We start from the raw sequence: 57131 nt of genomic DNA on the forward strand, positions 1-57131 counted from the left end.
CCAGCCCAGCAGCACGGGCAGGATAGACAGGCCAACGATGGGAACATGCACCGCGACGATGAAGACGATGGCCTTGCGCAGATTCGCAAACAGGCGGCGACCATGTTGTACCGCCAGTAGCAGGGAAGAAAAGTCATCCTTGAGCAATACCAACGCTGCCGCTTCGCGCGCGACATCGGTGCCACGGGCGCCCATTGCAACGCCAATGTTGGCCGCCTTCAATGCGGGCGCGTCATTGACGCCGTCGCCGGTCATGGCGACGATATCGCCACGGCGGCGGAAAGCTTGCACCAGACGCAACTTCTGCTCCGGCGCGATGCGGCAAAAGACGTCTGTATCCGTCAAGCGCGCCTGTAGTACCGTGTCGTCCAGCGCGGCCAGCTCCACGCCGGACATCAAACCGCCCGCCATGCCGACAATACCGGCCTGCTGCGCGATCGCCCGTGCCGTGGCGGGATGATCGCCCGTAATCATCACCACGCGTATCCCCGCCGCGTGACATTGCGCCACTGCATCGGGGACCTCTGGCCGCACCGGATCGTGCAAGCCAAGCAGCCCAAGAAATTTAAAATCAAAGACATGCTGGTTGTCAGGCAAGGGTGGCGCGACAAAGGTGGCGCTGGCGACGCCGATCACGCGCAAACCGCCGTTTGCCATGGCCAGCACCTGCGCCGCGATGGCGGCGGCGCGCGCCGGCGCCAAATGGCACAAGTCGATGATGGCCTCGGGCGCGCCCTTCGCCGCCACCAGAAACTCGGATTGTTCCGGCGATTGCCACACCCGCGACATGGCCAGCATTTGCCGCGACAGCGGATAATCGTCGATCAGTTGCCAGTCGGCATGCAGGTGTTCCGTATTTGCCAGCAAGCGGGCGCCGGTCTGGCCGATGGCCGACTCCATCGGGTCAAACGCCCGCCGATGGCTTGCCAGAACGGCATACTCGAGCAATCCATGCAGCTCCTCCTGCAAGGCCCCGGCCTGACTGCTTTGACAATCATAGGCGGAGGCCTCCGACCACAGTTGGGCCACGTCCATGCGGTTGGCCGTCAGCGTACCCGTCTTGTCAACGCACAGTACCGTCGTCGCGCCGAGTAATTCGATTGCGGGTATGCTGCGCGCCAGAATACTTTCCCGCCCCAGGCGCCAGGCACCCAATCCCAGGAAAAGCGTCAATATCACCGGCAATTCTTCGGGCAGGATCGCCATGGCCAGCGTCAGTCCGGCCAGCAGGCCTTGCAGAGCATCGCCGCGCAACCACCAATAGGTGAATGCCAAGCCGGCGGCGAGACACAAACCGCCGATGGCGACATTCCTGACGACGCGGCGCGTTTCCAATTGAATCGGCGTCAGCTCGCTTCCCATGGTGGCAAGCGAAGCACCGATGCGACCGAGCGCGCTGTGAGGGCCGGTGGCGATCACCCGGCCGCTTGCCGTGCCTTGCGTGATCAGGGTGCCTGAATAGACCAGGCTGGCCGGACTGCCGCTTGCTTCAAGGGAACCATGCTTGACCACCGGCACGGACTCGCCCGTGAGCATGGATTCATCGGCCGTCAAATTCGATGTGCTGAGCAGTTCCATATCGGCGGGCACGCGGTCGCCCTCGGCAAGCAGCACCAGGTCTCCGAGCACCAGCTCCCTGCCTGCGATGCGCTCCTGTTTCCCATCGCGTATCACCAGGGCGCGCGGACAGGAGAGGTCGCTTAGCGCATTCAGCGAGCTCTCCGTGCGCCTGCGCTGAAAAAAAGTGATGCCCATGACGATGCAAACAAAGCCCAGCAGCATCAACGCTTCATTGCGATCGCCAAGCAGCAGATAAAGGATGCCGCAGGAGACCAGCAGCAGGAACATCGGTTCGGAAACGACATCGAGCAGCAGGCGTCCTGCACTCAATGGACGCGAGGCGGGCAAGGCATTCGGCCCATTTGTCAGCAACCGCTGCGCGGCCTGCGCGGCTGTCAGGCCTTCACTGCCCTGCGGCTCCGACATGGCATCCATCCTTTCCCTGAGAGGCAAGTTGTAGTGGCTTGTCGTGATCGTGATCCGCTCCTTTCCCTGGATCAATGTACGTCATCCGATTGCCGCAGCAGCTCGTTCGGCTGCGCAATGTTAGGGCGGCATGACGCGGTGACAGCTTTCGAGAGCAAGTCGGGCTTAGCACACCCGCCGGGACAGATTTGCATTTCATGAGACAGCGCATTGATTTTTCGTTTGGCGTGATAAGGGCAAATTTAGCGGCTTTACAGCTTGGGCGCGGGCGACCATACCGGTCGCACTTCAGCCAGCGAATCGACGATTACCATGTACTGCCCCGGCCATTCGATAGTCTGGCGATCCGCTTTGAGCACCCACAAGCTGCGACCGTCCTTCACGGCTTGCTCATACACCGCATCAAGCAAGCCGTGTGCATCCAGAAAAATATTCAATGTAGCTGGGATGCGGATGCAGCCCTCGGATGCGACAGTGCCTAAGCGAGCTTCCAGCACATTCGGATCGGTGGCGTGCATTTGCAAGCGCATCTGACTGATGGCGCCGGTGCCCCAGCCGCGCTGTGCCTGTTGCCAACCGAAGTCGAACACGCGCATGCCACGCCGCCCATATCCACGGATGTGATTCTCGTTGAGTGTGCCTTCGGCGCGAAAGTCGGGATTCTCCAACGTATGCGGAAACACTCCCAGCGGCGTCAAAAAATGATCATAGGTACCCACCTTGCCGGTCGATACTGCCGTGGCACCGATGAACAGCCACGCATCCTCAGCCGTATGCAGCATCAGAAAAGCGGCCTGTACCTGCGCACTGCGATCCACCAGCAACAGGGTCTGTGCAGACGCATCGATGACATTGGCATCGGCCAGCGCCTGCTTCAACAGAACAACATAGCGCGCCTGATCGGCCGTGGGTACCTCCAGCCGATGATCCACTTCGCGCACGAATTTTTCGCGCCACTGGTCGACGTTCAGATCGAACGGCGCCGCGACCGCCACCAGCGGCCAGAGCGGCACGCCCAGGAACAACATCACCGACCACGTGGCCGCAATGCGACCGGCATGTCGTCCCAACATCATATCGCCAGCGTAATATTATCGATCACCGTGCTCACGCCGTGCGTTCCCCATGCCGCGTGCTGGGCCAGTTCCCTCTCGGACCAATTGCGCACCGTACCCGACAGTGTTACGTTATTACCGGATACATCAATGACGATACGCCGCGCATCCGCCAAGGCCCCGCGCTTGAGGGCAGCCTCAATGGCGTCCTGTACGGCGCTGGCCGAGACCTGCTGCACGATGCCGATGGAGTCACTCACCCCGGTCACGCCCATCAAATAACGTACCGCCGCCGTAGCCGCCTTGCGCTGGTAATCCCATTCGACAATACCGCTCAGTGTCACCCAACCGCCCTCCACCATCACTTTGATGCTGCCGTCCGGGACATTGCTCATCCACGCCAGCACGTTCTCGACTGTTCGGGCGATATCGGCGTCACTGCGTATACTGGCGCCAGGCAGACGCACCGACAATTCGACAGCCAGCGCCTTCACGCCGATGACGCGCTGCACGGCCCGTTCTGCTTCCCACTTCTCGGCAAAGCTGCCGACTGTGCCAGCCAGGGTGACTACACCATCGCGTACCTCGACGCCGATTTTCGCCGCATCCAGCGATGGGTCCCAAGTCAGCTCGTCAAGAACATCCAATTGCAGTTGTATATCGGTTTTCATTTTGCTCTTTCACTTAGTTAAAGGAAATACAAGAATGGGCGCGCAGACTCGCCACGTCAGCGCGCTTAGGGTCGCCGGGAAGCATCGGCATCTGCGGGTGGAGGGGCTGCATCCGGGGCCGGCTCGGCGGATGTGTGGACGATGACGGCCTTGATACGGGCAATGGCCTGCCGGACATCCTCCTTGAGAAGCACCCAACGCGCCGCCTCTGCCTTTTTCAAATCGGCCAGCTTGTCCTCGCCCGCCGTGATATCGGCCTGCAGTGCCGCGTTACCTTTCTCTAGTTCCGTCTTGCTGGCACCCGTCGCGGCATCGGCCCTTTTTTTCAACTGCACCAATTGTTCGTTCGCCGTGGCTAATTGCGCCGTCGCGTCGCGAATAAACTGCGAGCGCAGCATCATCATGCTGGAATAAGTAAAAACAGGCAGCGCCTTGAGAGTCGCCTTGCTGGCGCCCGGCAAAACCAAGCGACCGCCCTGCTCCAGCACATCGTCCAAGGGGATTGCCACAACGTGCTTACCCAGGCCGACAAAGCCGCCCACGCTGATTACCAGCACATACGGTGCCGGCGCCGATATCACCACCACATCTTCCACCTTGCCGATTTTCTGCCCTTGTTCACCATACACGATGCGGCCCAGCAAACCACGCTGCACACTCCAGCCCAGCACGGGCTCGGCCGACCGGCTTAGCGTCACGCTGACCACTGCGGTCGTGCCTGCGGCTTGCGCACTCGCATCGCCATGCAGAGCAGCGGTGGCCAGCAGCAATGCCGCCATACGCAATAGCATTCCGGCGGCTCGACTCGGCCGCCGCAAATTATTACCCTGCTCATTTGAAGTGTGCGTCATCATTTTTATTCCCGGTAGTAATTTGCACTGGCACCATCTTGAACGTGTCGGCGGCCGCACTCTGTGTGCTTGGCCGCTTAGGCGTCGCTTCGTATGTGGGTAAGCGCACAGAACGATGAGTGGAAATCGGTTACGGTCGTCTACGTCAGTTCGCCTACCTTGCGACGGCCGATCTCGGCCCCATACGCGCAGCGCCCCTCGGAGAAACATCATGTCACAACGTCCCACCATCCCAGCAATTCCCCCAACTGCTCCCTCTAATTCTGATTCAACTACCGACGCCAAATCTAAGCGCGAGCAAGCCGAGCAAAAAGAGGTCGCCGGGCGCCACAAGAACGACGGCCAAAAACCCCACAAGGGCGCGCGCTGACCTATTTTGCTTCGGTGAAGTCGGCGTCGACGACGTCTTCGCCTTGCTTGGTCGCCGCTGACGCAGGCGCGCCATCGCGCGGCGCCTGATGCTGGGACCGGGCAAGTTCGCCCAGCTTGCTCGCTGCCGTCGACAGCGCCGCAATCTTTGCTTCCAGCTCCGCCTGCGTAGCATGTTGAAGTACGGTATCGAGCGCTGTGGTCGCCGCTTCAACGCTGTCGCGCTCGCCTGCCGACAGCTTGTCGCCATGCGCGAGCAAGGACTTGCGGGTCGTGTGGATCAGCGCATCGGCCGCATTGCGCATCTCGGCAAGTGCCTTGAGCTTCTTGTCATCCTCGGCGTTGATTTCAGCGTCGTTGACCATCTTCTGTATCTCCGCCTCAGTCAGGCCAGAGTTAGCCTTGATCGTGATCTTATTTTCCTTGCCGGATGCCTTGTCCTTGGCCCCCACGTGCAAGATGCCGTTGGCGTCAATGTCGAACGACACATCGATCTGTGGCGTGCCGCGTGCCGCCGGTGGAATGCCTTCCAGATTGAATTCCCCTAGCGCCTTGTTGCCAGCTGCGATCTCGCGTTCGCCCTGGTAGACCTTGATGGTCACTGCGGGCTGGTTATCGTCAGCGGTCGAGAACACCTGGCTGAACTTGGTCGGAATGGTCGTGTTTTTGTGGATCATCTTGGTCATCACGCCACCCATGGTCTCGATGCCCAGCGACAAGGGGGTGACGTCAAGCAGCAGCAAATCCTTGCGCTCGCCCGACAACACCGAGCCTTGCAAGGCCGCGCCGACGGCAACGGCTTCGTCAGGGTTGACGTCCTTGCGCGGCTCCTTGCCGAAGAATTCCTTGACTTTTTCCTGCACCTTGGGCATGCGCGTCATGCCACCGACGAGGATGATGTCGTCGATATCGGTGACATTCACGCCCGCATCCTTGATGGCGACGCGGCACGGTTCGATGGTTGCAGCGATCAATTCCTCGACCAGTGACTCAAGCTTGGCGCGAGTGATCTTCAGGTTCAAGTGCACCGGTGCGCCGTTTGCCATGGCGATGTATGGCTCGTTGATTTCGGTCTGCTGAGCTGAAGACAATTCGATCTTCGCGCGCTCGGCCGATGCCTTGATGCGCTGCAGGGCGATCGGATCCTTCTTCAAGTCCAGGCCGTTAATTTTCTGAAATTCGCCAATGATGTAGTCAATAATGCGCTGGTCAAAATCCTCGCCACCGAGGAAGGTGTCGCCGTTGGTCGACAATACCTCGAATTGCTTTTCCCCTTCGACATTGGCAATTTCGATGATCGACACATCGAAAGTGCCGCCGCCCAGGTCATAGACGGCGATTTTGCGATCGCCCTTGTTGCTCTTGTCCAGACCGAACGCGAGCGCCGCCGCAGTCGGTTCATTGATGATGCGCTTGACATCCAGGCCGGCGATGCGTCCTGCGTCCTTCGTAGCCTGGCGTTGGGCATCATTGAAATAGGCCGGTACGGTAATGACTGCTTCGGTCACGTTCTCGCCCAAGTAGTCTTCCGCTGTCTTCTTCATCTTGCGAAGTACTTCGGACGATATTTGCGGTGGTGCCAGCTTTTTGTCACGAACGCTAATCCAGGCATCACCATTGTCTGCCTTGATAATTTGAAACGGCATGAGCGCAATGTCCTTCTGCACTTCTTTTTCGTCGAATTTTCGGCCAATGAGGCGTTTGACAGCGAATAGCGTATTTTGGGGATTCGTCACGGCCTGGCGCTTGGCCGCCGCACCTACCAGGATTTCTCCATCATCTTGGTACGCAATGATCGATGGCGTAGTGCGGGTGCCTTCTGCATTTTCAATGACCTTCGGCTGACCGTTCTCGATGATGGCCACGCACGAATTCGTTGTACCAAGGTCGATCCCAATAATTCTACCCATGACTCTTCTCCTAGTCGTTGATGCTGATTGACGATACCGGCCGGCACCACTTTCTAGGATTTTCCTAAATAGCTTGTTTGATTTACCGTCGTTTTAGTCTCTCAGGGACCGTGTCTGCCAATCTGTGCGGTAGCACACAGATTGGGCGCCTATATCCAACCAATTTTTGAATTTTTGATCTGGATCGAAAATTTTCACATGAGGGCAAAATTGCTTAAAATTTTGAGTGTCAAGCACGCGTTCTGCTGTGGTCTAATTTGCCCGGACACCTCAATAGGTGGAAAATCCATCTTCTGAGGAGTGAAGCATGACAACAAAAAAACGTAGAACGTTCGATATCAGCCTGAAGCTGGAAGTGATCCGGATGGTCAAGGAACAGGGCCAAAGCGTCCAGAACGTTAGCGAAACCAAGAACATCGGCCAGACTGCGATCCGGCGCTGGCTAACGCAGTACAGTGCTGAGCAGAATGGCCATCCCGGCATGGCTTCGTCTGCAGCATGAGCCGTAAGGGGAATTGTTGGGACAACTCCGTGGCCGAATGCTTCTTCCTGAACTTGAAAATGGAGCGCGTGTGGCAGCGCCAATATGCCAACCATGCCGAAGCCAAGGCCGACATCACCGATTACATCGTCGGCTTCTACAACTGCAAGCGTATCAATTCAGCATTGGGCAATCTGCCCCCCACCGTCTATGAACGGAAAATGGCAGCACACGAACCTATCGTTGTGTCCGGAATTACTTGACCACAGCAATACACACCTTCCCCCATGGAGGCTACCTATGTTCGTTGAACGCCATGACCAGGCTGTGGGGCGCGTCGTCACCGAAGATCAATTGGTGGAGTTGGGCACCTTCGTTGGCGGCCTCGGTGCTACGCGAGAACAAGGCCTGCTCGTATTGAGCGAGAGCAACTTCGATGTCATCAGGATGTGCTGCGATGGCCTTGCCAAGTTCGGCACCGTCGTACATGGCCAAGTTGGCACCTTCTCCGTTTGGGGCCGAGAGATGCGCGGCGTCGCCAAGCAGGGTCACACCCGGCACCCGATTCCAGCGGTGCCCGATAGGCAGCGTGTAGAGCGAGCGCAGCACCGGCACGGTGTCACTATCGGTGATCAGCGCGGTGAGTTCCGGCGCCCAGCCATCGAACTCTTGCGCGATGCGCGCAGTGGCCGCGGAGCCATCGGAGAAGTCGATGGCGGCAAACCAGTCTTGCGGCTGGGAGAGCGCTACGTAGGTGTGCAGGGTGCCGCCGCGTTCACGGTGAGCCTGTATCCCTTTCCCCGGCGCGAGCGCGAACAGCGACCCGCCACCGACGGCGTTCGCGGCGGCCGGATTACGCGTGTCACTGTCAAACAAGTAGGTTTCGATGAACGATCTGCCCATGTACTCGGGCACGGCTTCGGTGAGCAAGGGGCGGACCCGTGACCACGCGCCGTCAGCGCCGACGAGCACACTTGTGACAAGCGTGCTGCCGTCGACGAAAGTGACCTCGTGGCAACCTTCGCTCAGGGTACGTACGTCGCTGACCTTGTGGTCCCAGCGGACGGTGTTCGGTGGGAGCGAGTCGAGCAGCATCTGTCGCAATTCGCCGCGCAGCACCTCGGGCCTTGCACCCTTCCCCTCATCGGCTTGCTCAAACAAAACGCTACCGTCGCGGTCGAGGATCCGTATTGCCTCCCTTCCCTCCAAAATGAGGCTACGAAACGCATGGATCAAACCTGCCGCTTGCAAAGCCAGTTGGCCATTGTAGTCGTGGATGTCGAGCATTCCGCCCTGCGCGCGTGCCGTCGAGGAGGATTCTGCCTCGTAGACTGTGACCGGGATGCCGTGGACATGCAGGACACGGGCCAGTGTGAGGCCGCCCAGCCCTGCCCCGATGATGGTAATTGGAGTATTCATCCTGATTCTTTCGTGGTTTGACGCCGCCGCAGGAACGTCGAGGACATCGATGGAACATTGTTCAATTATTCTGGAACGACATTCCATCAATGTCAAGCGCTGTCAAAGATATGTCATGATGTGGCATGGTCAAAAAAGCACACAACCCTCACCGACGGGAAGAATCACTCTCCCGCGATCGCATCATTGCAGAATCGATAGAGATCTTGGACAGCCGCGGCGAAAGCGGCCTGACATTCCGAGCCCTGTCCGAACGGCTCGCTACCGGGCCTGGCGCCATTTATTGGCACGTCGCCAACAAAAGCGATCTGCTGACCGCCGCATGCGACACTGTTGTCGCTCGCACCATGACGGCGACCATCAATGGCGTGACGCCAAAGGCAACGATTCGCGCTCTGGCGTTAGGCATGTTCAACGTGATCGACGCGCATCCGTGGGTGGGTTCGGCGCTCATACAGGCCCCAGGACAGTTGCCCATGGTGCGCATTCTTGAACGCCTAGGCCAGCAGGTTGGCGCTCTTGGCGTGCCTGGCGAAGCACAATGGGCAGCGGTGTCGACGTTGTTGAACTATATCCTTGGCGTCGCTGGACAGAACGCGGCCAACACACAGTTCGCGCGAACGCTAGGCACCGACAGATACAACTTCTTAGGCGCGGTGGCAACTATGTGGACCCAGCTTGATATTAATCAGTACCCGTTTGCTCGCAGCGTAGCCGAGCAGTTGCCCACTCACGATGACCGGATCGATTTTCTGGCTGGAATCGATCTTATCCTGAGGGGCCTGGAGTCACGCCAGGGTGAATGATCAGGAGTTAGCATAGCCGCTACCAGTAGCCCAGCACTTTCCACCAGGTGGTGCCGATGACGGCAAAGATCAGCAGTTCCACCACGCACATGATGAAGCCGACGCGCCACCAGTTGCCCATGGTCACGAAGCCGCTGCCGAAGATGATGGGCGACGTGCCCGTGGCGTAGTGGGTCAGGGTCATCATGATGGCCGAGCTGGCCGTCATCATCAGCATGAAGGGCACATGGTACTGGGCGGGAATCAGGTGCAGGCCCACTGTCAGGAAGGCCAGCAGCATGGCGCTGATGTGGGCCGTGGTGCTGGCGAAGAAGTAATGCGAAAAGACAAATACCAGCACCAGGACGGCGGCAATCGGCAGCCAGTCCATGCCGCTGGCGACGATGGCAGCTTTCATGCCGGCCGAGAACCAGGCGATGACGCCCGTCTTGTTCAATTGCTCGGCCATCATCACCAGCGCGCCGAACCACACGAGGGTGTCCCAGGCGCTCTTTTCCGACAATACGTCGTCCCAGTCGATGGTGCCCGTGATGATCAGGATAAACAGGCCCACAAAGGCGACCACCGTCGCATCGAGCGAAAACGCGGGGCCGAACAGCATGGCCGGCACATTCGCCCACAGCAGCAGCAACAAGGCAAACGTGCCCAGCATGACTTTTTCCGATGGCGACAACGGACCCATGCCGTGCAGTTCCGCCTTCGCGTAGGTGACGGCGTCGGGCGTGGCTTTCAGCTCGGGCGGCGAGAGCCAGTAGATAATCAAGGGCATCACCAGCAGACACACCAGGCCCGGCAGCAGCATGCACAGGGCCCAGGTGGTCCAGCTCAAATGAAAACTCTGGCCGCTGGCCTTGGCCACGAAATCGACCACCAGGGGATTGGGTGCCGTCGCTGTCAGGAACATGGCCGACGTGATGGGGTTGGCGTGGTAGTTGACCAGGGCCAGATAGGTGCCGACTTTCTTTTCCGTGCCCTTGGCCGGGTCCGAATCGAAGGCATTGGCGATCGATTTCATGATGGGGTGGACGATGCCGCCGCCGCGCGCCGTGTTGCTGGGCGTAAATGGCGCCAGCACCAGTTCGCAAATCGCCAGGCCGTAGCCGATGCCGATGGTGCGCTTGCCCAGCAGGGAGATGAACAGCAGGCCGATGCGGCTGCCCAGGCCGGTCTTTTTCAAGCCGCGCGAAATCAGGATCGCCACGACGATCAGCCAGATCAGGGGATTGGAAAAGCTGCTGAGCGCATCCGTGATGGCGCCCTTGGACGAAGTCGACGTCACTTGCGACAGCGAGACGATGACGATGGCCATCATGGCCATCACGCCAATCGGCATGACTTTTAAAATAATCGCCAGAATCGTCGTGAGGAAGATCGCCACCAGGCCCCAGGCCTTGGGCGTCAAGCCGTCCGGCGCCGGCAAGAGCAGCATGCTCACCAGCAAGGCCGTGCAAATCAGGGCGGGCACCAGCCGGAATGGCACGGCTTCTTTGAAATGCTGGAACATGTCACGCACTGTTTTATACATCATCATTACCTTTCGCTGTGGGCCGGAAGGCGCAAAAAAAACGCAGCCTGACGATGACAGATGCCCGACAATTCTGTTTGGCAATATCATACACGCAAGACTTCGCCTGCCCCGCTCCGTAGCGGCCAACAGTTTCGCACTCCTTGACCTGTGAGGCATAATTGGTCACCGACCACCCGGCGCGGTGCGCTTGCACCCGCCCTTCTCCATTGATGCCCATGCTCCAGAAACGCCCCGCCCCTGAACACCACTGCCCCCTGTGCAGCGGCCCGAATGGCTGCGCGCCGGCGCTATCTGGCAGCTTTGCCACGCCGTGCTGGTGCCAGGCGCAGAAGATCGATGCCGGCGCGCGCGAGCGCGTACCGGCGGCACAACGGGGCCGCGCCTGCATCTGCCAGCGCTGCGGCACGGCGGCGCCGCCTAAAAAGTGAGCCAGGTCAAGTGTCGGCATGCCAGGCGCCCGTTTCGCGGTCAATTCCAGCCCCGCCTTGCCATTCGCACTATAATGTTGGCACCGTGTGCGGCAGCAATGGTGGTGATAGACGGTAACAATTTCGTGTGGAGGCCAGTACAATAGCGTCTGGGCCTACACAGGGTTTCACTTTTGCCAGCAGTTGCCAGCAACTAACCATTTTTTTGACCAGCCAACAAACACTATGAGTTCGATGAATGAAGAGCGCGTATTAAGCGTGCACCACTGGACGGATACCCTGTTCTCCTTTACCACCACGCGCGACCCGTCGCTGCGTTTCTCGAATGGCCATTTCACGATGATCGGCCTGCGCGTCGATGGCAAGCCATTGCTGCGCGCCTACAGTATCGCCAGCGCCAATTACGAAGAACATCTGGAATTTTTCAGCATCAAGGTGCCGGGCGGCCCATTGACGTCGCGCCTGCAGCATTTGCAAGTGGGCGACACCGTCATCGTCGGGCGCAAGCCGACGGGCACCCTGGTGTCCGATTATTTGCTGCCCGGCAAGCGCCTGTACATGCTGTCGACGGGCACCGGCCTCGCGCCTTTCCTCAGCATCGTGCGCGATCCGGACATCTACGAGCGTTTCGACCAGCTGATCCTCGTGCACGGCGTGCGCCAGGTCGATGAGCTGGCCTACCACGACCTGCTGGTCGAGCATCTGCCAAACCACGAGTTCCTGGGCGAAATGGTCAGCGACAAGCTGCGCTATTACCCGACCGTGACGCGTGAAGATTTCCGCAACATGGGCCGCATTACCGAGCTGATCGAAAGCGGCAAGCTGTTCGAAGACCTGGGCGTGCCAGCGCTGAATCCGGCCGAAGACCGCGTGATGATCTGCGGCAGCGCCGACATGCTGCGCGACCTGAAAGTGATGCTCGAAGAGCGCGGTTTCAAGGAAGGCAATACCTCGACGCCAGGCGACTTCGTCGTCGAGCGCGCGTTCGCCGAGAAGTAATCGTTCGTCATGCCAGGGCCCGACCCCGCCGCTCACTGCGGCGGGGCCGGGCCTTTTGCGTTTCAGCGCGTGCTATGTTTCAGCGCGTGCTATATCAGCGGGCAAGAACCGGCGCCCCACGCTGGTACTGCAAGCCATTCATGAAGCGCTGCACGGGCAGGAAGGTGCTGCTGAGGATATCGTCATGCGCCGCGTAATAGCGCGTTTCGATCTTCAGCAAGCCCAGCACGGTCGCATCGAGCTTGTCCGTCTGGTAGGGCCGGCTTTCCAGCGCGGCGCGCGCGGCCGTCGATTGCGGCGCTTGCTGGTTGTTCCAGATCAACATGGGGATTTCATAGCCGCTCTTGTCCGACGCGGAATGGCCGGCGTGATTGCGGCTGTAGCCCACTTCCTGGCCATGGTCGGACACAAACAGCAGCGAAGCGGCGCGGCCGGACTTGGCCTTGTCGGCCATGCCGATCAGGCTGCCCAGCACGTAATCGCCATAGCGGATGGCGTTGTCGTATTCGTCGCGCTGGGTGCGTATCCACGCGGAGCGGCCCTGACTGGCCATCTGCGCGCTGACGGCATCCTGTTTGTTGTCGAAATATGAAAACCGGTGGGGATAGCGCATGTCGTAGCTGGGATGGGCGCCCAGCAGGTGCACCACGATCAGCTTTTTCGGCGCCGCATCGGCCAGCGCGTGGGCAAACGGCTGGAACAGGTTGGCATCAAAATTGTTTTCGCCGCGTCCCGTGCCGTAATTGATGAAGTCGCTTTCATCGGCCTGGCCCGCCAGCAAGCCGATCCAGCCGTCGTTGCGCGCCTGGTTCGAGACCCAGAAAGTCTTGTAGCCGGCTGCCTCGGCCAGCATCAGCAAATTCGGCTTGGCCATCCAGGCATCGGGGTTGCCGATGTCGGCAGGCGTCAGCATCGTCATCATCGATTCCACCGTGCTCGACGCTGGCGAGATCACATCATTAAATACCAGCAACTTCGAGCGCATGGCGTCGAGTTGCGGCGTGGTCGCGCGTGGATAGCCATACAGCGACATCGAGGCGCGGTTGGTACTTTCGCCGATCACCAGGATGACGGTACGGGCATCCTCGCCCGCATAGCGCACGTTCCAGTCGCGCGGCGCGGCCATCGCCGCCGTCAGCGCATGCTGCATGGATTTCATGGCGGCCAGCTGCGCGCTGTATTGCTGGTAGCGTAGCGGCCAGAACAGGGCCGGATTTTCACGCCGCATGGTGGTATTGACGTGCAACAGCACGAGAAACACGGCCAACAAGACGGCAACGCCCTTCTGCACGCGGCCCGGCGCGGCGGTGGCGCGGGCCAGCTGCCAGCGCTGCAACTGGCGGTCGGCCAGCAGCACGGCTGCCGTCAGCAGCACAAACCAGCCCGCCGCCTGCGCCAGGGCGGCGCCGTTGTGCACGAAAAACTCGGCCGTTTCGGCTTGATCTGTCGCAAACATCGCCTGCAAAACCGCATTCGGATTGGGCCGCATGCCAAAATAGCCGCGTAAAAACCCTTTGATGGCGGCATCGAGGTAAAACAGCGGCACCACGATACGCAGCAGCACGGTAATGCTGGCTGCACGGCAACGCCAGGCGTGCAGCACGCCGCCTATGCCCAGCAGCAAGGCCGCCAGCAAGACGCTCAATTTGAGGCATTCGTTCGCGCTTAACTGATCAAAGAGGAAGAAAAGTAGCAGGCCAGCAATGCTTAAGAGGACGCGGCAAAACAGAATCAGCATGGCAGCAATAATTGTGAGCAGTAAGAGTAAGCAATCAGTGGCGATAGTCTGGCGTGGCCCACGCGAACGGGCCAGCGATTGTAGCGCAAACAATTGCAACTTGTATCATCATTTCTTGGCGATACATTGCCCGCGACTATCTGTGCGGCCAACGCCGTGCGGGCCGCGCCGTACGGCCGCGCTGCGCTTGCGCGCTCCTGACAGAAACTGTCAGTGCCTTTTATTATGCTTTCGCCACTTCCGGGCCAGTGGGCCCGGGCCATGCCCCCAAACAACAGGACACTGCCATGACACGCGCCATCACCATCCTTACCGAGAACTTTGCCGACTGGGAAACCGCCCTGCTCAACTCCACCGCGCGCTTGTACTACGGCTTCTACACGCAGTTTGCCACGCCGGGCGGCTTACCCGTGACCTCGTCCGGCGGCATGCTGGTCACGCCACAGCTGGCGCTGGAAACTATTGCGCTCGATGCACTCGACCTGCTGCTGGTCTGCGGCGGCAGCAGCTGGCAAGGCGGCAAGGCGCCCGATCTCGGCCCCCTGCTACGCGCCGCGCGGGACAGGGACATCGTGCTGGCCGGCATTTGCGACGGCACCCGCGTGCTGGCGCAGGCTGGCGTGCTCGACAACGTGCGCCATACCTCGAATTCAGCTGGGAACCTGGCCGACACGGGCTACGCGGGCGCCGCCCTGTACCAGGACGTGCCATGGGCCGTGGCCGACCAGCGCATCATCACGGCACCCGGCACGGCGCCTGTCAGCTTCACGGCCCAGGTCTTGCGCACCCTGGGCATCGCCGACGAGAATCTGGCCAGCTATCTGGCCATGCATGGGGCCGAGCATGGCCAGCAAGGTCGCCCGCACCTTGTCGCCTGATCTTGCTCTCTGGCATGCAAATTCCGCCGCCCGTCGCAGATGGGTGGCGAAATCTGCCCAACTTGATTAAAGTACATCTTTCGCTGAGCCCCCGGAAGGATGCAATGAAACGCCTGAAACGCCTGTTAGCCTGCCTGATCCTGTTGTGCTGCGCGCCCCTGGCGCTGGCCCAGCCCACGCCCCTGCTAACGCCGGAGCAGTTGCGCGCCGACTTGCGCTTCATCCAGGAGTCAATTGCTGCAACGCACCCGGAGCCGGGCTTTTCCGCCGATCCCGCCGCCGTGAGGCAAGCCTACGAGTACATCGCAGAGCAAATGCAGGTGCCGATGTCGCCAGACCAGGCCTGGCGATTGCTGGCCATGCTCAATCCCCTCTACGCCGATGGCCACTTGGCCATCACGCCAGCCGGGCCGCTGGCGCAAAGCCAGGCCTTCCTGGAGGCGGGCGGCCGCTTCTTTCCATATGAAGTAAGCCTGGACGCCGCTGGCGGCCTGCGCATCCGCGCGCAGCTCGGTGGTGCGCCCTCGCCGCTGCAAGGCGCGCGCATCACCAGCATCAACAGCGCGCCGGCCAGCGGTATCGTCGCCGACTTGCTGGCCCGCAGCCACGGCGACACGGCCGCGTTTCGCGCCAGCCTGCTGTCGCTGCGCTGGCCATTCATGTATTGGAAGATGCTGGGGGCTACGCCACAGTATGCCTTGCAGTTCGATGACGGCCAGCGCTTGACGGTCGCAGGCGCTGCCACCCTGCCCGCCTATCTGGCCGGCAACGACAGTTTCGCCCAGCAATTCCGCTTCGAGCTGCTGCCCGGTAAGGCCGCGCTGCTGACCCTCAACACCTTCAGCTGGCGGGACAAGGGGCAATTCACAACGTTTACGGCCGACGCCTTCCGCCAGGTGCGCAAAACAGGCGTGCAAACCCTGCTGATCGATGTGCGCGCGAATGGCGGCGGCAACGATGACATGTGGATCGATGGCGTGCTGCGTTATATCGCCGACAAGCCCTACCGCTGGGCTTCGACCTACCGCAAGAAAGTCATCAAGGGGCGCGACAGCGCACGCGAAAAACTGGGCGACGTCATCGATGGAGAGATCGGCTCCTGGCAGCAGCCGCAACTGGACGACCCACTGCACTTCTCGGGCAACACCTATCTGCTGGTGGGACGCCGCACGTATTCTTCATCCATACTTCTGAGCAATGTCATGCAAGACTTCGGTTTTGGCAAGGTGGTGGGAGCGGCGGGCCAGGCGCGCACGCGCCAAAGCGGCGGCACGCAGAATTTCGTGCTGCCCAACAGCGGCCTGGAGCTGGGCGTGCCGCGCCTGCTGTTCCAGCGCCCGTCCGGCGCGGCCACGCCAGTCCTGCTGCAGCCCGATATCGTGCTGCCGGACAGTCCCTACAATGAACGCGAACTGATCGACGCCGTGCTGAACCTGCAAACTTAACCGTCCGCCAGGCCGCGCAGGCGCTCGCTGGCGTGCGCGTTGCCGGGGTCCAGTTCCAGCGAGCGGCGGTAGTGCGTGATGGCCAGGGCCGTGGCGCCGTCCGCTTCGTACGCTTCGGCCAGGCTATCGTGGCCATTCGCGCTTTGCGGCGTCAGCTGCACGGCAAGCTGCAGCACGGCGATGGCCTGTTTTGGCTGCTGGCGCGCCAGCAGGCGGTAGCCCCAGGCATTCAAATCACCTTCGGATGGGGCTGACAGACCATGCTGGCGCCGGATGGCGGCCAGTTTCTCGGCCAGGCCATCGAAACCGGTGCTGGCCAGGTTCTGGCGCAGCAGGTGTACGGCGTACGCGCCAGCGCGCTGCTGGCGCAGTGCGGGCAGATAAAAGCTGGCCACGCTGTCAATCAGCTGTTCGGGCTGGCCGCCGGCCAGGTTGCTGAGGATAATGATGGCCAGATCGTCGTTCGGATACACATAAAAGGCCGAACGGGCACCGCCGATGCCGGCCACGGCGCGGTGGCCATCGCGGCCGATGGTGGGCCAGCCCAGCGCCCATGGCGCCGGCTTGCCATCGTTCAGGCTGGTCGGCTGCCACAGGCGTTCCACGCTGGTGGGCGCCAGCAAGCGCCCCGTCTGCAGCGCGATGAGCCAGTTGGCAAGTTCGCCCACATTACTGTTGATGCCGGCTCCGGCGCGCATGAAAACGGGGAAATCCTCGATCACGTTGCGGTAGCCCTTGCCGCCGCCCAGCACATACGAGCTGGCCTTGTTGATGACCACGTCCTTCGCATCGCCAAAGCCGCTGTGCGCCATGCCGGCCACGTCGAATTGCCCGTGCTGGATGAAGTCCACGAAGGATTGCCCGCTCTGGCGCTCGATCAATTGCGCCAGCAACACATAATTGGTCTGGTTATAACGGTAGCGCTGGCCCGGCTGGGCCTCCACCGGCAGCGCCTGCACGGCTTGCCACGCCGCATCGGCATCGTCCGGCTTCGGGCCTACCAGCTTGCCGCTGCGCTGGTCCAGCACATCGGGCAGGCCCGAAGTATGGTTGAGCAGCTGCGTCACCGCCACCGCTTGCCAGGCCAGCGGCAGCCCTGCCAGATACTGGCCTATCGGCGCGGCCAGATCCACCTTGTCCTGTTGTACTAGTTGCATCACGGCCACGCCGGTAAACGCCTTGGTGGCCGAATTGATGGAAAACAGGCTGGCGTCCGTCACCGGCAACTGGTACTGCACGCTGGCCAGGCCAAAATTACGCGACAGGACGACCTTGCCATGGTGTATGACGGCCAGTTGCAGGCCGGGAATCTGGCGCTCCTGCATTTCGCTGCGCACGAAGGCGGCAATGTCCTGCTCCGTGCGCGATGCCTGCTGCGCGCTGGTGGGTGCGGCAGTGGCGGCCAAGGCGCCAGGAGACACTGCGGCGGCAAGCGCCATGACGAGCAAGGCAGAGGGGAAGCGTGGGTTCAAGATATGCTTTCGGCTGGATCTGGCGGAGGTGCAGCATCCCATACCTGTTTATCAAGGTCAACATCAACGTCAACGACAGTCTTGCCGGTCGGGAAGTTATTCTTCCAGCCACTCATGCATCCGTATTATGCAAAAGGAAACCAATATTATTTTTGCTGGCAGCCGGCGCGCGGGCTATCGTGGGCTATCAAAAACGTTTTCTGCTTGATATTATCTACTTGATATTAATCAAGGGAAAGCCGTGCCATGCTGAAAACCTATCAGGGCAGTTGCCATTGCGGCGCCGTGCGCTTCGAGGCCGAGCTCGACCTGTCGGCGCCCACGCTGCGCTGCAACTGCTCGTTTTGCCGCAAGCTACGCTGCTGGTCGGCCATGGTGGCGCCAAGCGCGTTTCGTTTGCTGGCGGGCGCGCAGGTGCTGGGCGAATATCAATTCGGCGCACGCCGGGAACACCACTATTTTTGCCAGCGCTGCGGCGTGCGCCCGTTCGGCAAGGGCGTCTCGCCCCGCCGTGGCCCCTTCCATGGCATCAGCGTCAGCTGCCTCGACGGTGTCAGCGACGCCGAACTGGCAGGCGTGCCCGTCACCTTTGTCGATGGGCTGCACGACGAATGGGACTTGCCGCCACAGCAGACGCGGCATTTGTGATGTGAAGAAATAGTACTGGCTAGAAATGGTTGCCTACCATGCGGGAGTTTTCCTACGTGCACACACGCCGTGTCCCGATGGTTAAGCCCGGCACAGGCAGGGACAATGGCCTCAACGGTGCGGCACGCGCAAGCCTGCCCTGCGCCGGATGTTACGCGGATCCATCCGTTCTTGACGCGGATTGTTATCCACACCCTGTCTCAACCATAGAGGAAACGATCATGACTTCGAACAGCAAGGACAAGAACAGCACCCCATCGACCAAGCAGCAACCCGGGAATCAACAATCGGGCAGCAAGCAGTCTGATACGCAGCAAGCGGGCAGCAAGCAATCGGGCTCGGCCAAAGGCGGCAGCGAACAATCTGGAGTGGGCAGCGGCTCGCACGGTGGCGCGCATGAGAAGCACATGGAAACTGGCCGTCAAAGCCACAAAAAGGACGACAAATCCTGACGCGGGTGATGCCGCCATGTAACAGGCGGCTGCCCTGGCTGCAGTCTAGTCGCCGCTGCCAGGGCATGCCGCACAACAAAGCCCGTAACAAACAGCGTTGTCTGGATCGGCATTCTGGGTGATAATTACGCCCATGAACGATACCACCACCTTACCCCCATTGCCCGATCGCCTGTCGATCGACCCTAGCAGCCCTTACCACGTTGCAGCCGTGTTCGAGAACGACGTCGGCATCCGCTTCAACGACAAGGAACGTCTTGACGTGGAAGAATATTGCATCAGCGAACGCTGGATCAAGGTTGCTTCGACCAAGTCCCTCGACCGCCGCGGCCGTCCATTGCAAATCAAATTGAAAGGCAATGTCGAAGCGTTCTACCGCTAAGACTCGCCGCTCCGGCCAGGCGCCATACACCCTGGCCGGCATTTCCCCCGCCCCGCACTAGCAGTTTTCCTTCCTCGTTTTTTCATCTCGCTGCAACTTTTTTGCAACTTTTTTCATTTACCCAAACAAGTTGTTTGACATCTGATATCTTACTCTGCAATACTTGCTTCATCGGTTCAGTCATTCGTAACCGCAACAGCCCAGCCGAGAACATTGACGATGCTTCAGCCAGCCGCTACAACGATCACCGCGCAGTTTGATTTTTCCTGGCCCGCCTTCCCCGTGCCCCTGCGCGAAGCGGCCGGCGCCATGCTCGATACCGTGCTGTACGCCGGCTTGGGCAGCGCTGGTTGCGCCTGGTACCGCCTCGATACGGCGCAGCGCGCAACCGGCTGGCAGCGCCTGGCGGACTTTCCCGGCGCAGCGCCCAGCGGCGGCGCCTGCGCCGCCAGCGGTAATGCTATATTCGTCCTTGGCGGCTGCATCACGCCCGCCGGCCACAGCCCCCGCCAGTCCGATGCCGTCTGGCGCTACGATAGCGTGATTGACACCTGGCAGCAGCTGGACATCAAGCTGCCGCTGGGCTTGCTGGGCGCCTCCGCCCTGGCACAAAAGGACGGCGCCATCCTGCTTTCCGGCGGCTACCACCGCACGCAATTTGACGATTTTTGCCAGGCCCACGCGGCGGCCGGCGACGCCGAGCGGTCCCAGTTGCTGCTTAGCTACATGACGCGCCCGGTCGCCGCCTTCGACTGGAACCGCCGTCTGTGGCGCTTCGATCCGCTCACTGTTACGCTGCAGGACAAGGGCACGCTGCCGTTTCCCGGCACCTGCGGCGCCGTGGCCATCACCGCCGACGCCGCAACCATCATCGCCAGTGGCGAAATCAAGCCTGGCTTGCGCACGCCGCTGGCATGGCATGCACGGCCGGACGGCAGCGGCTGGGATGCGGCCGCCTTGCCCGAGGCACAGGCCGGCGTGCCGCAGGAAGGCGTGGCGGCTGCCTTTGGAGGCCTGTGCGGCCGTATTCCCGTGATCGCCGGCGGCACCAACTTTCCTGGGGCCCAAGCCAACTATGCGCAGCAGCAACTCCATGCCCATGCGGGCCTGGCCAAGACCTGGCGCCGTGAACTGTATTACTTCGACGGCCAGCAATGGCGCAGCCTGGGCATGCTGCCGGCGCCCCGTGCGCACGGCTTGTCCTTCCAGGTGGGAAAAAGCCTGCTGCTCGTGGGCGGCGATACCGATACGGGTAGCGCCACCCTGGAAACCTTGTCAATAACGTTATCAGATGGCTCCTGCCGTGATACCGTGTCGTACCCTGATTAATTAGTGAGAAAACAATGGTCACAAAGATACCGGCTTACCGCCACGCGCAAGTCAAAATCAAGGAATTCATCGAGGAACACAACCTCAAGGCCAACGACGCCCTGCCGCCTGAAGCGCGCATGGCCGAAGAGCTCAACATGAGCAGGCCCAGCCTGCGCGAAGCCGTCAAGGCGCTCGAATCGCTGGGCGTGATCGAGTCGCGCCACGGCGAGGGCATTTTTGTGAAAGCGTTTTCCTTCGATTCCATCCTCGACAACCTGCCGTACTCGATGGTGGCCAATGACGACCAGATCACGGACTTGCTGTACGTGCGTACGTATCTGGAAATCGGCGCGATTCCTTCCGTGGTAAAAAATATCACGCCGAAGAGTATCGCCGTACTGCGCGAACTGGCCGATACCATGCTGGAAAAGGCACTGGCGCAGGAAAGTTTTCCAGCCGAAGACCGTGCCTTCCATGCGGAAATGTATTCCTGCCTGAACAACCGCTTCCTGCTGGCCCTGATCGACCTGTTCTGGAACGTGTTTAACAATATGCACAAGGCCTCCACTGCCGCCAAGCTGGACCCCTGGGCCATGGAAGCGACGGCGCGCGACCATATTGCCATCGTGGAAATGCTGGAAAACAAAGATGCTGCGGGCCTGTTGCAGGCCTACACCCAGCATTTCGATTCCATCTTCAAACGTTATCCGAAAGACACCGCGTAAGGCCGGCAGCATCTGGCCCAACCTTTTCTTGTTTATCATATAGAGGTAAGAAACCCATGTTTGCGTCCCGTATTTCCGTCAAGTATCTGCTTCCTGCGGCATTGGCCGCCTTCACCAGCCTGTCAGGCCTGGCCCAGGCCGCCGACCAGGTATTCGTCGGCGCATTCGATGTGGGTCCATCGGGCAACGCGCAGAAATTCAATCCGCTGACGGCGGCCGCAGGTTTCAGCTTCTATAACAAGTATTTTTCCACCCTGACCTTGTATGACGTCAGCCTGCAAAAGATCTCGGGCGACCTGGCCGACAGCTGGACCTATGCCAAGGACGGCAAGACCCTGACCCTGAAGCTGCGCAAGGATGTCAAGTGGCACGACGGCAAGCCCTTCACGGCGGCCGACGTCAAGTTCACCCTGGACCTGATCCGCAGCCCCGAGCTGGCCAGTGTCTTCGCTCCCCGCCTGGCCGATATCAGCGCCGTCAAGGTGCCCGACGCCAATACCGTCGTCATTGAACTGGCGCGCCCCGACGTGACCTTGCCTGACGCCTTTACCAGCATCATGATGGTGCCGCGGCATTTGCTGATGAGCGTGCCCATCACCGAACTGCGCAACGCCGCCTGGTGGAAAAATCCCGTCGGCACGGGGCCTTTCAAATGGAGCAAATACCTGCCCGACCAGTACGTGGAACTGACCGCCAACGCCGATTACTACCGGGGCAAGCCCAAGCTCGACAAGCTGATCAACCGCTACTTCAAGGATGCCAGCGCGGCCGCCCTGGCGCTGGCCTCGGATGAAATCCAGTTTACCTATCTGACCATGGACCAGGTCAAGGAAAACCAGGCCAGCAAGGCTTTCAATGTAATTTCCGGCCCGTCCCACGTGCTCAATTACCTGGGCGTCAACCACAGCGATCCGCGCTTCCAGGATGTGCGCGTGCGCCAGGCGATTTTATATGCAATCGACCGCCCTGCCATCGTCAAGAGCATCTACAACAACAGCGCCACCATCGCCAATTGCGCGCTGACCCTGCCGAAATTCCAGCCGGCCAAGCTGGACAAGTATGAAACCAACACGGCCAAGGCCAAAGCCCTGCTGGCCGCTGCCAACTGGGAGCAGCTGAGCAAGGGCCAGCCAGTAGAATTGCTGACCTATTACGGCGACCAGGTGTCGAAAGACGTCATCGCCAGCCTGCAATCGATGCTGGCGCAAGTGGGCATCAACATCAAGCCCCGTTTCGTCGACAGCCCCACCTATGGCCAGCTGGTCGATGCGAACCGCTTCAGCATGGTCTTCGCGGGCGGCGGCGTGGGTCCTGACCCCAGCGCCCTGACGCCGATGCTGCATTCGGCGTATGCGCCACCGAAGGGCGTGAACCGCATGCGCGTCAAGCTGCCGCAGCTCGATGCCCTGCTCGACGCGGGCCAGCTGGAGACGGACGATGCCAAGCGCACGGCTCTGTACCGCGATGCCTGCGGCATCACGAATGCGCAACTGCCATGGATCCCCCTGTGGAGCGCCAACCGTTTCGGCGGCTTCGCCAAGAATGTGCAGCAAGTGATCTGGACCCCGGCCCCGGCCGGCGGGCGCTACCAGGATCACCCGGAACTGTGGCAGCTGCGCTAAGCCGCATCGACACCACGCCGTAACCACGTAATCCCAGTGGCGGGCCACGGCCCGCCGGTTTTTGCATAGCTGAGAAGGCAGGGGGCCATGCCGCCTGGAAGAAATATGTTCAAGTACCTCGTGAATCGCTTGCTGGTCAACATCCCTACCCTGCTGGCCATCCTCGCCACCGTCTTCGTGCTGGTCAACATGGCGCCAGGCGACCCCGTCGACGCCTTCGTGCCGCCCAGCCAGGCATTGACGGACGTGCAGAAGGAGCAATTGCGCCACACCCTGGGCCTGGACCGCTCCGTACCCGTGCGTTTCGCGCTGTGGCTCAAGCAGACGGCCAGCGGCGACCTGGGCTACCGCTACAAGGACGGCGCCCGCGTCGTCGATGAAATCGCCAGCCGCGTGGCGCCCACCCTGCTGCTGGCCCTGTCTGGCCTGGCGCTGGGCTCTTTGCTCGGCATCGTGCTGGGCATCGTCTCGGCGCGCCGCGCCAACGGCAAGCTGGACCACGTGCTGTCGCTGTTTGCCTATGTCGCCATCAGCAGCCCGGCGTTTCTCGTTGGCATCATCGGCATGTATGTGTTCTCGCTGCAACTGGGCTGGTTTCCCAGCGGCGGCTACAGCACACCGGGCAATGAAAGCGTGGGCGACATCCTGTACCACCTGGCCTTGCCCGCTGCCGTGCTGTCGGTGCAATTCATCGCCATCACCATGCGCTACACGCGGGCCGGCCTGCTCGATACCCTGAACCAGGATTACATCCGCACGGCCATTGCCAAGGGCGTCAGTCCAAACCGCGTCATGCTGCGCCATGCCTTGCCCAACACCCTGGTGCCCATCGTCACCGTGATCGGCGCCAGCTTTGGCGGCCTGATCGGCGGCGCCGTGTTTGTCGAGACGGTATTTTCCTGGCCCGGCATGGGCATGCTGTTTCTTGACGCCATCGAAAGCCGCGACTATCCGCTGATCATGGGCATCGCCCTGTTCGTGTCGCTGGCCATTCTCGCCGTCAACATGCTGACCGACCTCGTGTATTCCTGGATCGACCCGCGCATCACCCTGAAGTAAGTCTATCGAGCAACAGCAGCAAGCATCGTCCCCTGGCAGCAGGCGGGCTGGGCCCCGTTCGGCCCAGCGCAGCAAAAAACGATGCAAAAAGTATCAATAACAAGATGAATTCAAGAGGACAACCATGACGCAAGCTCCCCTCCCGCCCACGCGCTGGAAACTATTTAGATCCAGCAAGGTGGCTTTCGCCGGGCTGTGCCTGTTCGTGCTGATCGCCGTGCTGTGCGCCGCCTCCGGCCTGCTGTTTTCCTACGATCCGAATGCCATCGACCTGGGCGCGGCGCTGCAGGCGCCGTCGCGCCAGCACTGGCTGGGTACCGACCAGACGGGACGCGACATGCTGGCGCGCACCTTGGCGGCCGGCCGCATTTCGCTGGCCGTGGGCGTCTCCAGCGTCGCGCTGGCTCTCGTCATCGGCACGTTTCTCGGCGCCATCGCCGGCTATTTCGGCGGCTGGATCGACAACCTGACCATGCGCTTTGTCGACATGGTGATGACGTTTCCGCCCGTCATCGTGCTCATGACCCTGGCCGCCGTGCTTGGTTCCGGCACGGGCAAGACGGTGATCGTCATCGGTTTGCTATCCTGGCCGCTGGCTTGCCGGCTGGTGCGGGCCCGCATCATGACTATCCGCGAAATGGAATTCGTCGCCGCTGCACGCACCCTGGGTGCCGGCCACACCTACCTGATTTTCAAGCACTGCCTGCCCAACACGATCGATGTGCTGGCGGTGTTCGCTTCCCTTGGTTTCGTCTCGGCCATCATGGCCGAAGCGGGACTGAGCTTTCTCGGCCTGGGCGTGCAATTGCCGGACGCCAGCTGGGGCAGCCTGATCAGTATTGCGCGGGAGGCTTCGGTCCTCAAGCAATACCCGTGGATCTGGCTCCCATCTGGCGTGCTGATCGTTGTTACCGCCCTGGCCGCCAACTTTATCGGCGATGGCTTGCGCCAGGCCTTTGACCCTAAACATAGCAAGGAATAATCATGTCAGCACTGAAATTACACGGCATCATCCCTCCCGTCGTCACGCCGCTGGACCAGCATGGCAAGATCGATGAACGCTCGCTGCGGCGCGTGATCCGCCACCTGATCGATGGTGGCGTGCACGGCCTGTTCCTGATGGGCTCGACCAGCGAAGTGATCTTCCTCAATGGCGCCCAGCGCGCTGAAGCCATCCGTATCGCCGTCGACGAAGCGGCCGGCGCCGTGCCTCTGGTAGCCGGCGTGATCGACCCGACGACTGAGCGCTGCATCGAGCATGCCCGCCAAGCCAAGGAGCTGGGCGTGCACGGCCTGGTCGTGACGGCGCCGTTCTACACGCGCACCAGCCCTGGCGAAACCATCGACCATTTCCGCTATATCAAGCAAGCCGTCGACCTGCCCATCATCGCCTACGACATTCCCGTCTGCGTGCACAGCAAGCTGAGCCGTGAAACCCTGCGCGCCATGTACGACGAAGGCTTGATCTGCGCCGTCAAGGATAGCAGCGGCGACGACGGCAACATGCGCATGCTGATGCGCGACTTCGCCGACGCCCCGGATTTCGCCATCCTCACCGGTTCCGAAACGACGGTCGACTACGCACTGCTGGGCGGCGCCCACGGCTGCGTTCCCGGCCTGGGCAACGTCGACCCGGCCGGCTATGTGCGCCTGTACGACCTGGCCCGCGCCGGCGACTGGGAAGGCGCGCGCGCCGAGCAGGAACGCCTGATCGCCCTGTTCGACATCGTCTTCCACGGCGTGCCCTACACTAGCCCGAACGCTTCCGGCGTGGGCGGCTTCAAGACGGCGATGCAGCTGATGGGCATCATCGAGAACCGCTTGATGAGTAAGCCGAACCGTTTGCTGCCGGACGCCGCCGTCGAGCGCGTGCGCACCATCGTGGCCGCCGCCGGTTTGCTCTGATACCAATACCGCAAGGAGATGTGATGACCGATGCTGAAGTATTGCTCGATGTACAAGGGCTGACGACATCGTTCCAAACGCCCGCGGGCGTCGTCAAGGCCGTCAACGGCTTGAATTTCTCGCTGCGGCGCGGCGAGACGCTGGCCATCGTCGGCGAATCGGGCTGTGGCAAGTCGGTCACCTCGTTCTCGCTGATGGGTCTGCTGCCCAGCCGCGCCAAGGTCGAGGGCCAGGCGTGGCTGACGGCGGCCGACGGCAGCCGTTTTGACGTATTGGGACTACAGCCGAAGGCGCGCCAGGCCGTGCGCGGCAACCAGATGGGCATGATCTTCCAGGAGCCGATGACCTCGCTCAATCCGCTGCAGCAAGTGGGCAAGCAGATCGCCGAGGCCATGACCGTGCACGGCGTATGCGGCAGCAAGGCGGGGCAGCTGCGCGCCGTCGAACTGCTGCGCCTGGTGGGCATTTCCGCGCCCGAGGTGCGGGCGCGCCAGTATCCGCATCAGTTGTCGGGCGGCATGCGCCAGCGCGTGATGATCGCCATGGCCCTGGCCTGCAAGCCGCAGGTGCTGATCGCCGACGAACCGACGACGGCGCTTGACGTCACGATCCAGGCGCAGATCTTGCGCTTGCTCAAGCAGCTGCAGCAGGAAGTGGGCATGGGCGTGCTCTTCATTACGCACGACATGGGCGTGGTGGCGCAGGTGGCCGACCGGGTTGCCGTGATGTACGGCGGGCAACTGATGGAAACGGCGAACACGGCCGACCTGTTCCGCCAGCCGGCCCACCCCTACACGCAAGGCTTGCTGGCCGCCGTGCCGCGCCCCGGCCAGGGCGGGCGCCTCACTGGTATCCCGGGCCAGGTGGAAACCGTGTATGGCGAGCCTTCCGGCTGCCGTTTCGCCAGCCGCTGCCCGCAGGCGCAGGCGCGCTGCAGCAGCGAGGTGCCGGCGCTGCGCACGGTGGCGCCCGGGCAGCAGGTGCGCTGCCATTTTGCAACTATTACCACAGGGAGCACGCATGAAGCCGCCATCGCATGAAGCACGCACCGATATTCTGACGTTCGAGCAAGTCAGCGTGGCTTTCCATAGCCGCGCCGGCGTGCTGGGCAAGCGCCAGTCCGTGAAAGCCGTACAGGACGTCAGCTTTGCCCTGCGCCGCGGCGAAGTGCTGGGCATCGTCGGTGAGTCGGGCAGTGGCAAGTCGACCCTGGCCAAGCTGGCGATGCAACTGCTGCGTCACGACAGCGGGCAGATTTGCTATGAAGGCCAGCCGCTGGCCAGCTACCGGGGCGAGGCGCTGCGCCGCCTGCGTGGCGAAGTGCAGATGGTGTTCCAGGACCCGAACGCCAGCCTGAATCCGCGCATGACCATCGAACAGTGCCTGCGCGAACCATTTATCCTGCATAAACGGGGCAACCCGGCCGAACAGTTGGCCGAGATCACCCGCCTGCTGGGTGTGGTGGGCTTGCCCGTGACGGCCCTGCGGCGCTATCCGCATGAACTGTCCGGCGGCCAGAAGCAGCGGGTGGTGATTGCCCGCGCGCTGGCTTTAAAACCGAAAGTGCTGATCGCCGACGAAGCCGTCGCCGCGCTGGACGCCTCGGTCAAGGCGCAGATCATCAATCTGCTGCTGGACTTGCAACAGCAGTTTGGCCTGTCCATCATCTTCATTTCGCACGACCTGCCGATGGTGCAAGCCATGTGCGACCGCGTGCTGGTGCTGTATCTGGGCCGGCTAATGGAGGCGGCGCCGCGCGCGGCCATCGCCACGGGCGGCGCCCATCCTTACACGCGCGCCCTGTGGAAAAGCTCGCCCGCCGCCGACCCGGCCTGCCGCATAGCGCCCGAAGACGTGCTCGGCGGAGAAATCCCCAGTCCGCTGGCGCCGCCGCCGGGCTGCGTGTTCCACACGCGCTGTCCGCAGGCCCAACTTGCCTGCCAACAACAAGTGCCTGCCCTGCGCAGCATCGAAACCAACCACGACGCCGCCTGCCTGCTGCTGGCGGCGTCTCCTGTCAACGCTTTGGTGAACTGATCCATGACTGATTTACACCCGACGCATTTACCCGCGCAATTATTTACCCGCCTGCAAGGCGGCCTGGTGGTGTCTTGCCAGCCGCTCGACGACAGCCCCATGGATACCCCCGAGATTATCGTTGCCATGGCGCGCGCCGCCATGGACGGCGGCGCCACGGCGCTGCGCATCGAAGGTGCGCATCACGTGCGCGCGGTGGCGCAAGCCTTGCCGCATGCCATTATCATCGGCATTGTCAAGCGCGACCTGATTGATAGTGCCGTGCGCATCACGCCCTACATCGACGATGTGCACGCGCTGGCCCAGGCCGGCGCCGCCATCATCGCCTTCGACGGCACGGCGCGCCCCCGCCCTGTGTCGGTGGACACCTTGCTGGCAGCCGTGCGCGCGGCCGGCAAAGCGGCCATGGCCGACTGCTCCACCCTGAAAGACGGCCTGGCCTGCCATGCGCTCGGCTGCGATCTGGTGGGCACCACCCTCTCCGGCTATACCGAGGACACCGCCTACCTGCCGGAAGACTGCCCGAATACGGCCTTGATCGGGCAACTGGCGGCGCACGGCGTGCGCGTGATAGCCGAAGGGCGCATCCGCACACCTGGCGACGCCGCCGCTTGCCTGCGCGCGGGCGCCTGCTGCGTGACGGTGGGCTCGGCCATCACGCGCATCGAGCACATCACGCAATGGTTTACCGCCGCCCTGCAAAGCGCGCCGGCCACCAGCAAGGCCTGAGATGCTGCTCGCAATCGACATCGGCGGCACCAAGCTGGCCGCCGCCATGGTGGAAGACGGCACTATCGTTGCGCGGCGGCAAGTACCCATGGTCACCGGCGCGGCGCAATTTTCTACCGCCATCGAGGCCCTCGTGGACGGCTGGCCGGGACCAGCCCAGGTCAGCGTGGCCACTACCGGCTATATCGACGACGGCAAGGTGTATCCCGTGAACCGCAACATCATCTCATTCTGGAATGGCTTTCCTTTGGCCCAACTGCTGCGCCAGCGCTTTGGCTGTCCCGTGGCCCTGTTCAACGACGCCCAGGCGGCCGCGTGGGGAGAATATTGCGCGCGGCGCGACGAGGGCGATGGCACGCATCCGGCCAATTTGCTGTTCATTACCCTGTCGACGGGCGTCGGCGGTGGCCTGGTGCTCGATCACCGCTTGCGCGCGGGGCCGCACGGGCTGGCTGGCCACGTCGGGCACGCGCCGGCCCGCCTGGCACCTGCCGATGGCGCCGTCGTGTGCGGCTGCGGCCGGCTGGGCTGCCTGGAAATGCTCGCTTCGGGCACGGCGCTGGCGCGCCAGGCCAGTGTCATTTTCCAGGAAACGCTCGACAGCGCCCGGCTGTTCGCGCTGGCGGCGGACGAGCCGCGCGCAGCCGCTATTGTCGACAATGCGGCGCTGGCGGTGGCTGAAGCCATCGCGGGATACCACATGATCGTCGATCTGGACGAAGTGGTCATCGGCGGCAGCGTGGGCCTGGCATCGGGCATGCTGGGGCGCATCAGCGCGGCCCTGGCGGGTTTGCCGCTGGCCAGCCCGCCGCGCCTCAGCGCCGCCCGGCTGGGTGCGGATGCGGGCTTGCTGGGAGCGGCTGCCGCCCTGGCTTGACGCTCCCGGATCATGCCTGAAAGCCCGCGCCATGCGGGCTGAAGCCGTTCGCCCCTGCCCTCGAAACATTCCTTTCGTACAAAAAAGCAACAAGCTTATAAGTTGTTTGACATTAGATATCATATATCTTTACACTGATTTTCGAGCCAAGTAAGAACTAACCCAAAGCTCATGTATTGAAATTCTTTCCAACACAACAAGTATCAAACAACTGGAGAAGTCAATGAAAGTCAAGCGCACCCTGCTCATCGCTGTTCCACTGGCGGCCTGCACCATTTCCGCGTCGGCGCAGGTGACACTGCCGCCCATCAATATCAGTGGCCAGTTCGAGTATTCGATCAGCGACCGCAAGGGCTTGACGGAGCAAGGCGACAATGAACACCGCCAGCGCAGCCATCCTGGCGTGCTGGTCGCCTTTGGCAGCGTGCTGCCGCTCGACAATTCGGGCCTGAGTGCCGAGCTGTTCGTCTCGACCAAGCTGGTGACGGGCGACGCCACCCCGGCCTGGACGAATTCGTTTGGCAACCGCGAAGCGTGGGGCGGCATCAACAGCCAGTACGGCGCGGTGCGCTTCGGGCGCCAATGGCTCGACAGCTACATCAATGTGCTCGACCCGTATGCATCGGGCGGCAACATCGGCGAAATGAGTGAACTGGGCACGGGCGCCGGCAAGGGCTACCCGGCCGGCCTGACGCGTATCTCGAACGCCATCTGGGCCGACAATTCGCTGACCTATACCAGCCCGAAAGTGGCGGGACTGGCCACTCTGCGCGCACAGTTCTACTGGAACGGCAGCAGTTTCACGGACGAAAAGCTGGTCTCGGCCACGGCGCCCAACATCGCGCCCAACACCAAGGCAGCCAACGGCTACGTCCTGGGCGCGCGCATCGACTATCCCGTCGTGCGCATCGACCTGAACTATGGTTCGCAAAAGCAGAACTTGAAGAACGCCCTGGCCACCAGCGACAACAGCGCGCTGGCCGACGGCGTGTATGAAACCACGCAAACCATGGTTGGCGGCATGCTGCCCATCGGCCCGCATACGCTGCGCCTGCTGTTGATCCAGGACAAGACGCAGCGGCCGAACGGCAGCAGCATCAAGGATAACGAAATCATCCTGGGCGGCCAGTACAGCGTCACGCCTAACTTCCACCTGCGTCCCGTGCTCATGATCCACAAGGTCGACAGTGTGCCCAACGACGCGAACGACTACAAGCAGCTGCGCGTGGAGCTCGCTTACAAGATGAATCTGGGCCTGACGCGCGGTTCGACCTCGTTCTGGTTCCGCCCGACCTACCGCAAATGGGATACCAGCGGCAACAAGTTTACGGAACTGCGCGCCGGCTTCACAACCAATTTCTAAGCCCGGGCCACTCTCTTCCACCTACCACACTGTCCATCATGAAAAAACTCAGCTGTGCATTGCTGCTTTGCACCACCTTCGCCTTCTCCGGCGCCCAGGCCATTGATACCGCGCCACGCTGGCCCGATTTCCCGGCCCCCATCAAGAACGGCGCCGGCGCGCGCATCGGCGCCACCATCTATGCGGGCCTGGGTTCGGCCGGCAAGGCCTGGTATGGGCTCGACACCGCCAAACCTGGCGCTCCATGGGTGGCGCTGGCGCCATTTCCTGATGCGGCGCGCGATGCCGCCAGCGCCGTCGCCATCAACGGCTTGGTCTACCTGTTCGGCGGCTCCGGCAAGAACGCTCCCGAAGACAAGGCCCTGACCGTGTTCGACACGGCGTATGTCTACGATCCGGCCGCCAATAGCTGGCGCCAGCTGCCCACGCGCGCGCCGCTGGGCATCTTCACGGCCAGCGTGGTCTCCACCGACCAGCAGAACATCGTTTTCTTTGGCGGCGTCAACAAGGCCATCTTCGACGGCTATTTCCAGGACTACGCCGTGGGCGCGTTTGATGACAAGGAGCGCCAGGCCATAGTCGCCGGGCATTACTTTGACCAGCGACCGCAAGACTATCTGTGGACGGCGCAGGTGATGAGCTACAACCCGCAAACGAACCAGTGGCACAACCTGGGCACGGACCCGCAACTGCCGACCGTCGGTTCGGGCGTGGCCGTGCAAGGCAAGGTATTGACCATGGTGAATGGCGAAATCAAGCCGGGCCTGCGTTCGCCGCAGGTCAAGGAAGTGACCATCGATGGCGACAAGCTGACGTGGAAGCAAGGCGGCAAGCTGCCCGCCCCACCCGGCGCCACGCGCCAGGAAGGCGTGGCGGGCGCATTCGCCGGCTACAGCAACAAGGTGCTGCTGGTGGCGGGCGGCGCCAACTTCCCCGGTGCCTGGCAGCAATTCGACGCCGGCCAGAACTATGCCCACAAGGGCTTGAAGAAAACCTGGCGCGACGATATCTATGCGCGCCGCGCCGGCACCTGGTCGCACGTGGGCAAGTTGCCGGCGGGCCTGGGCTACGGCACCGGCATCCAGCTCGATGACGGCGTGCTGGTCATCGGCGGTGAACGCGACGGCGGCGCCGCCAGCAAGGACGTGTTCCTGCTGCAATGGGATGGCAAGGCAGTCCACATCGTGCATTAAACATAAGCATTGGCGCCTGGCGCGGCAGTCACGGCCGCCGCCAGGCGCGTTTCCACATTGATTAAGAAAAAATACCATGACTGAAGCCTACCGCCAACATCACGGCCGCATCCTGTGTGGCGACGCCTGGATCGACGGCACCCTGACGGTGGCGCCAGACGGGCGCATCGCCGCCATCGAAGAACGCGCAGGCACCGAAGGGCTGACGCTGTTGCCCGGTTTTATCGACCTGCACGTGCATGGCGGCGGCGGCGCCGACATCATGCAGGGCGGCGACGCGGCCGCGCGCATCGCCGCCGCCCATGTGCGCCATGGCACGACGGCCCTGCTGGCCACCACCATGACGGCGCCGATGGCCGAACTGGAAGCCGTGCTGGCGGGGTTGGGGCAAGCCTGCGGCACGCGCCAGCCGGGCGCCGCCCGCGTGCTGGGTGTGCATCTGGAGGGACCGTTCATCAACCAGGAAAAGCTGGGTGCCCAGCCCGACCATGCCTGCGTGGCCGTGCTGGACAGCCTGCACCGGCTGCGCAGCCTGGCGCCCATCCGCGTCATCACCATCGCGCCGGAAATCGCCGGCCACCTGGAAATCATCCGCGTGCTCAGCGCCGACGGCGTGCGCATGCAGCTCGGCCACACCAGCGGCAGCTATGACGACGGCGTGGCCGGCCTGCGCCATGGCGCCACCAGCTTTGCCCACCTGTTCAATGCCATGACGGGCTTGCACCACCGCCAGCCCGGCATCGTCGGCGCCGCGCTGGCCCATGCGCGCTACGCGGAAATCATCCCCGACCTGCTGCATGTGCACCCGGGCGCCCTGCTCACGGCACTGCGCGCCATCCCGCAGCTGTATTGCGTGACCGACTCCACTTCAGCCACCGGCATGCAGGACGGCGATTACCGCCTGGGCTCGCACACCGTCACCAAATGCCAGGGCGGCGTGCGCCTGGCCGACGGCACCCTGGCCGGTTCCTGCCTGACCATGGACCAGGCCTTGCGCAACCTGGTCTCCGTGGGACTGGACTTGGCCGACGCCTCGCGCCGGCTGTCTGCCTATCCCGCCGATTACCTGGGCGTCACGGACCGCGGCCGTTTGCGCGTGGGTGCCTGGGCCGACATCGCCGCCTTCGATGCCAACCTGGCCTTGCAAGCAGTAGTGGCCGAGGGAGAACGCATTGATCTGGCGCAAGCGTAAGTTTGCTTTCGCCTGCCTGGCGCTGACACTGCCCTTGGCTGGTTGCGGTGGCGATATCGCACCGCAGGGCGTCGTGCCGCGCGCAGCCGTGCTCCCGTTGGTCACGGCCGCAGCTGAGCCTGCCAAGGCTGCGCGCGCGCCGTTGAGCGTCGGCTACGTCGAATACCAGGCCAGCGGCGGCTTGCATGCCTACGCGGCCGTGCAAGTGTTGCTGGAACTGGAACAAATGGACGTCAAAAATCCCGCGCTGGAATTGCAGGTGGCGGGCCGCCCGCTGGGACGCATCGCCCTGGCGCGGCCTCTCGCCACCGGCGCCCATTACGGTACGCGGCACTGGAGCGCGACGATTCCCGCCGCCTGGGCCATCAAGGGCGTGCGCTGGCGCGCCGTTGCCGACAGCCATGACGCCAGCGCGCCGCGCGCGATACCGCTGGCCGATTGACGGCGAGTACACAGACACGGGACGCGCGCCTGCCACCCGTCAGGCGCGCGCGATCTCCCCAGTACGGGATGGTTTGGGGACTGGCCTGCGCCTGGCCCCGGGAAAGGAATCACTGCAATGTTACCTGTCTTGCCGATTCAATCACTGCAACGCCTGGCTGCCGCCTGTACCCTGGGCATCGCCCTCGGCGCCACGCCCGTGGCCCAGGCGGCCATTTCCGCCAGCACGCCATTTCCCGCCGCCGATGCCAGCTATGGCTGTTACCGGATTCCCGCCGTGGTGACATTGCAAAACGCCACCATCCTCGCCTTCGCCGAAGGACGGCCGTCCGGCTGCGCCGACTTCGGCAATATCCAGGTGGTCATGAAGAAAAGCCTGGACGGGGGCGCCACCTGGTCGGCCCTGTCCGTGGTGGCGGCAAATGGCACCTTGCAGGCGGGCAACCCCGTGCCCGTGCTCGACACACTCGACCCCGCCTATCCGGGCGGCCGCTTGTTCCTGTTCTATAACACGGGCAATGCCAGCGAAAGCACCATCCGCAACGGCGGCGCGGGCATCCGCGAGCAATGGGTGGTGCGCTCGACCGATGGCGGCGCGACGTGGGGCTTGCCAGCCAACATCACGGCGCAGACGGCGAAGATCGGCGCGGCGCCATACAACAATGCGGCCGGCTGGCGCACCTTGGCGATGGGGCCGGGCCACGGCGTGCAGATGCGCTCGGGCCGTATCGTGGTGCCGGGCAACTTCACGGCGGGACCGCCGCAAGCGGGCTACGCCGATGGCCGCGCCTATGTGTTTTATTCGGACGACCATGGCGCGACGTACAAAATTGGCAATGACACGGGCTATGCCTCGGCGAATGAATCGACGGCGGCCGAACTGAGCACCAGCCAGCTGATGCTCAACAGCCGCGAGCAAAGCGGTGCGACGAAAAAACGCATCGTTTCCCTCAGTTCCGATGGCGGCGCCAATTTCAGCGCCGGTTTCGCCAACGCCACCCTGATCGACCCCGTTTGCGAAGGCAGCCTGCTGAACCTGGGCTGGAATGGCAAGCAATACTTGTTGCACGCCAACCCCGCTTCCACCACCAGCCGCAACAACCTGACCGTGCGCGCCAGCAAGGACGATGGCCAGAGCTGGCCATTTTCCCTGCTGATCACGGCGGGCGCCTCGGCTTACAGCGACCTGACGCAGGTCGACGCCAGCAACCTCGGCATCCTGTATGAAAACGGCAGCAACGGCATTCGCTTCATGAAGATTCCACTCAGCACGGTGATCACGGCTCCCTGATCGCGCCCGCGCTTTTTTCCTTTTACCCCCCCCTTTCCCGCCCTGCCTCGCAGCGGCGGGTTTTTTTCGTTCATGCCGCCTTGCCAGTAATCAAGCCGGCAGCGGCCGCCAGGCCGTATGCGTAGAAGGAAAGGGACAGCATGGCATCCTGCAAAGGTCGCGCTGGGCGAAGGAGTGTCAGCATCGAAGCATCATAGACGATTCCCCGCAGCAACACTGTCCTGTAGAAACCATTAATGGCGCTGGATTTCGATCAGCTCGATCTCGAACAGCTTGGGCCACAATTTGCCGGTAACAAACAAGCGTTTGCCCCGTGCATCCCAGGCGATGCCGTTCAGCACCGCGTCGGGATTGGCCGTGCCCCGCTGCTCGGGCGGCAGCAAGCCCGTCAGGTCGATCCAGCCCACCACCTTGCCGCTGGCAGGGTCGATGCGGGCGATCACGTCCGCGCCCCAGACATTGGCAAACAGTTGCCCATTTACCATTTCCAGTTCATTCAGGCGCTCGATGGGGCGCCCCTCGGCCTTCACCTCGAAACGCCGCACCTCCGTCAGCGTTTTCGGCTCCAGCACGCGGATGGCGGAAGTGCCGTCGCTCATGTAGACCACCTTGCCATCGCTGGCCAGGCCCCAGCCTTCGCCCTTGTAATGGAAGGTGCGTTTCAATTTGAAGGTTTTCTGGTCAAACACATAGCCGGTCTGCGAAATCCACGTCAGGCCGATGATCTCGTCGCCCACCTCCGTGATGCCTTCGCCGAAGACGTTTTTGTCGAGCATGGCCCGCTGCAGCACCCTGCCCGTCGCCAGGTCCACCTTGCGCAACGATGACTGGCCATTCTGGCCCGTGCTTTCATACAAATGGCCATCCTTGAACAGCAAGCCCTGGGTGAACGCCTGCGTATCGTGCGGATAGGTATTCTTGATGAAATAGCCATATACGGGAATGGCGGCCTGGGCATGGCCCATCTCGCTCATGAGTCCCAAGGTGCATAACAATCCCAGCAGCAATGAGCCTGTGGTGCGCTGGAGCCTGGTTTTGCCTGTGGCTTTACCGATGATCTTCATATTCTTGGCGGTGGTTGGCGAGCGCCTATTGTAATCGTCCGAGCGGCTCCATGCGCGCCCTGACGAGATCGAGCCAGGCGCGCGCGGCGAACGACAGCCGCCCGCCTCGGCGCCAGGCCAGCATCAGATTCCACTCCACGGGCGGGCCTTCCAGGGCAATGATGGCAAATTGCCCCTGGTCGAGCGTGTCGCAATACATCTTCGGCAGCAGGCACACGCCCACGCCCAGGCGCACCAGCGAGGCGATGAAGTCCCACTGGCCGCTGCGCCCGGTAATGCGCGGCGCGAAGCCGGCGCGCTGGCAGGCGTCTTGCACGATGTCGTTCAGGGCAAACGAAGCGCCGTAGAAAACGAAGGGACTGTCGGCCAGCTCGGCCAGCGCCACCGAACTGCGGCCGCGCCAGATACTGTCGGGCGGCGCAAGCAGGCACAGTGGCGAGCGCACCAGCGGCAAGGCCTCGAAATCCTGCCAGGTGGCCGCATTGCCCGGGTAGTCGAGCATGGTGCCCAGTTCCACCGTGCCGGTGCGCAAGTCGCGTTCGATGGCTTGCGTGCCGCTTTCATACATTTTCAGCTCGATGCCCGGATAGCGCTGGTGGTACTCGGCCAGCCACGGCGCCAGGGTGGAATGCGTTTGCGGCGACACGCCCACGCGCAACTCGCCCCGCTCCAGCTGCTGCAAGTCGCGCAATTCCACCGTCAATTCCGCGTGCAGGGCCAGCATCTCATGCGCGCGCGCCAGCACCACCTTGCCCGCGTCCGTCAGGGTAAACCGCTTGCCGGCGCGGTCCAGCAAGGCCAGGTCCAGCGACTGTTCCAACTGCTGGATCATCTTGCTGACGGTGGGCTGGGTCACGTGCAGCTTGATGGCAGCCCGCGTAAAACTATTCTGCTCGACCACTTCGACGAAGTAGCGCAGGGAGCGGATATCCATGATGCATTCCAATATCGAATGATAATCATAAGTTTAAGTCATTTTATCTTTTGATGTTGTCTCTCTACAATGAAAGCTTCCCCCAGCCGTTTGAAAGCCTGTCGTGAAAGCCCTAGCCTCAGCCCCAGCCTTGCAGCACCCCGCCATTGCCACTCTTTCCCCCGCGCCCTTGCTGCGTTCCCATGCCTGGCGCCGGCCGGCGCATACCGTGTGGCAAGTCGGCGTGCTGATCGTGGCCTGGTGGCTGGCCGACCAGGCTGCGTCCGCCCTGCACCTGCCGTTTTCCGGCGGCGTGGTGGGCCTGTTCGTGCTGGTGGCCGTGCTGCTGGCGGGCTGGGTGCGCCCCAGTACCATCGAGCTGGGCGCCAGCTGGCTGCTGGCCAACATGCTGCTGTTTTTCATTCCGCTGGTCGTCTCCGTGGTGCAATTTACGCAACTACTGAAAACCCAGGGCTTGATGCTGTTCGTCAATATCGGTCTGGGCTTTGCCTGCGTCATGCTGGCCACGGCATTTACCGTGGAATGGGTGTGCCGTTACGAGCGCCGGCTGCGCCTGCAAAAACTGCTGCGCCAGCGCGCCATGCGGGCTGCAAGATGAATACTTTTCTGCTGTCGCTGCTGTTTTTGCTGCTCACCCTGGTCCTGTTCTACGCCAACCAGGCGCTGCACCGCCGCCATCCGCATTTCCTGCTGACGCCGGCCATTTGCACCTCGGCCATCCTGATCATCATCGTGCAGGCCACTTCGACGCCATTTGCCACGTATTTCGGCGAGACGCGCTGGCTGCCGTGGCTGCTTGGCCCGGCAACTATCGCGTTTGCCCTGCCCATCTTCCAGGAGCGCAAGCTGATCCGCAAGCACTGGCTGGCCCTCTCGCTGGGCAGCTGCGCCGGCATCGTCGCCTCCGTGGCTGCCACGCTGCTGCTGGACCGCCTGCTGGGCGTGCATGGCGACATGGCGCGCAGCCTGCTGGCGCGCTCCGTGTCGACGCCGTTCGCGCTGGAAGCGTCGCGCCACATGGGCGGCTCGGCCCAGCTGACAGGCATCTTCGTGGTGATGACGGGGCTGTTTGGCTTGATGCTGGGCAAACCGTTGTTAAAACTGTTGCCCCTGCGCATGCGCATCGCCCGTGGCGCCCCGTATGGCGCCGCCGCGCACGGCTTTGGCCTCTCCGTGGCACGCCGCGTGGGGACGGAAGAAGGTGCCGTGGCCAGCCTGACCATGATTTTTTCCGGCGTGGTGACGGTCTTGCTGGCGCCACTGCTGGGCAGATTGTTGGGCTAAGCACTCACGGCAGGGGCGTTTATCGGGGATAATACGCGTTTCCCCATTCCCAGCACCTTGCCACGATGAAATACCCTGCAGTCCTGCCTTTCAGCGATATCTTGCCGCGCCTGCATGAATTCGATGCCATCATCGATGTGCGCAGCCCGTCCGAGTTCGCGGAAGACCACTTGCCGGGCGCCATCAACTTGCCCGTGCTGGACGACGAGCAGCGCGTGCGCGTCGGCACCCTGTACAAGCAGACCAGTGCCTTCGAGGCAAAAAAACTGGGCGCGGCGCTGATCGCCAAGAATATCGCGCGCCATATCGAAGTGGGTTTTCTCGGCCACCCGCACGACTGGAAACCGCTGGTGTATTGCTGGCGCGGCGGCAACCGCAGCGGCGCCATGGCGCATATCCTGGCGCGCATCGGCTGGCCCGTGACGCAGCTCGATGGCGGCTACAAGGAATACCGGCGCCACGTGAATGCCGAGCTGGTCACCCTGCCCACCCAATTTGATTTCATCAACGTGCTGTGCGGCCCCACGGGTAGCGGCAAGAGCCGCTTGCTGCAGGTGCTCGACAGCCAGGGTGCGCAAGTGATCGACCTGGAACAGCTGGCCGCTCACCGGGGTTCCGTGCTGGGTGGTTTGCCCGAGGCAGACCAGCCGTCGCAAAAAGCTTTCGAAAGCGGCTTGTGGCAGCAATTGCGCCATTTCGACCCAAAACTGCCCGTGTTTATCGAGTCGGAAAGCAAGAAAGTAGGCCGCCTGCGCGTGCCCGATGCGCTGATGGAAAAGATGCGCGCCGCCGCTTGCACAGACGTGCGGCTGGACATTGCACAACGCGTGCAACTGCTGATGGAAGATTACGCGCATTTCGTCGTCGATGCAGAGCGCCTGAATGTGCAGCTGGCGCTCTTGACGCAACTGCATGGCCGCGAAAAAATTTCATATTGGCAACAGTTGGCGCTGACAGGGTGCATGGCTGAGCTGGTAGAAGAACTGCTGGTCCAGCATTACGACCCCGCCTATCTGCAATCGATCCAGCGCAATTTCAGCCGCTACGCCGAGGCCAGGCCGCTGGTCTTGCCCGATATTTCGGAACATGCCTTTGAGCAAGCCGCGCGCGCATTATGTGCTATCGTCGGCGACACCAGAACCGCCAGCGCCGCCTGATGCCTGGCGCGGCTTTTTTATCTCTCTACAGCAGGATGACCATGTCCGATAGCCCTACCACTCCGATCCGATTGACCGAATTTTCCCATGGCGGCGGCTGCGGCTGCAAAATCGCGCCTGGCGTGCTGGCCGACATCTTAAAAGGCAGCGGCGGCTTTCCCCTGCCGAAAGAGTTGCTAGTCGGCATAGAAACCGCGGACGACGCGGCCGTCTACCAGCTCAACGACGAGCAGGCGCTGATCGCCACCACCGATTTCTTCATGCCCATCGTCGATGATCCGTTCGACTTCGGCCGCATCGCCGCCACCAACGCCATTTCCGACGTCTACGCCATGGGCGGCACACCCATCATGGCGCTGGCCCTGGTCGGCATGCCGATCAACAAGCTGCCGGTGGAAACCATCGGCCTGATTTTAAAGGGCGGCGAAACCATCTGCGCCCAGGCCGGCATCCCCATTGCGGGCGGCCACACCATCGATTCCGTCGAGCCCATTTACGGCCTGGTCGTGCTGGGCCTGGTCCACCCGTCGCAGGTGAAACGCAACGCGGGCGCGCGCGCCGGCGACAAATTGGTGCTGGGCAAACCGATTGGCGTGGGCATCTTGTCGGCTGCGCTGAAGAAAAACGCGCTCGACGCTGATGGCTACGCCTCCTTGATCGACAACACCACCAAATTGAATACCCCGGGCAAGAAACTGGCCCTGCTCGACGGCGTGCATGCGCTGACAGACGTGACGGGCTTCGGTTTGCTGGGCCACACGCTGGAACTGGCGCGCGGCGCCAAGTTGCAGGCGCGCATCGCCATGGATGACGTACCGCTGCTGCCGCAAGTGCAGCAACTGGCCGAGAACGGCAATATTACGGGCGCCTCGATGCGCAACTGGCAAGGCTATGGCACGCAAGTGCAGCTGGCCGGCAGCCTGAGCGCCATCGACAAGGCCATCTTGACAGACCCGCAGACGGCCGGCCCGCTGCTGGTGGCGTGCGCGCCGGAAGCCGTCGAGCAAGTGCTGGCGATTTTCCGCGCCGAAGGCTTTGCCGACGCTGCCGTGATCGGCGACGTGCTGGAAGGCACGACCGGGGTTTCCGTCATTTAATTTACAACACTCAAAAAAAGGTAAAAACATGGGCAAATTCTCCAACTCATTTAACAAATTCCCCGCCATCCTGGCCACCGTCGCCGCCACCCTGGCCATCCACAGCGGCATCGCGCAGGCGCAGCAAGTGTTGCGCGTGTCCGCCATCCCCGACGAAGCGCCGACGGAATTGCAGCGCAAGTTCAAGCCGCTGGGCAACTATCTGGAGAAAAAGCTGGGCATGAAGGTGGAATTTACGCCCGTCACCGATTACGCAGCCTCCGTGGAAGGCTTGATCAATAACAAGCTCGACATGGTCTGGTTCGGCGGCTTTACCTTCGTGCAGGCGAACGTGCGCAGCGGCGGCAAGATCGTGCCGCTGGTGCAGCGCGAAGAAGACACGAAGTTCCGCTCCGTGTTCGTCACCACCAGCAGGGACATCAATCAATTGTCCGACCTGAAAGGCAAGAACTTCACGTTCGGTTCGGAATCGTCCACTTCCGGCCACTTGATGCCACGCTTCTACTTGCTGGCTGCCAAGATCAACCCGGACACCGACATGAAGCGCATCGCGTTTTCCGGCGCGCATGACGCTACCGTGGCCGCTGTCGCCGGCGGCAAGGTCGATGCGGGCACCTTGAATATTTCCGTCTGGGAAAAGCTGGTGGAAAGCAAGAAAGTCGACCCGAGCAAGGTGCGCGTGTTCTACACCACGCCTGGCTACTACGATTACAACTGGAGCGTGCGCGCCGACATGAACCCCGTCGTGCGCAAGAAGCTGACGGAAGCGTTTTTGGCGTTGGACCCCTCCACGCCTGAAGGCAAGGAAATCCTGGAATTGCAGCGCGCCACCAAGTTCATCCCCACCAAGGCGGAGAACTACAAGGATATCGAAGCGGCCGCGCGCGATGCCGGTTTGTTGAAGTAAATCAAGCTAATCCGCTGGCCGGCGCCGCACGCGTGCGCTGGCCAGCACACTCCCGACTCTCGCATGACATTTCAACTTCACAAGGTCAGCGTCCACCACGCGGGCGCCGCCAGCAATGCGCTGGCGCTACGCGAACTGGACCTGCACGTGGCCCCAGGTGAACAAATCGCCCTGATCGGCCCTTCCGGTGCCGGCAAGACCAGCTTGCTGCATACGCTGGCCTGCGCGCTGCGCCCGGAAACGGGCAGCCTCAGCATTCTAGGCAGTGCGCCGTGGAGCATGTCCAGCAGCGCTCGCCACGCCCTGCGCGCGCGCCTGTTCCTGGCGCCGCAAACGCCGCCCCTGGCGCCGCGCCAGCGCGTGGTCAACGCCGTGCTGGCCGGCCGCTTGCCCCAATGGAGCTTGTGGATGGCGATGCGCTCGCTGCTGGCGCCCGTCGATCCGCGCGCCGCGTGGGAAGCGCTGGGCAAGTTCAACTTGCAAGACAAACTGTATGCCCGTGTCGACCGCCTGTCCGGCGGCGAACGCCAGCGCTGCGGCATGGCGCGCGCGCTGGTGTCGAATGCGGAAGTATTCCTCGTCGACGAACCGCTGTCCGCGCTCGACCCCACACTAGCTTTGCAGACGATCAATGTGCTGCAGGCCGAAGCGACGGCGCGCCACGCCACGCTGATCTGCAGCCTGCACCAGGTGGAAATCGCGCGCGCCTGTTTCCCCCGCATCGTCGCCTTGCGCGATGGCAAGGTGGTGTTTGACGCGGCCAGCGCCGACGTCAGCGACGCCATGATAGAGGCGCTGTACCGCAACAAGGACGACCCCGCGCCCCAATTCGAAGCGGTAGAGGCAAACCTGGATGCAGCGAGGCCTCTTTGCTGACGGGTAAATCCACCGCCATGCCGCGCGACCCCGCCTGGCGCGGCCGCTTGATCGGCACCGCCGTCGTGTTGATCGTGCTGTGGCCGATGCTGGTGCAGGCCGAATTCAAGCCGTGGATCTTGTTCGACGCGCAAAGCCTCGCTGCCACCTGGCAATTTATCTCCAGCTTCGTGCCACCGGCCCACTCGCTGGAATTTTTGCAACTGGTGGTCATTTCCAGCTGGGAAACCATCGCCATGGCCACGGCAGGCATGGCGCTGGCCATGCTGGGGGCGATCCCGTTGACCTTGCTGGTGACGGAACGATTGTCGATTTCGCGCATCGGCTCTGGCCAAGTCTCGCCGCTGGCCGCCGCCCTGCGCCACTGCGTGCGCGCATTGCTGGTGCTGCTGCGCAGCGTGCCGGAACTGGTGTGGGCATTATTGCTGGTGCGCATCGTCGGCCTGGGGCCGACGGCAGGCGTGATCGCCATTGCGCTGACCTATTGCGGCATGCTGGGCAAGGTCTACGCAGAAATCCTCGAATCATCGGATGCGTCTGCCTGCAACGCCCTGCTCAACAACGGCAGCGGCCGCCTGCAAGCCTTGCTGTACGGCGCCCTGCCCGAATCGGCCGCCGAACTGGTGTCGTATACGATTTACCGCTGGGAATGCGCGATCCGCGGCTCCGTCGTCATGGGTTTTGTCGGTGCGGGTGGCCTGGGCCAGCGCATGGATGAATCGATGAAGATGATGGCAGGCAACGAACTGGCCACCATGCTGATGGTCTTCGTACTGCTGGTGGCGGGCGCCGATGCAGTCTCCGCCATGCTGCGCCGGAGGCTGGCATGAACACTGAACCGATGTTGCCCGCTTTGCCTGCATTGCCCATCCCTGCGCCCGTGCGCTGGTCCACCTGGGCCTTGCTGGCCGGTTTGCTGCTGCTGGTCATCGCCAGTTTCGCCAGCCTGCCGCTGAAATGGGGCGAATTCTTCAGCGCCGACGCCGTGCGCACCACCGCCGACTTCCTGCACGGCTTCGCCCCTCCGGAACTCGCCAGCCCGTTCCTGATCAAAGTTGGCGTGGCCACGTTCGAGACGCTGGCCATGTCAGCCATCGGCACGGTGATCGCCGCCGTGCTGGGGGCTCTCCTGGCCCTGCCCGCCAGCGGGCGTTTCGGCAGCGTGGCGCGCAATGCCACGCGCGGCGTGTTGAATGTGCTGCGCTCGATTCCAGAACTGGTCTGGGCCTCGATCCTCTTGATCGCCGCCGGCCTGGGCCCGTTCGCAGGCACCCTCGCGCTGGCCCTGCACACGGTGGGCGTACTGGGGCGCTTGTTTGCCGATGCGTTTGAAAATTGCCCGCCCTTGCCGGCCGCCACCCTGCGCATCAACGGCGCCAGCCCCGCAGCGGCGTTCCTGTACGCCACCTTGCCGCAATGCAGCCCGCAGATGATGTCCTACACCCTGTACCGCTGGGAAAACAATATCCGCGCCGCCGCCATCCTCGGCGTCGTCGGCGCGGGAGGCCTGGGGCAAATGCTGAAATACCATCTGTCGCTATTCCAGATGCCCGCCGCCGCCACCGTCATCGTCGCCATGCTGCTGATGGTGGCGGCCGTCGATGGCCTCAGCTATGTGCTGCGCCGGGCCATGACCAGATAGGCAGTTTTGTACCTGCGGGCCAGGTTAAATGCATACAGCACTGATGCAAACACGGGACCAAGGCGGCAGTGATCCTGTTAATATTGTCAAATACTTCAATGGTTGGCGCTTCCCCATGGGTGAGCGCCACGCCACTCAAGCACGACGGACGTATTTTCCTGCGCCGCAGACCACCCTTTGCATAGCCTGATTTGAAGAATATCAATATCCGCCCCACCAGCGCCGCCGACTGGCCGGCGCTCAAATCCACCCGCCTGGCTGCCCTGCTCGATGCCCCCACCGCCTTTGGCGCCAGCCACGCCAGCGCGGCCAGCTTTTCCGACGCCGACTGGCAGCAACGCGCCATCAGCACCCCGCAGCGTACGTTCTTCCTCGCCTTTGACGGCGAGCAAGCCATCGGCATCGCCGCGCAAGTGGTGGCCGGCGATGGCGTATGCCACCTGATCGCCATGTGGGTACAGCAGGAATACCGCGGCATGGCCGTCGCAGCTGGCTTGGTCGACGCCGTCAAACAGCGCGCCGTAGACAACTGCCACGCGCGGCTGCTGCTTGACGTGGCGCAAGAAAATGCGCGCGCGGCCGCGTTTTACCAGAAACAGGGCTTTGTGTTTTTGCCGGAGTGGGAAGCGTTGGAAAGCCATCCACATATCCAGGTGCAGAAGATGGAATGGCTGGTGGCCGCATGACATGAATGAGTGGTCGATGGGCACTTTACGGATGCTCACTCTGCAATCAAAACAGGCGTTTTAGCCTGGTTGAACGGCCTTTTTCGGCCAAAAGCAGACCTATTGCGAGGCTACGCCTTAACTCGTCATGTAGTCGTTACATCGCATTCTCATTGTTCGTTGTTCGACTTCAGAGATAATCATCAGTAACCCCAGATTCAGCATCCTCCAAACGTAGCAAGAAAGGATTCAATGCGCCGTCTCGTCACCTTAATTCCCCTGATGTTTTGCACACCTATGGCCTTTGCTGCCGTACCAGTGAATATTCACGTTCCACCTAATGTGCAAGCGTGCACTCGTGCGCAACCATGTCCAGTTGCAATCCTTAGCCCAGGATATGGGCTTTCCGGTTCAGACTACTCATTCCTCACACAAAATCTCAACCGAATGGGTTACTTGGTTGTCGCGTTGCAAGATAGCTCTGGCGGCATAGAGTTAGATCGAGACGCGCCGATTACGAAGCAACTACAGGCGATGGCCCGCGTAGCTTCACGGTCGATCTCCACCGTGATCGACGGGACCGCAGTACGCTATCCTCAGTTCGATTGGCGACACTTGCTGCTCGTCGGGCACTCCCTTGGTGGCGACAGTTCGGCTCAGTTTGCCGCTGACAACCCGAGCCGCGTATCCAGCTTTATCAGCCTCGACAGCCGTCGGGTCGCGTTGCCCCGCTCAGCTGGTATCCACGTCCTGACAATTCGTGCCAGTGACACCACTGCCGACCGCGGTGTACTGCCGAATGAGGAAGAGCGCGGCCACTACGGTACATGCGTGGTCCACATCAAAGGCTCGCGCCACAAGGATATGCAAGATGCTGGTAGTGAACAATTGAAGGCCAAAATTGTATCCGCCATCGATACTTTCCTCGCTCCAGCGCAGCACCCTAAATACGCTTGCGACCGAGACTCAAAGCTCGAATAATGTTCAGGCGATCATTTTGATATTGCAAAGTCCGCTATGGGGCGCAAGCGGCCTATTTTGATTAACGGTTCTCGCGTCAAATTGACGTATAGGGCATCGGTCGATGCGCTCCCGCCCCAAGCGGACAGCGATGGCCCTACTCGACAAGAACAGTCAGCTTTCCTGCGTGAATCCATGCCCGTGCTACGGGCATGGTTATAGAGTTTCGGTAGCACTGCCGCCACCGAGTCTATTTGACCCGCTGCTTCTCCAGCTTCCGCGCCAAGGTCCTGCGGTGCATGCCAAGCCGCCTTGCCGTTTCCGAGATATTGAAATCCGTCTCGGCCAGCATTTCGTGGATGCGTTCCCATTCCAGGGTCTTGATGCTGGTGGCGCGGTTGGTCAGTTCGATGTCGGCGTTGCCGGCAATGTGGCCGAAGGCGGCTTCGATATCGTCCGTGTTGGACGGTTTCGCCAGGTACTGGCAGGCGCCCAGCTTGATCGCTTCGACGGCCGTGCCGATGCTGGCGTAGCCCGTCAGCACGACGATCAGCATTTCCGGGTCATGCTGGTGCAGCGCCTGCACGCAGGCCAGGCCCGAGGTATTGCCATGCAATTTCAGGTCGACCACGGCGTAGTCGGGGCAGTGCTGCTCCAGCAAGGCGCTCGCTTCATCGAAATTGGTGGCCAGGATGACCTGGTAGCCGCGCCGCTCGAACGAGCGGCCCAGGGTGCGGGCAAACGCGGCGTCGTCTTCCACGATCAGTAACAGACGCTCATCTTGCATGGTTGTCGCTTTCTCTTTCCAGTTTGATGGCCGCCAGCGGCAAGGCCAGGTGCACCAGCGCCCCGCCCTGCACGCGGTTGCGCGCTGTCACTGTGCCGCCCAGGGTACGCGCCACGTTGACCACCAGGAACAGGCCCAGTCCGCCACCGGGTTTACCCTTGCTGCTTTGATACGGTTTGCCCAGGTGCGTCAGCATCGACGGCTCGAAGCCGGGGCCCGCATCGGTAATGACCAGATGCAAGAAATCGGCTTCGCGCGTGGCTTCGAAGCGCAGCCAGTCGGGCGACGCTTCGAGTGCATTGTCGAGCACGTTGCAAATGGTTTGTTTCAGGGTCGAATCGAAGACGACAGGCACGTCGTTCTCGATGCGGTTATCGTACTCGAAATCGTGGATGGGGCGGCTGGCGCGCCATTCGTCCGCCAGGCCGTTGAGGAAGGTGTTGATGGTTGTTTTCACCGACGATTCGCCGCGCGCCTCGCCCGCCGACAGCAAGATGCCGCTGACGATGCTCTTGCAGCGCTGCAACTGTGCCTGCATTTCCGTGATTTCTTCCAGCAGTTCGCTGTTCTTGCTCAGTTCCGGCATGCGGCGCCAGTCGCCGAGGATGACGGACAGCGTCGCCAGTGGCGTGCCCAGCTCGTGCGCGGCGCCCGAGGCCAAGAGGCCCATGCGGATGATGTGTTCCTCTTCCGTTGCGCGCTGGCGCAAATCTGCCACCTTGGCGTCGCCGGCACGCTGGTTGCGGGTGATGCGCGTGATAAACACCACCAGCAAGGCGGCGTTCAAGATAAAACAGATCAGCAAGCCCTGCACGTACAGGCTGGCAAAGCCCCGCTCGGGGTCGATCGGCAAGACCAAGGGGCCGGGCAGCAGGGCCAGGCCGGCCAGGCACAGGCTGGTGATGGCCACCATGATCCAGGTCGACCACACTTCCAGCAGCACGGCGCTGAGGATGACTTGCAGCAAGTACAGGAAGGCAAACGGGTTGCTGATGCCGCCGCTCAGGTAGAGCTGGGCCGTCAGCACGGTGACGTCGACCAGCAGCGCGAGGAACAGCGCCGTGTTGGAGACGGGCTGGCGTTCGTGCCAGCGCAACAGGCTGGCCAGGTTGAAGGCGATCAGGCAGGACAGCACTTCGAGCATGTAGGGCACGGGCAAGGCGATGCCCAGCCCCACGCCGACGCCGAAAATCGTGCTGATCTGGCCGATCACGGCCAGCCAGCGCAACTGGATCAGCAGCTTCATGTTCTGATGGCCGGCCGGATGTTCCATCTCGGCTGCCACCGCACCGCGCTCTAATACTTCGCGGTTGGGCAGGATTTCAATCCTCCCCGGCATGGTCACTTTCCTGCGCATTATCAAGATGCTTGCCAAACGCACGGCGCTTGCGCGCGTCACGCACGATCCACCAGCTGATGCCAGCGACCATCAATGCCAGCGCGAACCAGGTCAGCGCATACACCAGGTGGCTGTTGTGGAAGGAAATCACGGTCAGGCCGCCGACGGGAGCATCAGGCGCGGTTTCCGATTTTTCCTTTGCGTCGACAAAATAGGGGGCCACGTTGCTCAGCATGTGCGATTTGGCGATGGCCGCCACGTCGCGCGAATACCAGTGCTGCGTGGCAGGACTGTTTTCGCGCAAGAAACCGCCGCCCGTCTCGCTGATGCGCAGCAAGCCGTCGATGCTGACCGTGCCTGCAGGAGTGCTGGCGCCGATGTTTTCGCGCTTGGGCACGAAGCCGCGGTTAACCAGCACGGTGCTGCCGTCAGCTGTGCGCAATGGCGTGACCAGCCAATAGCCGCTGCCCAGTGCCGTCGTGGCTTGCACCAGGGTGTTGAATATGGGGAGATAAGTACCGGAGAGTCGCACATGGCGGTATTCATCCGTTTGCTGCGTGACGCTGGCCCATGCTGCGGGACCAGGTGCGTCCGTTGCGGGCGCATGTACGCGTTGTTCGACGCGCTCGATCAGGTCAAGCTTCCATACCAGGCGCTTGACTTGCCAGGTGCCAAGGGCACAGAAACCGGCAAATAAGATCCCCGCCAGCAAGGCCAGTGCAAGTTTTGAAAACTGCACGGCCATGCCGCGTGGGCCTGGCGCAGCATCTTGCGATGCGGCGCCAGGGGCGCGCCCGGTGTTGCCTGGGCGCGTGTTACTCATCATGGAGCCGTTTTCGTATGCATGTACTCAGGCATCAGATCGGGCATCATGTTGTGGTTCATGTGGTACATGACCCACAGCGAACCGGCCATGGCAATGACCACCACCATGATGGTGAAGATCAGCGCCATCATGTTCCAGCCGCCTTCGGACTTGGTGTTCATGTGCAGGAAGTACACCATGTGCACGACCACTTGAACCGCCGCGAACGCCAGCAGGACCAGGCCCATGGTGCCCGAGTTGGTGATGGCTTTCGTCATCACCAGCCAGAAAGGAATGGCCGTCAGGATCACCGACAGGATGAAGCCGATGGCGTAGCTTTTCAGGCTGCCATGATCGGGATTGTCATGGTGGTGGCTATCGCCGTGTGTGTGGTCGCTCATGGCAGGACTCCCATCAGGTAGACAAAGGTGAAGACGCCGATCCAGATGACGTCCAGGAAGTGCCAGAACAGCGACAGGCACATCATGCGACGGCCGTTTTCCGGGGTCAGGCCATGCTTGTTCAACTGGAACATCAGGGTCACGAGCCAGATCACGCCGAACGTCACGTGCAAGCCGTGGGTACCGACCAGGGCGAAGAACGACGACAGGAACGCGCTGCGCTGCGGACCGGCACCTTCATGTATCAAATGTATGAATTCATACATTTCCAGGCCCAGGAAGGCCAGGCCGAACAGGCCAGTGATGCCCAGCCAGACCAGGGTGCTGCGCAGGTTCTTGCGCTGCATGGCCAGCATGGCGAAGCCATACGTGATCGACGACAGCAGCAGCATGGCCGTGTTGACGGCCACCAGCGGCAGGTCGAACAGCGCGGCGCCCGTCGGGCCGTCCGCGTAGTTGCGGCCCACCACCGCATAGGTGGCGAACAGACAGGCGAAGATCAGGCAATCGCTCATCAGGTAGAGCCAGAAACCCAGCAAGCTGCCGTTTTCCGGGTGATGTTCGCGCACGAAGTAGCTGCGCGAGCTTGGTGCGGCGCCAGCGGCGCCGGTGTTATGGGCGATGGTATCAGACATGGCTGCTCAGCAATTTAGTATAAGCGTCTTCGGTACGGATCACTTCTTCCGCAGGAATATAGTAGTCACGCTTGTAGTTAAAGGTATGGACGATGATGGTAATCAACATGATCACGAAACCAACGCTGGCGACGAGCCACATTTGCCAGATCAGGCCAAAACCAACCAGTGCGCTCAGTGCGGCGATCACGAAACCAGCCCAGGTATTCTTCGGCATGTGGATCTTCGTGAAACCGGACGTCGGACGCTCGTAAGCGTGTTTCTTCATGTCAGTCCATGCATCGAGTTCGTGCACAACTGGCGTGAAGGCGAAATTATAGTCTGGCGGAGGCGACGACGTCGACCATTCCAGCGTACGGCCACCCCATGGGTCACCGGTCACGTCGCGCAGGGCGTCGCGGTTACGGTAGCTGACATAGAACTGGATCAGCATGGAAGCGATACCCAATGCGATCGAGACGGCGCCAAACCAGGCGATGATGGTCCACACTTGCAGCGATGGATCTTCAAAGTGGTTGATACGGCGCGTCACGCCCATCAGGCCCAGTACGTACAGCGGCATGAAGGCCAGGTAGAAACCGACGAACCAGAACCAGAACGAGCATTTGCCCCAGAACACGTCGAGCTTGTAGCCGAAGGCTTTCGGGTACCAGTAGTTAATTGCCGCGAAGACACCGAACACCACGCCGCCGATAATCACGTTATGGAAGTGGGCAATCAGGAACAGGCTGTTGTGCAGCACGAAGTCCGCAGGTGGTACGGCCAGCAGGACGCCGGTCATGCCGCCGATGGTGAAGGTGATCATGAAGCCGATCGTCCACAGCATAGGCAGTTCGAAGCGGATACGCCCGCGGTACATGGTAAACAGCCAGTTGAAGATCTTCGCGCCCGTCGGGATCGAGATGATCATCGTCGTGATGCCGAAGAAGGAGTTGACGCTGGCGCCAGAACCCATGGTGAAGAAGTGATGCAGCCATACCAGGTACGACAGGATCATGATGACGCAAGTGGCGTAGACCATCGACGCATAGCCGAACAGGCGCTTGCTGCTGAACGTGGCAACGATTTCCGAGAACACGCCGAACAGTGGCAAGATCAGGATGTAGACCTCTGGGTGGCCCCAGATCCAGATCAGGTTGACGTACATCATGGCGTTGCCGCCCAGTTCAGTGGTGAAGAAGTTAAAGCCCGCAACGCGGTCCAGCGACAGCATGGCCAACACGGCCGTCAGCACAGGGAAAGCGGCGACGATCAGGATGTTGGTGCACAGGGCGGTCCAGGTAAAGATAGGCATTTTCATCCACGTCATGCCAGGCGCACGCATCTTGACGATGGTGGCGATCAGGTTGACACCGGACAATAGCGTCCCGACCCCGGCAATTTGCAAGGACCATATGTAATAGTCTACCCCCACGTCCGGACTGCCGACGATGCCCGACAGCGGTGGATATGCCAGCCAGCCCGTGCGGGCGAATTCGCCGACGAACAGCGAAGCCATGACCAGGGCGGCGCCCATGGTGGTCATCCAGAAGCTGAAGTTGTTAAGGAATGGGAAAGCCACGTCGCGCGCGCCGATTTGCAGCGGCACCACGTAGTTCATCAGACCCGTCACGAAAGGCATCGCGACGAAGAAGATCATGATCACGCCGTGGGCGGTGAAGATCTGGTCGTAGTGATGCGGTGGCAGGAAGCCGGCATTGTCGCCAAAGGCAACTGCCTGCTGGGTACGCATCATGAGCGCATCGGCAAAGCCGCGCAGCAGCATGACCAGGCCCAGGATCATGTACATGATACCGATTTTTTTATGGTCGATACTGGTGATCCAGTCGCGCCACAGGGTACCCCAGACGCGGAAATAAGTCAGCGCGGCGAGAAGCGCCACGCCGCCCACCAGGACCATTGCAAAGGTCGCCAGCAGGATAGGTTCGTGAAATGGAATTGCATCCCAAGTCAGACGGCCGAATATAAGCTTCGTCAGATCAATATGGTCTAGCATTGTTACTCTCAGAGAAAAAAGGGGGGCGCCAGGCAAACGGCGCCAGTATCTGCAGCGCTACGTACTGATGCGCTGCGGGATTCATGCAGTCGTTACTTGGCTTGAACGCCCTTTTCAACCACTGCATCGCTAGCGACTACTGCCGTTACGGCCGCTACCGGGCTATTTGCCAGCGTTAATTTGTATGGCTCAACCGGTGTCACGCACAGGGCGTCGGAAACGATGGTGCGATTCAGGATTGCCTTGTACAGATCGCTAGGTACATTGCTGTAGCGACGCACGGGATCGCGTTCGCTAGGCTGCGCCAGCGCCAGGTAGTCGTCGCGGTTCAACGCACCGCCACCGGCACGCGTCGTTGCCACCCATTTGTCAAAGTCAGCATCATTCACGCCATGGAACTTGAAGTGCATGCCCGAGAAACCGGCACCGCTGTAGTTGGCGGAAAAGCCCTTGTAGATACCTGGCTTGTTGATGACGGCATTGAGCTGGGTTTCCATGCCCGGCATGGCATAGATCTGCCCTGCCAGTGCGGGGATGAAGAACGAGTTCATGACGGACGACGAGGTAATCTTGAAGCGGATCGGACGATCGACCGGCGCCACCAGTTCATTCACCGTGGCGATGCCTTGCTCCGGGTAAATAAACAGCCATTTCCAATCGAGCGCCACGACTTCGACGATCATCGGCTTGTGGCTGGCAGGAATGGGGCGGTTGGCGTCGATACGGCTCAATGGGCGGTATGGATCGAGGGTGTGGGTGCTGATCCAGGTCAAGAGGCCCAGCACGATAATGATCAACAGGGGCGCGCCCCAGATAATCAGCTCGAGGCGAGTCGAGTGGTCCCAGTCCGGCTCGTATTTGGCCGCGGTGTTGTTTTTTCTATAGCGCCATGCGAAAAGCAGGGTCAGGGCGATTACCGGAACGATAATCAACAGCATCAGCAATGTCGAAATGACAATCAGATTACCTTGCTGAACTGCAATGTCTCCGGACGCGTTCAGTACCACCGTATTGCAACCAGCCAACAATGCGAGAGGTAAAAGAAGCAGTCCGCGACGAACTTTTAATGAAAACATACAGGAAAGTCCAGTACAGGGGATGAAGATATGGTACTGTATTCCTAAAGCAACACAAGGACAATTGGACGTTTTGTCCACCCCCCTTGCGGGGACTTTCACTCGGCAGTTGAGGTGTTTTCCTACAACTACTGAATGGATAGTCCTACTCCAGGCATGAGACACCCGGAGTATGTTACGCGTTGGGTTACGCGTTGGCCGAACTCGAAACTATATTGGAGACGATCATCATGTCCAGCACGCGCACACATGGCGGCGATGTACCCGCTGACTTTTCCCCTCACTCCCTGCGCGACGCTAGCGGGGCCGGCACGGTCGAGTCGCATATCGACCCCGGTGAGATCGCCGTCGGCGTGATCATTGGCCGCGCTTCCGAGTACTTTGACTTCTTTGTGTACGCCATCGCCTCGGTGCTGGTGTTTCCGCGCGTCTTCTTCCCCTTCGAAGAACGCCTGGAAGGCACATTATACGCATTCCTGATTTTCTCCTTCGCCTTCATCGCCCGTCCGTTCGGCACCGTGATCTTCATGGAAATCCAGCGCCGCATGGGCCGCAGCGCCAAGCTGACCATCGCCCTCTTCCTCCTGGGCGTGTCCACCGCCGGCATCGCCTTCCTGCCGACCTATTCCCACCTGGGCTTTGCCGCCATCATCTGGCTGTCCGTGCTGCGCATCGGCCAGGGCGTGGCGCTGGGCGGCTCGTGGGACGGCCTGCCGTCGCTGCTGGCACTGAACGCGCCGGAAAACAAGCGCGGCTGGTACGCCATGCTGGGCCAGCTGGGCGCGCCCGTCGGCTTCCTGATCGCCGCCGGCCTGTTCTGCTTCATGCTGATCAACCTGTCCGATGAAGACTTCCTCGACTGGGGCTGGCGCTATCCCTTCTATGTCGCCTTCGCCATCAACGTCGTCGCCCTGTTTGCCCGCTTGCGCCTGGTGTCGACGAATGAATATGCGCGCTTGCTCGACGAACGCGAACTGCAGCCGGTGAGCGTGTTTGAAATGGGCCGTGGCCAGGGCCGCAACGTGCTGATCGGCGCTCTCGCCGCGCTGGCCAGCTACGCGCTGTTCCACCTGGTCACCGTGTTCCCGCTGTCGTGGATCTCTGTCTACCAGACGCGTTCGGCTTCTGACTTCCTGCAAGTGCAGATGCTGGGCGCCGTGCTGGCAGCCGTCGGTATCGTCATCTCGGGCGTGCTGGCCGACAAAGTGGGCCGCCGCACGACCCTGGGCGTGCTGGCCGTGCTGATCGCCATCTTCAGCGCCTTCGTGCCAACCCTGATGGGTGGCGGCAATATGGGCCAGGACGTGTTCATCCTGGTGGGCTTCAGCCTGCTGGGCCTGTCCTACGGCCAGGCAGCCGGTGCCGTGACGGCCAACTTCCCTGCCCGCTTCCGCTACACGGGCGCAGCCCTGACGTCCGACCTGGCCTGGCTAGTGGGTGCCGGCTTCGCCCCGCTGGTGGCGCTGGGCCTGTCAGCTAACTTCGGCCTGGCCTATGTCAGCTTCTACCTGCTGTCAGGTGCCGTCGCCTCGCTGGCCGCGCTGAGCCTGAACCGGGCACTGGAAATTCGCGACTGACATATAGGTATACAGCGCAGCGCGCTGCCCCATGAAATGCGCCGGATTCGTCCGGCGCATTTTTTTTGCCCCCTGCGTTCGTTGCCTTTCATTACGCAGGCTGACAACACTGGAATCATGCCCAATGGCTGCTATGCTAGCGCTCGCCATGCTTGCACCACAGAAAAATTGCACATCCAGTAAAATTGATTTTTTGCAATACCCATCCCACGGACATGATGAATACCAAGACCCCGATCGATTCCTTCAGCTTTCGCCGCAGCCTGGCACGCAACGTCACCTTGCCACTGCTCATCGGGGTCGTCACCGCCCTGGTGTTTGTCGGCCTGATCGCCTACCTGCTCTCCGCGCTGCGCTCGGTCGAGCATTCTGAACGCGTCATCGGCAATGCGAATGAAGTCATGAAACTGTCGGTCGACCTGGAAACGGGCATGCGCGGCTATCTGCTGACGGGCGATGAAACCTTCCTGGCGCCATATAAATCGGGCAAGGCGAAGATCGCCGTCGAAATGAGCACCTTGCTGGAACTGGTCTCTGACAGCCCCATCCAGGTGGACCGCTTGCGCCGCATCCGCGCCCTGCAAGGCCAGTGGCTCGACTATGCCGAGAGCGTCATCGCGCAGCGCCGCAACAACCAGGAATTCCTCGCGCGCGTGCGCCAGGGCGAAGGCAAGCTGGAGTTTGATGAAATTCGCCGCGAATTCCTCACCTTCCTGTCAATGGAGCAGCGTTTGCGCCAGGAACGGGCCGAGACGGCCGAGAGCCGCACCGCGCTGGCCGTGGTGGTGTTCCTGGCTCTGAGCCTGGGGCTGTCCGGCTTGCTGGCCTACCTGGGCCGGCGCGAACTGCTGCGTCTGTCCGAGATCTACAATGAGGCGCTGCAGCAGCGCAGCAAGGATAATGCTGTCTTGCAAGAACAAGCCTGGCTGCGCACGGGGCAAACGGAGCTGGCGGCGCACACCAGCGGCCAGCTGGCCCTGCCGCAACTGGGCCGTCAGGTGCTCGATTTCCTTGCCAGCCGCCTCGACGTGGCCGTGGCCACCCTGTATGTCGTCGATGACGATGGCAGCCTGCGCCGCACGGCCGTGTATGGCTTCAACGAGCAAGGCGTGAAAGACAAGCAGGTATTCAAGCTGGGCGAAGGCCTGGTGGGCGAGACGGCGCGCGAAAATCGATTGAAACACATTAGGCAAGTGCCCGACAATTACCTGACCGTGACCTCGAGCCTGGGCCGCGGTGCGCCGCTGGAGCTGGTCTTGACGCCCGTCAACAATGAAGGCGATGTCAATGGCGTGATCGAGCTGGGCTTTACGCATCCCGTCAGCCAGCGCAGCAAGGAACTGCTGAACCTGATTGCCGCCAATGTCGGCACTTCGCTTGAAGCGGCACTGTACCGCCAGCGTCTGCAAAACGTGCTGGAAGAAACCCAGCAACTGAATGAAGAACTGGAAGTGCAGCAGGAAGAGCTGCGCACGGCCAATGAAGAGCTGAGTGAACAGTCGCGCGTGCTGGAGCAGTCGCAAGCCCACCTGGAAGAACAAAAGGCGGCGCTGGAACAGTCGAACGGGCAACTGGCCGTGCAGGCGCTGTCGCTGGACCAGAAAAACATGGATATCGGGCAGGCCCACGCCCAGCTCGAAGCGCGCGCCGAAGAGCTGCAGCGGGCCAGCCGCTACAAATCCGAATTCCTGGCCAATATGTCGCACGAACTGCGCACGCCACTGAATAGCTCGCTCATCCTCTCCAAGCTGCTGTCGGACAACAGCAGCGGCAACCTGACGCCCGAGCAAGTGACGTTTGCGCAAACCATTTATTCGGCCGGCAATGATTTATTGACACTCATCAACGACATCCTCGACATTTCCAAGGTCGAGGCGGGCAAGCTGGAACTGACGCCCGATGCCGTGCCCTTCGACGAGCTGCTCAGCAGCATGAAGATGCTGTTCGGCCCGCAAGCGCAGCAAAAGAAGCTCGCCCTCACCGTCAGCGTCGCGCCCGAGACGCCGCTATCGTTTGTCAGCGATCGCCAGCGCCTGGAGCAAATCCTGAAAAACCTGTTGTCGAACGCCATCAAATTTACCGATGCGGGCACGGTAGCCCTGCGCGTTGATACCGATGCGGCCGGCAACGTCCGGTTCCAGGTGCAAGATTCTGGCATCGGCATTGCCGACGAGCAGCAGCAAAAAGTCTTCGACGCCTTCCACCAGGCCGACGGCACCACCAGCCGCCGCTATGGCGGCACGGGCCTGGGCCTGTCGATCTCGCGCGACCTGGCCGCCTTACTGGGAGGCAACATCGAACTGTCGAGCACGCCTGGCCAGGGCAGCACGTTTACCTTGTTGCTGCCGCACACCATGCCGGAACGCGCGTCGCAGCCAGACGCGGCCGCAGCACCGCTGGCAGCCGTCCAGCCCGCAGCGGCGCGGCCAGCCACCCCGCTCGCAATAGCCCCTAAAGCCGCGCCCGCCGTCAAGCCGGTACCGTTGCCCACCTTCCAGGATGACCGCGACAGCGCACCGGCTGGCAAGAGCGGCCAGCGTTCCGTGCTGGTGATCGAGGATGAACCGTCGTTTGCCGGCATCCTGTTTGACCTGGCGCATGAAATGCAATACCGCTGCCTGGTGGCGCACGGCGCCGACGAAGGCTTGCGCCTGGCCGAGCAATTC

The 57131-nt window shown here is 61.7% G+C and carries 54 protein-coding genes and 1 pseudogene (1 of these 55 running past the window's edge); 37 read left to right on the forward strand and 18 right to left on the reverse strand.

Annotated features, from left to right (window positions below; translation table 11 throughout):
* From ACQ4W6_RS23525 to dnaK, 5 genes are all read right to left on the reverse strand, one after another.
* On the reverse strand, positions 1–1986 hold a 1986-nt coding region (locus ACQ4W6_RS23525; protein WP_436569586.1), incomplete at its 3' end, for a cation-translocating P-type ATPase.
* A 251-nt stretch (positions 1987–2237) separates the two neighbouring features.
* Positions 2238–3014 carry a L,D-transpeptidase gene (locus ACQ4W6_RS23530; RefSeq protein ID WP_436569587.1) on the reverse strand — a complete coding sequence of 259 codons (777 nt, stop codon included), beginning with the start codon at positions 3012–3014 and terminating at the stop codon, positions 2238–2240.
* Between the two features lie 44 nt (positions 3015–3058).
* Complete coding sequence (locus ACQ4W6_RS23535; protein ID WP_436569588.1) at positions 3059–3712, reverse strand: BON domain-containing protein; 654 nt, start codon at positions 3710–3712, stop codon at positions 3059–3061.
* 65 nt (positions 3713–3777) lie between these two features.
* The gene (locus ACQ4W6_RS23540) at positions 3778–4566 is read right to left on the reverse strand and encodes a PRC-barrel domain-containing protein (protein ID WP_436569589.1); all 789 of its coding nucleotides are present in this window, start codon (positions 4564–4566) and stop codon (positions 3778–3780) included.
* Between the two features lie 368 nt (positions 4567–4934).
* Positions 4935–6842, reverse strand: coding sequence for a molecular chaperone DnaK (gene dnaK, locus ACQ4W6_RS23545; RefSeq protein WP_436569590.1), 1908 nt, complete (start codon positions 6840–6842; stop codon positions 4935–4937).
* A 364-nt stretch (positions 6843–7206) separates the two neighbouring features.
* On the opposite strand from dnaK, the gene ACQ4W6_RS23550 reads away from it, so the two are divergent.
* Complete coding sequence (locus tag ACQ4W6_RS23550; RefSeq protein ID WP_436569664.1) at positions 7207–7344, forward strand: hypothetical protein; 138 nt, start codon at positions 7207–7209, stop codon at positions 7342–7344.
* Positions 7323–7586 (forward strand): annotated as a pseudogene (locus ACQ4W6_RS23555) (IS3 family transposase); the annotation flags it as partial. The gene ACQ4W6_RS23550 and the pseudogene ACQ4W6_RS23555, both read left to right, overlap by 22 nt.
* 31 nt (positions 7587–7617) lie before the next feature.
* Here ACQ4W6_RS23555 and ACQ4W6_RS23560 read toward each other — a convergent pair.
* Complete coding sequence (locus ACQ4W6_RS23560; protein ID WP_436569591.1) at positions 7618–8742, reverse strand: FAD-dependent oxidoreductase; 1125 nt, start codon at positions 8740–8742, stop codon at positions 7618–7620.
* Between the two features lie 125 nt (positions 8743–8867).
* Between ACQ4W6_RS23560 and ACQ4W6_RS23565 the strand changes: the two genes are divergently transcribed.
* The gene (locus tag ACQ4W6_RS23565) at positions 8868–9548 is read left to right on the forward strand and encodes a TetR/AcrR family transcriptional regulator (protein WP_436569592.1); all 681 of its coding nucleotides are present in this window, start codon (positions 8868–8870) and stop codon (positions 9546–9548) included.
* Between the two features lie 19 nt (positions 9549–9567).
* Here ACQ4W6_RS23565 and ACQ4W6_RS23570 read toward each other — a convergent pair whose 3' ends face one another.
* Positions 9568–11073 carry an anion permease gene (locus ACQ4W6_RS23570; protein ID WP_436569665.1) on the reverse strand — a complete coding sequence of 502 codons (1506 nt, stop codon included), beginning with the start codon at positions 11071–11073 and terminating at the stop codon, positions 9568–9570.
* A gap of 218 nt (positions 11074–11291) precedes the next feature.
* On the opposite strand from ACQ4W6_RS23570, the gene ACQ4W6_RS23575 reads away from it, so the two are divergent.
* Positions 11292–11504: a cysteine-rich CWC family protein gene (locus tag ACQ4W6_RS23575; RefSeq protein WP_436569593.1), complete on the forward strand. Its 213-nt coding sequence runs from the start codon at positions 11292–11294 to the stop codon at positions 11502–11504.
* 225 nt (positions 11505–11729) lie between these two features.
* Positions 11730–12503: a ferredoxin--NADP reductase gene (locus ACQ4W6_RS23580; protein ID WP_436569594.1), complete on the forward strand. Its 774-nt coding sequence runs from the start codon at positions 11730–11732 to the stop codon at positions 12501–12503.
* A 94-nt stretch (positions 12504–12597) separates the two neighbouring features.
* Here ACQ4W6_RS23580 and ACQ4W6_RS23585 read toward each other — a convergent pair whose 3' ends face one another.
* Positions 12598–14148, reverse strand: coding sequence for a phosphoethanolamine transferase (locus ACQ4W6_RS23585; RefSeq protein ID WP_436569595.1), 1551 nt, complete (start codon positions 14146–14148; stop codon positions 12598–12600).
* Positions 14149–14528: 380 nt separating this feature from the next.
* Between ACQ4W6_RS23585 and ACQ4W6_RS23590 the strand changes: the two genes are divergently transcribed.
* Positions 14529–15119: a DJ-1/PfpI family protein gene (locus ACQ4W6_RS23590; protein WP_436569596.1), complete on the forward strand. Its 591-nt coding sequence runs from the start codon at positions 14529–14531 to the stop codon at positions 15117–15119.
* A gap of 104 nt (positions 15120–15223) precedes the next feature.
* Positions 15224–16564 carry a S41 family peptidase gene (locus ACQ4W6_RS23595; RefSeq protein ID WP_436569597.1) on the forward strand — a complete coding sequence of 447 codons (1341 nt, stop codon included), beginning with the start codon at positions 15224–15226 and terminating at the stop codon, positions 16562–16564.
* Here ACQ4W6_RS23595 and ACQ4W6_RS23600 read toward each other — a convergent pair.
* Positions 16561–18036 carry a serine hydrolase domain-containing protein gene (locus ACQ4W6_RS23600; protein WP_436569598.1) on the reverse strand — a complete coding sequence of 492 codons (1476 nt, stop codon included), beginning with the start codon at positions 18034–18036 and terminating at the stop codon, positions 16561–16563. The genes ACQ4W6_RS23595 and ACQ4W6_RS23600 overlap by 4 nt on opposite strands.
* Before the next feature lie 246 nt (positions 18037–18282).
* Between ACQ4W6_RS23600 and ACQ4W6_RS23605 the strand changes: the two genes are divergently transcribed.
* The 18 genes from ACQ4W6_RS23605 (at position 18283) to ACQ4W6_RS23690 (ending at position 35263) form a co-directional block, all read left to right on the forward strand.
* Positions 18283–18684: a GFA family protein gene (locus ACQ4W6_RS23605; protein ID WP_436569599.1), complete on the forward strand. Its 402-nt coding sequence runs from the start codon at positions 18283–18285 to the stop codon at positions 18682–18684.
* 221 nt (positions 18685–18905) lie between these two features.
* Positions 18906–19136 carry a hypothetical protein gene (locus tag ACQ4W6_RS23610; protein WP_436569600.1) on the forward strand — a complete coding sequence of 77 codons (231 nt, stop codon included), beginning with the start codon at positions 18906–18908 and terminating at the stop codon, positions 19134–19136.
* A gap of 133 nt (positions 19137–19269) precedes the next feature.
* On the forward strand, positions 19270–19518 hold the full coding sequence (locus ACQ4W6_RS23615; protein WP_436569601.1) for a DUF3297 family protein: 249 nt from the start codon (positions 19270–19272) through the stop codon (positions 19516–19518).
* Between the two features lie 219 nt (positions 19519–19737).
* Positions 19738–20847 (forward strand): YjhT family mutarotase, encoded by a 1110-nt coding sequence (locus tag ACQ4W6_RS23620; protein WP_436569602.1) that lies wholly within the window; start codon positions 19738–19740, stop codon positions 20845–20847.
* A gap of 14 nt (positions 20848–20861) precedes the next feature.
* On the forward strand, positions 20862–21554 hold the full coding sequence (locus ACQ4W6_RS23625; protein ID WP_436569603.1) for a FadR/GntR family transcriptional regulator: 693 nt from the start codon (positions 20862–20864) through the stop codon (positions 21552–21554).
* A 56-nt stretch (positions 21555–21610) separates the two neighbouring features.
* A complete protein-coding gene (locus ACQ4W6_RS23630) occupies positions 21611–23176 on the forward strand; it encodes an ABC transporter substrate-binding protein (protein ID WP_436569604.1) in 1566 nt (521 codons plus the stop codon).
* A 105-nt stretch (positions 23177–23281) separates the two neighbouring features.
* Positions 23282–24235, forward strand: coding sequence for an ABC transporter permease (locus tag ACQ4W6_RS23635; RefSeq protein ID WP_436569605.1), 954 nt, complete (start codon positions 23282–23284; stop codon positions 24233–24235).
* 124 nt (positions 24236–24359) lie between these two features.
* Positions 24360–25217, forward strand: a complete 858-nt coding sequence (locus ACQ4W6_RS23640) for an ABC transporter permease (protein WP_436569606.1) — start codon at positions 24360–24362, stop codon at positions 25215–25217.
* A 2-nt stretch (positions 25218–25219) separates the two neighbouring features.
* Positions 25220–26140 (forward strand): dihydrodipicolinate synthase family protein, encoded by a 921-nt coding sequence (locus ACQ4W6_RS23645; protein ID WP_436569607.1) that lies wholly within the window; start codon positions 25220–25222, stop codon positions 26138–26140.
* A 23-nt stretch (positions 26141–26163) separates the two neighbouring features.
* Positions 26164–27180, forward strand: coding sequence for an ABC transporter ATP-binding protein (locus tag ACQ4W6_RS23650; protein ID WP_436569608.1), 1017 nt, complete (start codon positions 26164–26166; stop codon positions 27178–27180).
* Complete coding sequence (locus tag ACQ4W6_RS23655; protein ID WP_436569609.1) at positions 27161–28177, forward strand: ABC transporter ATP-binding protein; 1017 nt, start codon at positions 27161–27163, stop codon at positions 28175–28177. Before ACQ4W6_RS23650 ends, ACQ4W6_RS23655 begins: the two co-directional genes overlap by 20 nt.
* Before the next feature lie 3 nt (positions 28178–28180).
* A complete protein-coding gene (locus ACQ4W6_RS23660; RefSeq protein ID WP_436569610.1) occupies positions 28181–28906 on the forward strand; it encodes an N-acetylmannosamine-6-phosphate 2-epimerase in 726 nt (241 codons plus the stop codon).
* 1 nt (position 28907) lies between these two features.
* On the forward strand, positions 28908–29783 hold the full coding sequence (locus ACQ4W6_RS23665) for an ROK family protein (RefSeq protein WP_436569611.1): 876 nt from the start codon (positions 28908–28910) through the stop codon (positions 29781–29783).
* A 223-nt stretch (positions 29784–30006) separates the two neighbouring features.
* Positions 30007–31146: a porin gene (locus ACQ4W6_RS23670; protein WP_436569612.1), complete on the forward strand. Its 1140-nt coding sequence runs from the start codon at positions 30007–30009 to the stop codon at positions 31144–31146.
* 38 nt (positions 31147–31184) lie between these two features.
* Complete coding sequence (locus ACQ4W6_RS23675) at positions 31185–32339, forward strand: N-acetylneuraminate epimerase (RefSeq protein ID WP_436569613.1); 1155 nt, start codon at positions 31185–31187, stop codon at positions 32337–32339.
* 76 nt (positions 32340–32415) lie between these two features.
* A complete protein-coding gene (gene nagA / locus ACQ4W6_RS23680; protein ID WP_436569614.1) occupies positions 32416–33531 on the forward strand; it encodes an N-acetylglucosamine-6-phosphate deacetylase in 1116 nt (371 codons plus the stop codon).
* Entirely contained in the window at positions 33512–33973 is a 462-nt protein-coding gene (locus ACQ4W6_RS23685; RefSeq protein ID WP_436569615.1) for a hypothetical protein, read from the forward strand. Before nagA ends, ACQ4W6_RS23685 begins: the two co-directional genes overlap by 20 nt.
* 117 nt (positions 33974–34090) lie before the next feature.
* The gene (locus tag ACQ4W6_RS23690) at positions 34091–35263 is read left to right on the forward strand and encodes a sialidase family protein (protein ID WP_436569616.1); all 1173 of its coding nucleotides are present in this window, start codon (positions 34091–34093) and stop codon (positions 35261–35263) included.
* A 233-nt stretch (positions 35264–35496) separates the two neighbouring features.
* On the opposite strand, the gene ACQ4W6_RS23695 is transcribed toward ACQ4W6_RS23690, so the two are convergent.
* Together ACQ4W6_RS23695 and ACQ4W6_RS23700 are read right to left on the reverse strand one after the other, a co-directional pair.
* The gene (locus tag ACQ4W6_RS23695; RefSeq protein ID WP_495542725.1) at positions 35497–36327 is read right to left on the reverse strand and encodes a glutaminyl-peptide cyclotransferase; all 831 of its coding nucleotides are present in this window, start codon (positions 36325–36327) and stop codon (positions 35497–35499) included.
* 25 nt (positions 36328–36352) lie between these two features.
* A complete protein-coding gene (locus ACQ4W6_RS23700) occupies positions 36353–37261 on the reverse strand; it encodes a LysR family transcriptional regulator (RefSeq protein WP_436569618.1) in 909 nt (302 codons plus the stop codon).
* A 103-nt stretch (positions 37262–37364) separates the two neighbouring features.
* Here ACQ4W6_RS23700 and ACQ4W6_RS23705 point away from each other — a divergent pair, with 103 nt between their 5' ends.
* From ACQ4W6_RS23705 to ACQ4W6_RS23750, 10 genes are all read left to right on the forward strand, one after another.
* Entirely contained in the window at positions 37365–37859 is a 495-nt protein-coding gene (locus ACQ4W6_RS23705; protein WP_436569619.1) for a CidA/LrgA family protein, read from the forward strand.
* Entirely contained in the window at positions 37856–38545 is a 690-nt protein-coding gene (locus ACQ4W6_RS23710; protein WP_436569620.1) for an LrgB family protein, read from the forward strand. Before ACQ4W6_RS23705 ends, ACQ4W6_RS23710 begins: the two co-directional genes overlap by 4 nt.
* 65 nt (positions 38546–38610) lie before the next feature.
* Positions 38611–39702 (forward strand): tRNA 2-selenouridine(34) synthase MnmH, encoded by a 1092-nt coding sequence (mnmH, locus tag ACQ4W6_RS23715; RefSeq protein ID WP_436569621.1) that lies wholly within the window; start codon positions 38611–38613, stop codon positions 39700–39702.
* Between the two features lie 41 nt (positions 39703–39743).
* The gene (selD, locus tag ACQ4W6_RS23720) at positions 39744–40799 is read left to right on the forward strand and encodes a selenide, water dikinase SelD (RefSeq protein WP_436569622.1); all 1056 of its coding nucleotides are present in this window, start codon (positions 39744–39746) and stop codon (positions 40797–40799) included.
* Between the two features lie 28 nt (positions 40800–40827).
* Positions 40828–41706 (forward strand): putative selenate ABC transporter substrate-binding protein, encoded by an 879-nt coding sequence (locus ACQ4W6_RS23725; RefSeq protein ID WP_436569623.1) that lies wholly within the window; start codon positions 40828–40830, stop codon positions 41704–41706.
* Positions 41707–41769: 63 nt separating this feature from the next.
* Entirely contained in the window at positions 41770–42582 is an 813-nt protein-coding gene (locus tag ACQ4W6_RS23730) for a phosphonate ABC transporter ATP-binding protein (protein WP_436569624.1), read from the forward strand.
* A 17-nt stretch (positions 42583–42599) separates the two neighbouring features.
* Positions 42600–43412 carry a PhnE/PtxC family ABC transporter permease gene (locus ACQ4W6_RS23735; protein WP_436569666.1) on the forward strand — a complete coding sequence of 271 codons (813 nt, stop codon included), beginning with the start codon at positions 42600–42602 and terminating at the stop codon, positions 43410–43412.
* On the forward strand, positions 43409–44224 hold the full coding sequence (gene phnE / locus ACQ4W6_RS23740; RefSeq protein ID WP_436569625.1) for a phosphonate ABC transporter, permease protein PhnE: 816 nt from the start codon (positions 43409–43411) through the stop codon (positions 44222–44224). The genes ACQ4W6_RS23735 and phnE overlap by 4 nt, the downstream gene beginning before the upstream one ends.
* 191 nt (positions 44225–44415) lie before the next feature.
* Positions 44416–44910, forward strand: coding sequence for a GNAT family N-acetyltransferase (locus ACQ4W6_RS23745; RefSeq protein WP_436569626.1), 495 nt, complete (start codon positions 44416–44418; stop codon positions 44908–44910).
* 231 nt (positions 44911–45141) lie between these two features.
* Positions 45142–45870: an alpha/beta fold hydrolase gene (locus ACQ4W6_RS23750; RefSeq protein WP_436569627.1), complete on the forward strand. Its 729-nt coding sequence runs from the start codon at positions 45142–45144 to the stop codon at positions 45868–45870.
* A gap of 229 nt (positions 45871–46099) precedes the next feature.
* On the opposite strand, the gene ACQ4W6_RS23755 is transcribed toward ACQ4W6_RS23750, so the two are convergent.
* The 7 genes from ACQ4W6_RS23755 to cyoA all read right to left on the reverse strand — a co-directional run bounded on the left by ACQ4W6_RS23755 (position 46100) and on the right by cyoA (position 52888).
* On the reverse strand, positions 46100–46636 hold the full coding sequence (locus tag ACQ4W6_RS23755) for a response regulator transcription factor (RefSeq protein WP_436569628.1): 537 nt from the start codon (positions 46634–46636) through the stop codon (positions 46100–46102).
* Positions 46626–47975, reverse strand: a complete 1350-nt coding sequence (locus ACQ4W6_RS23760; RefSeq protein WP_436569629.1) for an ATP-binding protein — start codon at positions 47973–47975, stop codon at positions 46626–46628. The genes ACQ4W6_RS23755 and ACQ4W6_RS23760 overlap by 11 nt, the downstream gene beginning before the upstream one ends.
* Positions 47959–48801: an SURF1 family protein gene (locus ACQ4W6_RS23765; RefSeq protein WP_436569630.1), complete on the reverse strand. Its 843-nt coding sequence runs from the start codon at positions 48799–48801 to the stop codon at positions 47959–47961. The genes ACQ4W6_RS23760 and ACQ4W6_RS23765 overlap by 17 nt, the downstream gene beginning before the upstream one ends.
* The gene (cyoD, locus tag ACQ4W6_RS23770) at positions 48798–49181 is read right to left on the reverse strand and encodes a cytochrome o ubiquinol oxidase subunit IV (RefSeq protein WP_436569631.1); all 384 of its coding nucleotides are present in this window, start codon (positions 49179–49181) and stop codon (positions 48798–48800) included. The genes ACQ4W6_RS23765 and cyoD overlap by 4 nt, the downstream gene beginning before the upstream one ends.
* The gene (cyoC, locus tag ACQ4W6_RS23775) at positions 49178–49816 is read right to left on the reverse strand and encodes a cytochrome o ubiquinol oxidase subunit III (RefSeq protein WP_436569632.1); all 639 of its coding nucleotides are present in this window, start codon (positions 49814–49816) and stop codon (positions 49178–49180) included. Before cyoC ends, cyoD begins: the two co-directional genes overlap by 4 nt.
* Complete coding sequence (gene cyoB / locus ACQ4W6_RS23780; protein WP_436569633.1) at positions 49809–51812, reverse strand: cytochrome o ubiquinol oxidase subunit I; 2004 nt, start codon at positions 51810–51812, stop codon at positions 49809–49811. Before cyoB ends, cyoC begins: the two co-directional genes overlap by 8 nt.
* A 92-nt stretch (positions 51813–51904) precedes the next feature.
* Positions 51905–52888: a ubiquinol oxidase subunit II gene (gene cyoA, locus ACQ4W6_RS23785; RefSeq protein ID WP_436569634.1), complete on the reverse strand. Its 984-nt coding sequence runs from the start codon at positions 52886–52888 to the stop codon at positions 51905–51907.
* 230 nt (positions 52889–53118) lie between these two features.
* Between cyoA and ACQ4W6_RS23790 the strand changes: the two genes are divergently transcribed.
* Both ACQ4W6_RS23790 and ACQ4W6_RS23795 read left to right on the forward strand, forming a co-directional pair.
* Entirely contained in the window at positions 53119–54465 is a 1347-nt protein-coding gene (locus ACQ4W6_RS23790; protein ID WP_436569635.1) for an MFS transporter, read from the forward strand.
* Between the two features lie 218 nt (positions 54466–54683).
* A protein-coding gene (locus ACQ4W6_RS23795; RefSeq protein ID WP_436569636.1) for a response regulator crosses the window boundary here: on the forward strand, positions 54684–57131 show its 5' portion. It continues 1053 nt past the right edge of the window; 2448 of the gene's 3501 nt are visible here — the first part of the coding sequence; it begins with the start codon at positions 54684–54686; its stop codon lies beyond the right edge, outside the window.

Source organism: Janthinobacterium woesei (assembly GCF_051380875.1).
Classification (GTDB): domain Bacteria; phylum Pseudomonadota; class Gammaproteobacteria; order Burkholderiales; family Burkholderiaceae_D; genus Janthinobacterium.

Coding starts and splice junctions, on each gene's coding strand:
- ACQ4W6_RS23675 (WP_436569613.1), top strand. CDS start 31,185: ATGAAAAAACTCAGCTGTGCATTGCTGCTTTGCACCACCTTCGCCTTC.
- ACQ4W6_RS23565 (WP_436569592.1), top strand. CDS start 8,868: ATGGTCAAAAAAGCACACAACCCTCACCGACGGGAAGAATCACTCTCC.
- ACQ4W6_RS23635 (WP_436569605.1), top strand. CDS start 23,282: ATGTTCAAGTACCTCGTGAATCGCTTGCTGGTCAACATCCCTACCCTG.
- nagA (WP_436569614.1), top strand. CDS start 32,416: ATGACTGAAGCCTACCGCCAACATCACGGCCGCATCCTGTGTGGCGAC.
- ACQ4W6_RS23645 (WP_436569607.1), top strand. CDS start 25,220: ATGTCAGCACTGAAATTACACGGCATCATCCCTCCCGTCGTCACGCCG.
- ACQ4W6_RS23670 (WP_436569612.1), top strand. CDS start 30,007: ATGAAAGTCAAGCGCACCCTGCTCATCGCTGTTCCACTGGCGGCCTGC.
- cyoD (WP_436569631.1), bottom strand. CDS start 49,181: ATGAGCGACCACACACACGGCGATAGCCACCACCATGACAATCCCGAT.
- selD (WP_436569622.1), top strand. CDS start 39,744: ATGTCCGATAGCCCTACCACTCCGATCCGATTGACCGAATTTTCCCAT.
- ACQ4W6_RS23690 (WP_436569616.1), top strand. CDS start 34,091: ATGTTACCTGTCTTGCCGATTCAATCACTGCAACGCCTGGCTGCCGCC.
- ACQ4W6_RS23640 (WP_436569606.1), top strand. CDS start 24,360: ATGACGCAAGCTCCCCTCCCGCCCACGCGCTGGAAACTATTTAGATCC.
- ACQ4W6_RS23700 (WP_436569618.1), bottom strand. CDS start 37,261: ATGGATATCCGCTCCCTGCGCTACTTCGTCGAAGTGGTCGAGCAGAAT.
- ACQ4W6_RS23590 (WP_436569596.1), top strand. CDS start 14,529: ATGACACGCGCCATCACCATCCTTACCGAGAACTTTGCCGACTGGGAA.
- ACQ4W6_RS23620 (WP_436569602.1), top strand. CDS start 19,738: ATGCTTCAGCCAGCCGCTACAACGATCACCGCGCAGTTTGATTTTTCC.
- ACQ4W6_RS23695 (WP_495542725.1), bottom strand. CDS start 36,327: ATGAAGATCATCGGTAAAGCCACAGGCAAAACCAGGCTCCAGCGCACC.
- ACQ4W6_RS23710 (WP_436569620.1), top strand. CDS start 37,856: ATGAATACTTTTCTGCTGTCGCTGCTGTTTTTGCTGCTCACCCTGGTC.
- ACQ4W6_RS23605 (WP_436569599.1), top strand. CDS start 18,283: ATGCTGAAAACCTATCAGGGCAGTTGCCATTGCGGCGCCGTGCGCTTC.
- ACQ4W6_RS23530 (WP_436569587.1), bottom strand. CDS start 3,014: ATGTTGTTCCTGGGCGTGCCGCTCTGGCCGCTGGTGGCGGTCGCGGCG.
- ACQ4W6_RS23575 (WP_436569593.1), top strand. CDS start 11,292: ATGCTCCAGAAACGCCCCGCCCCTGAACACCACTGCCCCCTGTGCAGC.
- ACQ4W6_RS23660 (WP_436569610.1), top strand. CDS start 28,181: ATGACTGATTTACACCCGACGCATTTACCCGCGCAATTATTTACCCGC.
- ACQ4W6_RS23625 (WP_436569603.1), top strand. CDS start 20,862: ATGGTCACAAAGATACCGGCTTACCGCCACGCGCAAGTCAAAATCAAG.
- ACQ4W6_RS23730 (WP_436569624.1), top strand. CDS start 41,770: ATGACATTTCAACTTCACAAGGTCAGCGTCCACCACGCGGGCGCCGCC.
- ACQ4W6_RS23760 (WP_436569629.1), bottom strand. CDS start 47,975: ATGCCGGGGAGGATTGAAATCCTGCCCAACCGCGAAGTATTAGAGCGC.
- ACQ4W6_RS23650 (WP_436569608.1), top strand. CDS start 26,164: ATGACCGATGCTGAAGTATTGCTCGATGTACAAGGGCTGACGACATCG.
- ACQ4W6_RS23665 (WP_436569611.1), top strand. CDS start 28,908: ATGCTGCTCGCAATCGACATCGGCGGCACCAAGCTGGCCGCCGCCATG.
- ACQ4W6_RS23750 (WP_436569627.1), top strand. CDS start 45,142: ATGCGCCGTCTCGTCACCTTAATTCCCCTGATGTTTTGCACACCTATG.
- ACQ4W6_RS23735 (WP_436569666.1), top strand. CDS start 42,600: ATGCCGCGCGACCCCGCCTGGCGCGGCCGCTTGATCGGCACCGCCGTC.
- ACQ4W6_RS23595 (WP_436569597.1), top strand. CDS start 15,224: ATGAAACGCCTGAAACGCCTGTTAGCCTGCCTGATCCTGTTGTGCTGC.
- cyoB (WP_436569633.1), bottom strand. CDS start 51,812: ATGCTAGACCATATTGATCTGACGAAGCTTATATTCGGCCGTCTGACT.
- ACQ4W6_RS23725 (WP_436569623.1), top strand. CDS start 40,828: ATGGGCAAATTCTCCAACTCATTTAACAAATTCCCCGCCATCCTGGCC.
- mnmH (WP_436569621.1), top strand. CDS start 38,611: ATGAAATACCCTGCAGTCCTGCCTTTCAGCGATATCTTGCCGCGCCTG.
- ACQ4W6_RS23550 (WP_436569664.1), top strand. CDS start 7,207: ATGGTCAAGGAACAGGGCCAAAGCGTCCAGAACGTTAGCGAAACCAAG.
- ACQ4W6_RS23580 (WP_436569594.1), top strand. CDS start 11,730: ATGAGTTCGATGAATGAAGAGCGCGTATTAAGCGTGCACCACTGGACG.
- ACQ4W6_RS23560 (WP_436569591.1), bottom strand. CDS start 8,742: ATGAATACTCCAATTACCATCATCGGGGCAGGGCTGGGCGGCCTCACA.
- ACQ4W6_RS23630 (WP_436569604.1), top strand. CDS start 21,611: ATGTTTGCGTCCCGTATTTCCGTCAAGTATCTGCTTCCTGCGGCATTG.
- ACQ4W6_RS23755 (WP_436569628.1), bottom strand. CDS start 46,636: ATGCAAGATGAGCGTCTGTTACTGATCGTGGAAGACGACGCCGCGTTT.
- ACQ4W6_RS23610 (WP_436569600.1), top strand. CDS start 18,906: ATGACTTCGAACAGCAAGGACAAGAACAGCACCCCATCGACCAAGCAG.
- ACQ4W6_RS23535 (WP_436569588.1), bottom strand. CDS start 3,712: ATGAAAACCGATATACAACTGCAATTGGATGTTCTTGACGAGCTGACT.
- ACQ4W6_RS23570 (WP_436569665.1), bottom strand. CDS start 11,073: ATGTATAAAACAGTGCGTGACATGTTCCAGCATTTCAAAGAAGCCGTG.
- cyoC (WP_436569632.1), bottom strand. CDS start 49,816: ATGTCTGATACCATCGCCCATAACACCGGCGCCGCTGGCGCCGCACCA.
- dnaK (WP_436569590.1), bottom strand. CDS start 6,842: ATGGGTAGAATTATTGGGATCGACCTTGGTACAACGAATTCGTGCGTG.
- ACQ4W6_RS23540 (WP_436569589.1), bottom strand. CDS start 4,566: ATGATGACGCACACTTCAAATGAGCAGGGTAATAATTTGCGGCGGCCG.
- cyoA (WP_436569634.1), bottom strand. CDS start 52,888: ATGTTTTCATTAAAAGTTCGTCGCGGACTGCTTCTTTTACCTCTCGCA.
- ACQ4W6_RS23790 (WP_436569635.1), top strand. CDS start 53,119: ATGTCCAGCACGCGCACACATGGCGGCGATGTACCCGCTGACTTTTCC.
- ACQ4W6_RS23765 (WP_436569630.1), bottom strand. CDS start 48,801: ATGATGAGTAACACGCGCCCAGGCAACACCGGGCGCGCCCCTGGCGCC.
- phnE (WP_436569625.1), top strand. CDS start 43,409: ATGAACACTGAACCGATGTTGCCCGCTTTGCCTGCATTGCCCATCCCT.
- ACQ4W6_RS23655 (WP_436569609.1), top strand. CDS start 27,161: ATGAAGCCGCCATCGCATGAAGCACGCACCGATATTCTGACGTTCGAG.
- ACQ4W6_RS23615 (WP_436569601.1), top strand. CDS start 19,270: ATGAACGATACCACCACCTTACCCCCATTGCCCGATCGCCTGTCGATC.